Here is a 56,703-nt window from a genome sequence, read left to right on the forward strand (position 1 = left end):
CGCTGGCGTAGTTCCTCATATAGCGCTTCCTGTTCGCTATTCATTTGGACAACGCTTTGCTGGCTAATCAGGTCAGGAATGTGAACGTTGGCACCAACGGATTTAGCATCCTCGATCGTCATGTAGCGGTTAACGATGTTTCGAAGTGCGTCTAGGTTTTGGAATCCGAGTAGGGCTTCACGCTGTTCAACTTCGCCCGAAATCTTAGTAACCAGCGCTTCGCCAGTCTTACCAAACATGCGGATAAAGTCGTCGCTGTCAAAAATCCCCATCTTGGCAAACGTGTCTGCCGGAATGATGTGGGACAGCATATTGAACATATCAACAGGGCTGTTTACGGTTGGCGTAGCTGTTAGGAAGTAAACGCCTCGACCGTCATTGCGAGCCTTAATGACGTTGTTCTTAAGCTGCATATCGATAGCGCGATCGGCTTGCGCTTGGCTAGGCAAGAATGCCAGATTGTTTCGGTATGAGCCGCCCTTGTACGAGTTACGGAAATCATGCGCCTCATCGACCATAACCGAATCGAATAGCAAGTCCTCAAAGTACGGTAGTTCTTCGTTTTTGGCCGTACCATCGTCAGCATATTTCGCTTCAAAGCGCGCGTTCTTCGCTTGCTCTGTGTGGCTTTCCGCTTCCTTAACTAGCTTGCTTGAACCAGCAATCAAACCAGCATCGCGCATTTCAAGCACGTTGGCCGAAATCGTGTCCGACTTCAATGGAATGCGGTTGTACACGTCTTTTGTCATTACCACGATGCGAGCGGTTGACTGTGTAAGCTGGTGGAGCTGTTCTGCTACGCGCTTGCCGTTTGTGTCTACGGTCAGTTTGGCGCGCAAGATAGGATCGCCTTTCTTGTCTAACTTCGGTTCGCCCGTTTCATCTAATACCGGTTCCCGAATGATTTTTCCGTCATCGTCTTTGTGAACTTCAAGGCCGATAAATACCTTGTCAGATAGATTGCTTTCACCAAAGAACAGGTCGGACTCATAGAACCAGTTCTCTAACACGGATTTAGGAACAACGATGGCCACACGGTTAGCGCGTTTGGTTTCTAGGTTGTGCTGCACGAGGCCAAGGCCAGTGAGCGTTTTACCCAAGCCAGTACCAAAGGCAATAATGCCGTTACCGTCTGCACTGTGACGGCGAATCGTTGAGTTTTGGTAAGGTAGGAACTCAATCGCACCAGATACGCCATTTAGCGTTAGTGGTGAGTCATCAAACTCCGGCTTAATCCAACCGTTAAACGTATTGTTGTAAACCTGTTCCAAGTATTCTGAATGGTCAGATGATGCAATCCATGTAGAAAACTCATCATCGAGGCGGCGCATTTGTTCACGGATAAGTGATTTATCTTCGTTCTTACTACCGCCACGAACCGCACCATAGTTGATGTACGATTCAATTTGACGCTCAAATCGCTCATCGCTGTTCGCTGCTTTACCTTTCACGCCATTACGAGTTAGGCCATCAATCCATTCGCCATCACGCCAACGGTAGCCAGTAAGGTATTGGCCGGATTCGCTTTGTACGAAATCCTCAAAGCCGTCCTTATCCTCGGTAAAGTCGCCCAAGATAAATTCCGTGTAGCCACGGTCATGCAGGAACTCAAGCATGATGTTTTTAGGAATCCACTTATCGGTAAGCTTCATCTTCACATCGGCAATCGAGATCTTGTTTCGCTTAGATTCGATGGCTTGAATTTGGCGCATGATGTTAGCTTTCACGGTATCGGTGGTGGTCGATACTAATTGTGCGGTCAGCTGATCCATGCGCTTACCGACTAGGCCAGTCGTCGCTTTATGGAATGCCGTCACCGTGCCGTCAGGGTTTACGGCTACCTCATCCATGTTCGCTAGATAATCAAGCAACTGCTCATCGCTCATCGCATCGATACCGCTTGCGGTGTAATACTTGCGAACGTCATCCAGTGTCAGTGTGGTTATGCCTAGTTCACGGTCGCATAGATGGAACACGTCACCAATGCGAGACGAACTGTATTGAACGGTCAGCTCACGCTTAAGGTCGCCTTTGAGTAGGTCAGATAGTTTGCCCTTAGAATCGATCGATGAGTGGTAGTAATTCCATGCAGAAACGTACTTCTCGCTTAAGTTGCTTAGCGCTTTCTTCGATACCTTAGAGCCGCCCATTAGTGCGTTCAGCTCAAACACTTCGCCGCTTAACTTCACGCGATATTGTTCGGTCTGGAAGTCCTCCGCGCCCATTGCCATGTTGGCCAAGTCGCTATTGGCTGTGGTTCGGCCACCAGCAACCAGCGTTGCAAGTGTTTGAACTTTCATGCCAAGTAGAATGCCTTTATAAGCGTGTTCTTGGCTCGCTTTTGGCAGCTTGGCTATCTCGCGCATTAGGGCTTTAAAGTCGTCATGACACAAGTAACCGTAATCTTCGAAAAGCTTGAGCGCTTGGCTGGCCGATAGCTTAAGCATCGATTCAGTAGAGTAGGTGATAGAACCGATCTCATCGGTGTTATCTACGCCATAGGTCGGCTTGCTGATAGCGCCTGTTTGCGCGTTGCTTTCAGATAACTCCCATTCGCCATCAATCATTTCGTACTGCTGGCCATTGCGGAAAATCGTGTCGCCCTCGGAGTATTTCGCGCTCACTGGCTCGCTGACCGCTTCATCGAGCAACATCCAGTCAATGCGACTGTCAAAGCGGCGCATTAGCGACTCTTTAATATCCTCGTTAGAACGGTTGCCACGCTTCACGACTTTGCGCGCAAACTTACCTACGCCCTCAACAGTCTGTTCGCCGTTGATGAATTTCTTACCCTCACGCTCGAACCACTTACCTTTAAGCCAAGTATTCCAAAGCACGTTAGATTCAATCAGCGTGTCACGGTCGGCACTATCAATCAGTGCTTTCGCTTGGTCGCTGTGTTTGCGCCAGATAACAAGGTCAGTCACTACGCTCGTATCAGAGAACGTGCCCGTTGGTAGTCGGTGCGCGCCCAAAAATTCCGCTTTAAGTGCGAGTTGTGTACGCCACTTCTCAAGGTTTTTCGCATCACAAATACGAGTTGGCAGCACTAGGGCAATCAAGCCACCAGCTTTCGCTTTATCGATAGAACGAGAAACGAAATACTGATCGGCGTACTTAATGTCTTTGTACGCTTTGTCTTTCATCGCGCTAGCGTCTCGAACACCATAAGGCGGGTTGCCGATCACTAGGTCAAAGTCAGCAATGCCAGGATTAGTTGCTACCGCTTCGAATGCTGATTGGATTACATGGTCTTCGGGGTGAAGAATTTGGTTAATGGCCGCCGAGGTCTGATCCATTTCTACGGATGTAGTCAGGGTGCCTTTAGGTTTGGTTTCGCTAAATACTCCCACACCCGAACTTGGTTCAAGTACGCTACCGCCAGTAAAGCCATAGGAACGAACTGCATCCCAAGTCGCGCTCGCCAGCCATTTAGGCGTGTAGTATTCGTTGGTAGAGCCACCGATACCGCCAAAACCTGTGTAGTCGCGCAGAGCTGCTTTATCTTCGGGTGAAACGTTGGAGTAGTCGCCGTTGTACTTGGCGAGAATATCTTTGGCTAGTTGGTTAGCCTTAAGGCGCTGGTGGCCTTTTGGAGTGTCGCTAATATCGACAGCGAGCAAGGCTTCAAACTGGCGTACCAGTTCATCGATTGTTGTCGCCTGTTCAATACTGCGGGTTAAATCAGTGTTCATTGAACGTGCCTTTTATTCTTTGGATAAAAGCCAAAAAAAAAGTCGAGCTTTCGCCCGACTTTTTCCTTTCCTATTCCCCATCCCAAAAAAACGCCACTATCAATATCAATTTAAGTTAATGAATAATCTAAAATATCTAAGGAAGTAGATTTTTAGGGACGAGAGAATTATTCCGAACACGTAAGTTGTAATCAAGAATAAAAATTAGTGTTTTTGGTGAGTAACCAAGATTCAAAGGCAAGCAATTGAACTTTGACTAAAAAAATTTAACGCATAGAAAATCAATCATTTATTAGCGTATTGGTCACATTGACGCGATGCGCTATCATCCAAGATCATCCCCATCCCTGTAGAAAGCGCCTCAACTAACCGAGGTCGCACATGTCGCAAAACAAGGCATCAATTGGGCTAGCGACAGCTTTAAAACAAGCGTTCCCTTTCTTTAACGAGAATGACGATAAAGAGAGCGGGATCAGTTTTGAATCTGGCGCTGGATATACGGGATCGCCATTCCACGATCGCGAAAACCAATTAGATGAAAGCAACGGCGCTCTGACCAATGACGGTCGAAAAAGCTCAGACCGCTTTTTTCTGCACAAGCTGCCGAAAGATCGCTTCATGCTATATCCGATACTCAAGGAAATGGCCGAGGACAGCACGATTGATGCCGCGCTCAATCTGCACCTTGGTCACGCTCTTTCGGTATCAAACGACAATGGCATGGCTGTGTATCTTCATCCAACCGATGAGAAGTACGCCGAGTACGTAGGCCGTCTTAACCGAGAGTTGCTAACTCCAATCAACGAAAACCTAATGAACTGGACGTATTCAACGCTGGTTTATGGGGTTAACTATGTTCGCCCATACACGAAAGAGGGCGTGGGTATTACTCACTTTGAGGCCAACTACTACACGTTGCCAAACCAAATTCGTGAGTACGAACGTTCGGGCGAGCTAGCTGGATTTACTGCGGAATATCTACAAACCAGAGCGAACGGCGAACAGGTACGCCTTGCCGAGCCTTGGGCGCTTATCCCACTAAAAATGCCAATCTGGCGACCAGATATGGATATGCCGCCAGTTAACTACACTGGCCAGCGCTACTCACTTTATGACGATGCGTATTCACGCATGCCAATCGAGACGCAGAACTACGGCACATCCATTCTTCTTACCTGTTTTGAGGCTTGGTCGATGCTTCGCCAGTCCATTGCAGCGCTCGGCGCAAGTCGTGTAAATGCTTCACTTATCGACCGCATGGTAGCGGTAAACACTGACGGCTTAGATGCTGCGGGAGCTGCGGAATACATCAACATGGTCGCTGACCAGATGAAGCAAGACCGTCAAGAGGTGGTAGACCGTTCCCGTAAGCTAGGTTTCATTCCAACAGTCATCAACACGCTATTGCCCTTTATGGGTGGTGCTAAAGGTGGCTTACAGATCGATACCTTTACCACTGACCCAAATATCTCCCACATCGAAGACATTATGTTTCACCTTAAACGCTTAGCCGGAACGCTTGGCGTAGACCCATCCATGCTTGGGTTTGGTGATCTTCTTTCTGGTGGGCTAGGCGAGGGCGGTTTCTTCCGCACTTCTATTCAATCAGCACTACGCGCCAACCAAATCCGCGCAGCCGTGGTGGCGTTCGTTAAGCGCGCTATCGACATTCACACCATCTATCGAGACGGCAAGGTGTGGAACGACAACGATATGCCATTCGAGATCCGATTTAACTCTCTCAATACTGCTATCGAGCAAGAGAAGTCGGCGGCAATGGAGTCGCAAGCGAACTATGCAACCATGCTGACTACTGTGCTTGACCTTATCGAGCAATCCCCAATCAGCAAGTCTCCGAAACTCAAAAACCATCTTTATACGTCCGTTGTTGGCCTCGATTCCGAGCTGGCCAATGAAGTCATTTCCGAGCTCGCGGCTCAAGTGGCCAAGAACGACAAGATGATGGAATCCATTGGCATGACTAACCAAAGCGAAGCGGAACGATTCGTTAGAGACGTAGTTCTCGACCTACTAACCGAAATCCAAAGCCATTAATGGAGAAAAGAAAGTGACAGCAAAAGCACTTAAACAAGTATCCGACCGTTTCAGCCTATTCAATGACGGTCGAAAACTTAGCGCCAACAAGCGCAATTACATCATCAAAGCCGTGCAAGCGATGATCAACAGCCCACGAACTAAAGAGCTACTGCGACTAGGTGAGGCGTATGGTTACTATGGCCATCAATCCCGCCAACGCGCCAATAAGCTCTCAATCGGTGAAACTGAGGTGATCATGATTAATGGTCGTCCGGTTGTGGTAGAAAACGTGCCATCTAACCGCACAGTCTCTATCACCTGTTCAGATGACGGTATTGTTGAACACACTCAAGAGTTTTTAGATACCGACACAGGCCGTATTGCTTTAGGTTTGCACAATAGTCGTGCTGGTGGTTGGAGCTGGGCGACTGGTGGCCAAGATACACGCGAGGCATCGATCACTACTTCATATCACGGTATGGACTACGTATTGCAGCCGAACTATATCAGCCTAGACCATCCGGCCATGATGATGGAAAGTGCGAACAGCGAGCAAATGATCCTCGAATCGCTACAGGAACAAGGTTTTGATGAGGAATCCGCGCGTAATATCTACGCGAACATGACTCAACAGACCAATGTTGAGCTTGTCGGTGATCTTACTAACCAGCTTATGTACCTAGAAAGCGTGAACACAGATTTGCGTGAAAAGGTAGAGCAAAACGCTAAGGCAACCTCGATGCTGCTTGATGTTGTGGACTCTTTACCTATCTATGTGACCGATGCGCAGCGCAAAGCGATCGCCAACATGGCCAGCAAGGAAGATCATCAAGTGGTGCGAGCTATGTTTGAGTCGCTATGTTCCCGAAAAATGGCGACTTTACCGACAAATAGCTATGTTCCAGTAGAGCAAAAAGTGAGTGTTGCGCCTCAAATTAAACAGCAGTTCGTCAACTTCGGATCTTCGGCACGAAAATTCCAATAAGCTGATCAATCAAAAAGCGCCACCAGCGATTAGCAATCAAGTACAAAAAACAGTCAATTTAATCGAAAATTCTGGTGGCCAATTCGGAATCTCATAAATCACTAGGAGCGACAGGACGCAAGTAGAGTTTATCTTTCTTAAAGTGCGTAGGTCGCCAGTCCCAACCAGCGATAGATACGCTATCTCGCGCGCCAGCAATATACGACACTGAGCGCAAAACATTGATACCCTTATCAAAGTTAATCGCCTTGTCGGCCTTTAGAACGAGTCTACCGTCTTTTTGGCTATGCAAACCAAAGGTGCAACCGGAGATTGTTACTAACAAATCCAACGGTAGCACTGGTGCGTTCTTTTTCGGGAACTGTCGGCGCTTAAACTGTTGTTTTAATTGGTCAACTTGAGTTTCTAATTGCTGTTCAGCACTTGGTGGGGGAGTAAATTTCATCACAGAGTTATCCACAAAATTTATCGTGTTCGGAATACTAACACGCCTAAAAGGAGTTTAAATAGATAAAATTTTTGGTAAACTCTAGCGCCAGATGGTAACGCCCCTTGTTCGGAATTGCTTTGATATGGAGACTTGTTTGATCAACCATTTACGATCAATAATAGGGGAGTTTTTCTGTAATTAGATCATGGCGATGCCGTGATAGAGAGAAAGTGATTCGATTTCGGGCAACAGAAAATAAAAAAGCCCGCTTTGGCGAGCGGGCTTTCTTACTAAAATCGAGCTTTAAGCGGCAAACTTAAAGCGTCACGACAAACGAACTTAAGGAAAGTCATTATGCCGTAATGAATTAGACCGAAGCCTAATCAACTGAGACATTTTAGTTTGGCGACTAATGCCTCAAATAGTTAGTAATTAATTTAACAACTTAGATTGTTTTGAGCACCAATCTTAGCGAGCGTTAAAATTACACAACACAAGACAGGTGTAATTATAACGTTCAAAGAGATCGGTGGCAAATTTTTGCGCCTTTTTTTTGAGCAAATTTTATGCAAATTACACCACTTTTGCTGAATCCTCGTTACTGGAAGTCAGGATTCAGAACACAAGCTTCCAATATCAAAGCCAATAAACCATTGGCACAACGTAAGCTTGCTTGCCTACTAGAAACTATCTCAAGCTTTATCCTTAAGCATGGTCACACTTGCTTTGCTTCAAGCGATACCTTAGCGCGCACCTACAACGAGAACTGTCACCGTTACGGTTGTAAGCCAATCATAAAGCGCACTATTGATAATTACATCAAAATAGCTAAAGAACTTGGCCTGATCGCTTATGGACAGCCAAAGCGGAACGATCACACAGGTCAGAATCAACGTCACATCACTCTATGCGTTGATGGCATCCAAAACATGTTCACTGGTGCATACAAATACGCGCTACAAGCGGCAGAGAAGTTTTGTAATAGACAAAAATTGCATTTAGGGGGGGCTTCTGTGGAAAAACCTCTTGAGGCCAGTTCTGACAAGGCTTGCGAGCAATCAGACAAAAACAAAAATTGCAGCATAAATACAAAAGATCTCTCTACAGAGAGTAAAAATAAAATTAATAACGGTATCCCATCTGATTCTTGGTTTTTGAAAATCTTCAAACGTGACGCAGATGAAGTAAAACAACTTCAATTAGCTGCTAAGCAAGGCCGCCTATCAGCTAGTGGATCTCGTCGTGTTATCAAGCTGTACAACAAGCACCAACAGCCTTTAGCGCCTAAGTTCGTGTCATACCTTAAGTTTGTGATTGCTAGCTGGCACAACAAGGCTGCAAGCGCCGTGAAAGCTAGCGTGAACAAGGTTCGTGATACAGCTACCATACTAGCAGAGTACATGAACACCATTTCCGAGAAAGAGTCTCAAGGCTTGGTTGAATACTATCGTGACGCAGTAGGGCGAGTACAAATCAGGTATCTGTAATCACTGCTTGATGTGAGTATTTCTATACATGCGCGACCTAAAATGTGTCATAATTACCTAAATCTTGTTATTTATGGATATGCATTTGCATGAGTGATGAAGAATATTTCTACCCTGCGGTAAGCGATAACCTCCCGAAACATATCAAAAAAGGCCATCAACTGGTCTTTAGTCGTCAAGATCTATCCGCTAGGGAAGCTGATATGTTTGCGTTGATGATTGCACATATGAAACCAAACGACTGGGATCAGAAAACACCACACTATGAATTTACTTCACATCAATTATCAGAGTGGTTAGGTGTTGAGTCTAAACATATCGGTAGCAACTTAAGTCCAGTAGCGAACCGCCTAGCTAGTCGAAAAATCGGGATAAAGGTGGAAACCCCGAAAGGTGATATTGAATTCGACTATAGACCTCTTTTTAAACATATCGCTTATAAACACGGCATACTTACGATGGTTCCTAACGATATGCTTAAACCAGAGTATATTGAATATAATCAAGGATTTGCTCTGATTAACACTCGCAATTTCTTTGAGGTAAAAAAGGAGTACTCTAAGCGCTTGTACGAACTGCTTAGTCGTTTCAAAGACAAGGGCTTTGAAATGCATGCGCAAAAGCTTAGTGAACTGAAAGGAATATTTGGGCTTTTGGACGAATCAGGGAAGCTGAAAAAAGATAAAAGTTCCTTCAAAAACAACAGCGTATTTATGAAACGTTGTATCCGGGAAAGTATTAAAGAACTTTCTGAACATCCTCAGATTAGCAAAGAGCTTCTATTTTTAGAAAGTAGCCAGGGTGATAAGGGGTTTGAGGTTGTAAAGAAAGGTAGAACCATTACAGGAATCAAGTTTCTCTTCCGGTGGGTTAAGCTAGGTTCAATTGATGAACTAAATCAACACGATGCTCTAAAGACAATTCGACAACTCGAATTGAAAAGGCTTCAAAACCAAGTCAGACTCACCGAGTCTGAACTAGAATCACTTGCCATCGCGTACCGCTATGTGGGTAAAGAAGACCACGCTCTTAAAGTTGAAGATAGCTTGTCAAAACGATACTCAGAAAAAGAGCAACAAAAACATGATGATGGAATACATGAACTAGAGTCGTTAATGGAAAAGATAGATACCCTTTCAGAACTAACCGATACTCACGATTACTGATAGCTAACAAGTTTTAGGTCATGCGCTCTATAGATGACATTTTTTAGGTTGAAATGAGCTATGTGACACATTTTAGGTATGTAAGCGAGAATCCGACGTGATCATTGACTCGAAAGTAAAAAAAACCGAACAAGACTTCGATATAACCATCTCACACACCTAAAATATGTCATTTAAGAAAATAAACACCTAAAATATGTTACCCAATCACCTGATATATGATCACTTTCACCTAAATTATGTTGCATTAAAGCCTGTAAGAAGATCACAAACACCTAATAAATGATCAATTAAGCCTAGATCTTGTTACTCAAAGACCTAAAAAAAGATCTTTAAAAGATTTAAAGCCCATTAATATCAATAACTTACAATTCCTATAGATCTTATAGATCTATAGTTACCATAGATTAATATAGTTAAATATAGATCTTTATAGCGTATGTGGATAACTGGAAAATCAAAGATTTACACAGTTTCCCACATACACAACAAGTTTTTGTTGTTTAGATGAGTTAATGATCCTAGCTATAGACAACGGCGTGCTACAAGTAGTGGTAGGTCAATTTCCAATCTAGCTTATAGTAGCAGGGACTATGAAAGGCAAATTGGGCTGGCATAACCGAATAGCGATCGCATTTGTGTGAGTTCTTGACAAAAACACGAATTGACAGGAAATATTAATTGTTGGATAGTTGTAAGTGTGCTCTAGAAGCAACAATGTACTTCTAGAGCTGCGTTGGTTAACCGAATAGTGCTTGCACTATAACGGCGACTAGATTGATTATCGCTATAAGCAGTTCAATTAAATTTACCATTTGTTCCCCTGATAAGGCTCATGGTGAAAGACAACGCACAAGGGTTTTTAATGGCGGCCACCATTGATTACCCGTATGCACGAAGTGAAGCTTTCTAGCTGCTTCGAGCTTGGTTGGTGATTACATAATTACCTCCTAATTAAAGGTTGGGTTCTTCGAATCCAGCCTTTTTTTATATTCTTCACACCATCAAGTTTATTAGGGAACGTTTTGTTCCAAGTCTTGCTGTGCCTAGTATTCCAGACTTTTTGCCAATTTTGCAAACGCCCAAACGCGTTGGCTATCTGTTTCGGGTTTAGGAGCATGAAAACTCCCAAGTCCTTATGTCCCATTGTTATCAGATAATTCCCCTCTCATAAAGAAACGCTTTGAAAAATATTCATTTCTCTACATGAATCGGGATATGAGCAAAAGTTTTATCAAATAACTAATACTTGTTTCCGACTATCTGCTTGATGCCAACCTCAAAAGAAAGTTGCCGCTTCCAGCAGATGGGTTAACGCATTCAATGTATTGCTGTTAACTCATCTTATCCTGTTAAAAACAAAAATGCTTCCCCGTACAACTTAAGTGGCTAAGCTTCCTATCATTTTGGCCAGTTTTTGCTCACTAATTTCCAATTAGCCTAAGTGTTGACAGTATTAAACTCAACTAATTGACGGTGATAAGACGCTAAACGCTCTGGTATCACGTAAGGCGTTTTTTTTCACTATACACTTGCCAAATTTGCACCCCAAGTACATTGAAAACCTAATAATCAAAAATCGACATTAACTTAAATCGGCGATGTATAACATCCAGTTTGATCTTTGATCTGTATAAAGTAGCTATGTATTCAATATAAATATAATTTGTTTAAAGTGAAGTGATTTACCTTCCACCAATCATGTTTCGTAGTTAATACGACACTTATTGTTATATTGGTTGTGGTTTTTGTTGCTGGTGGGTGTTTGGTAGGTTTCCGAACGGTAAGCGCTTGCTCTATGAGTGGGCGCTTTTTTATGCCGTAAATTCTTGAATGTTCGGATTGAGTGTTGAGCCGAAAAAAAGCTTCGAGTTTCCCCGAAGCTTTCCATTACTCTTATCCCGATAGCTAAACGTATTCGTCTATACGAGGTGGATTTTATCATCATCCACTTTAAAAAGAGAACTGTTAAACTTACTAAGTAGCTTATATAAATGGATTTTCCACTTTTTACACAAGTCATATAGGTTGTTCTGACCGTTCTTAATTGCATTGGCCAAAGCGAAGTCTAAGACGCTATTCGAGGTGTTGGTCATGTACTCTTTAACGTCTGCTTGGATTTGGTCGTGAACTTTTTTGCTGTTGTTCTATGACATTTGCTGATTCCTCATATGAGCCTGTTTGCTTAGACGAAAATACATCGTTTCGGTTTTTGTATCAATACTTTTTGCATTGTTTTTTGAGTGGTTTTATACTCTAAATAAAAATTACGTGTTCGGAATGAAGGGTGGGTAAGGGAATTTCTGAAATTAAGCGTTCTCAACTGGAACAACGGCAAAGAGAGCGAGACGAAAGTTCACCATCAATCCTGGATACATTCGAGGGCATAGAGCTTACGGACGAACGCGAAGCTCTGGCGAACCGGTTACAAGATGCCGATGTGACATTGGACGACAAACCGGATCGCTGCCCGACTTGCAATGGCACAGGTTACACCAAGTCGTTATTTAGCAAGTGGGAGTGCTGTAGCTGTTTTGGGACTGGTTACGACCTTTCCGAACCGGTTGCCGTTATCAAGTGGCAAAAGCTCTGCCTCGATTGGTCAAAGAATCGGTTATATGAATATCGCGTTGCATTGATTAAGGGGACTACAACCGAGGAAGAACGACTAGCAAGTGAAGTGGAGAGCTTCTATGAAAAAGCGAGACGCAAAGACTAAACAGGCCGCTCGAATCCAATCGCTTGAGTATCGACAGCAACGTGCAGCGCGAATCAAGCGATCGAGACGGCATGCAGATTTAACCATACTCGAAATGAGCAGGTTAATCGGGTTATCACCAGACACTTATCGAAAAATCGAGAATGGCGAAGTGAACCCAAGGGTGCAAAACCTAGAACTGATAGCGGTCTACACAAGTACAGACGTGGGTTATTTGTTCTTTGGTGATGCGATTTCTAACAGAGACGAAGCGGTAAAGAGAGATACCGGAGAATAACGAATGGCTTCAAGAGGCATTAACAAGGTCATTCTGGTTGGTAACTTGGGGTCAGACCCCGAAATCCGATACCTGCCAAATGGCGGCGCAGTAGCGAATATCACGATCGCTACATCCGAAACTTGGCGCGATAAAGCGACAGGGGAGAACCGAGAAAAAACCGAGTGGCATCGAGTGGTGTTGTTCGGCAAGTTGGCCGAAGTAGCGGGGGAGTTCCTACGCAAAGGGTCACAAGTTTACATCGAGGGTCAATTGCAGACTCGCAAATGGAAAGACAAGCAAGGCCAAGACCGTTACAGCACAGAGGTAGTAGTTCAAGGCTTTAATGGCGTGATGCAAATGCTTGGCAATAACCGAGCTGGTGGCCAGCAACAACAAGGCGGTTGGGATCAATCTCAACAGCAATACGGCGAGCCACCAATGGATTTTGACGATGAAATACCGTTCCAGAACGAGTTTCGTCATTACAAGATGCTGAGTTACGTGGCGGCTTGAACGGTGAGTAAGCAAAATTTAGCGTTAGCAACTCAAGACGACTTACTGATTGTATTGCGTCGAATGACCACTAAAGCGCTTATGGAAATGCGCGAGGCGACAGGCGAAACGGATTTTACGGACACACCAAGTGCTTTTTATTTCAGTAACCGTGCAATCGCGGCAGAAGTAAACGGGTGTTCGGGTCATGTGGCCGAACTAATCCAAGACAGCTACCTCGACTACGTTCACAAAGGTAGCGAAATACTGGTTTGGCTGGATGACTTAGAAGAACGCCTAGAGCGCTTTGCTAACCAAGAATAAAACACTTTAACCCTATTCCCTTATCCCAATTTTTGAGTAGTAGAGAAATTGCCCGATGAGCGATGTTTTTACTGTAGAGCTTCCTTGGTGCGCCAGCTACCCAAGGTGATCACGGCCTACCGAGCTATCAATGACGAATCCGAAATCGAAACCGCACTTTGTTGGACGCTATCTGAGGACATTGCTAAGCGTGTTTTCTCTCAAGGAGGCCGCCGCAAGGTGGTATCTAAGCAATTCATCAAGGACGAGGTGTTTGCCTACTTCAACCGCCGTAAGGAGCAAGAGATTTTAGTTGTACAAGGGCTTATCTAGTTATGGCCAAGGCACCACGATTCGATCACTCTTTCCTCGCAAACCAAGTCGCTAAGCGCAAGAAGTGGAAAAGCAAAGGCGTGAAAGCTGGCCACGGTGGCGACTTCAATATCGATGCAGCACTTAATGAGATTAACCGTTCTGTTAATCACATCATCAATCCGGCATCGATAAACGTCCCTAATACCGCGCTGGTGGATAAGTCGGAACTACCAGCTTGGCTTATCCGTATTCTTGAGAAAGACAATGACGTTGCGCGCGCTGCAACACAGAAGAAAGTGGAACTGGATTCACCACACAAAACGCGCCTTGCACAAGGGATTAAGCGCCCGAAAGAGTTTAACGACACGAAACTGGCCGAACACTGGTTACAGGTGCGTTTGTTCTACACGTTAGAGACGCAGTACAAGGATATTTACCCGCTGGTTTTCTCAATCCCTAATGGTGGCTACCGAACACCTAAAGCGGCTTCGATGATGAGCTATGAGGGACAAAAGAAAGGTGTGCCAGATATATTTTTTCCTATCCCGAGAGGGGTGTATCACGGGTTCTTTTTGGAGGTGAAAACGGAAAAAGGTCGCCCAAGTAAGGAACAACAGGAAAAGATAAAAATGTTCCAAAATCTAGGGTATTACGTGGTTGTGGCCAAGGGGTTTGATGAGTGCATTTGTCAAATTAATAGCTATCTCCAATTGCCAACATTTGATAACAAAACTAGACTAGCCGCATAAGTATATAAAAAGGGCTTAGTTATCTCATGTTAGCGAGTGAATATCACAGCATTGGCCAAAAGCCAGTTGATTTAGACGTGTTAGAAGCAACAAAGGTAGTCCGTAACTTCCTATGCGATTACCTTTACTATGACAAGTTGTTGCTAAGCTATGCTCCCGCAGGGGAATTTGGTAGCGCTCAAGCGTATCGTTGGCTTACTGGTGGTCATATTTGTGACTACGATGCTACTGGCGACACAATTGCACCAAGAGAGAAGATCAACTATCGAGTCATTAGAATGCTATTCGATGCTGGTCTAATCAAAGTAAAAACCAACATCCGAACGCCACATACTCGCTGCGTTATCTTTGAATGGGTTCGAGACATTAAGAAATATCGTCGTGAAATCCTCCGTACTAAAATCTTTGGCGAGAATGTTTACCTCACTAGCGCAATGATTGATGCTACAGCGGCACAATATGGTCTGACCGTGACGTTTGTCGGTGCGAGAGGGGTCTTTGAGATATTGGATGGTAATGGCAACTCAATCCCGAACGGCCAAGCCAAGAACACCTACATATTCATGAATAGTGTTGGTGAGCCTGTAGGCCGACTACGTGATATGTCCTATTGGGAATGGGAACAATACTTATACGACACAGCGACACGCGCCAAGCTGCGCAAAACGCCTCTCAAAGTTCGTGATGGCATGCGCAGCCACTTTTCGGAGTTCAAACGAGCTTAACGCCAATCCTTGATCATCTTTCCACAAATGCCGCCTATATGGGCGGTATTTTTTTGTGTTAAAAACAGAAGTCGTGTTCGGAATATTTACGGCGTGTTCGGAATGGTTATAATCGTCTCATGGCAGGACGTAAACCCAAGAAAAACGCCTTAACCCCTCAGCAGCGCTGGAATCGTCATCTTGCCAAGATGGCTAGGTTTGACATTAAACGTCAATACTATCGCGCCAGCGCGACACAACGAGAGCAAATTAGGCGACTCCAAATAGAACTTGGCTGTAGCAGTCGAGAAGAACTGGTTCTTTACGCCATCAATCTTCTAGGCCAACAGCACGGAATTTATCTGAAAGATATTCAAGAGGACTTAGCGTGTCTAAACAAAAAGCCGTAGGTAAGCACGAACTGATCTCAGCAATGAAAAAAGAAACTGGCGCATTACGTGAAGAATGCGAGCTGGTTTTTGATGCCTTTATCGAAGAAATCTCAACTCAAACCATGATTGAGGGCAATGCTGTATTGCTTAGTGGTTTCGGTACGTTCGCACCTCGCCTTAAGAAAGCGCGAGCTGGCCGTAATCCAAAAACGGGAGCACCAGCGATTGTAGCTGCGCGAGACAAGCTGACTTTTAGTGCATCGGATGTATTCCGCGATGAGCTGGCAAACAAGGTAAACGAGATCAAGGGGGCACATTAATGAGCACACGCTTAAACCGAACTGACATTGAAAGAAACATTTCTAAGCGCCTTGGCTTAAAGCTTACTGGTGATGATGCAGAGCTGGTGGGCGATTGTCTGGACGCAATGATCAATCACATTCTGGTTGAGATTGCGAAAGGCCGTGAGGTGCGAATTCGAGGCTTTGGCCGTTTCCGTCACATAGAGCGTGAACGCACAACCATTAATCCGGCGACGAAAGAGCGCTTAGGTGTCAAAACCGAGCACAGCGTATTGTTCTCTGCTTACAAGGACATGGTACGCGTCCATGAATGATAGTAAGGCAATTGGGCTACGTGTCTTTATCGGCTCCGTTCGGCTACTGGCCATAACCATTGTGTTAGCGCTGGTGGCTGTTGTCGGTATTGGCACATACAGCTTTTATGGATTGGTGGTCTATCCAAAGATAGAGCGAGTGAAGATTGATTTGGACGCAGAACGCATCGAGCGCATTACTGTCGCGGCCAAGAGTGGGGAGAAGTCAGAGAATGGCGCACCTAGTCAAAAGTAAGACCGTCGAGGGCGCAAAGAACAAATGGGCGACTCGTTGGGACTGTTTCTTTGATGCTCAATTCCTCTTTCGACGTGATACCGGAAAAGAGTTTGTTTTAGATGTTGCCGCCGAGCCACAAACCGCCAAGGTGAACCGCTTCTACGTGGCTCCTGACTGGATTAACGAACAGCCGAGTGGATTCCCAAGCCTTAAGCTAAAACACAAGGCCGCTCAACTCCTAAACCCTGTTTGTGTTGGGTTCGATGGCCTACAAGGCGAATGGGAAGATGGCTGGTGGTGCAATCCCCCGTTTGACCTTAAGTTTGAATTTCTGGAAAAGGCGCTAGAACAAGCCAGAAAAGGCCGTGACGGTATGATGCTGTTACCACATGAAGAACTCACAACGTGGTGGCTGGACTTGGTTGAGGGCTACGCCACGATGATTTACAAGCCGGATGGCCGTTACCCGTTCTATGAGACAGATGGGCACACCAAAAAGCAAGGTGTGAACTTCGGCAGTGCCTTAGTGCTCTTTACCGAGAAAGGTCTACAAACACCATCCATGCGCTTTAACCGTAAGGTAGGTAGAACGCACCTTACTGGTATCTACGAGCAAATCGCTAAAGTGGCTTAAGGGAGTGAGTCACTATGAGCATTCAATATCAGGGTCAATCGATGAGCGTGTACCGTCTCGCTCAGTTAACTGGCTATCCAATGACTTCCCTTTATCGCGCGTATCACAAAGGACTACGAATCGGAGAGAAACTACTGGCCGAGGCTACCAAGCACCTTGTGACCTACCAAGGCAAGGTAATGACCGCAAGACAGCTATGCGCCGTTACCGATACCAGTTACCGCAGAGTGCTAAGACGCCTTAAGGCTGGTGTACCCGCTGAAAAGGCTGTAAAGGACAACGTAGACCGCCGAGGAAAGAACTGCGCATCCAAGCTATCCCCTAGCGAAGCTCTACGCATCTATGAGCTGTTATTCACTAAACAGGTATGCCAACACACGCTAGCCGAGGAATACGGGGTACACCAGTCCACGATTAGCGACATATGGCGACATAAACGTTGGGGATGGCTTACTGCTCCGCTTCGATACCAGTTAGAGGGGAAAGCAAGCTATGAGTAAACCAAGGGTTTATGTATTCACGCTTAAGGTGAAGAAAGCGCGCCTAGTGACGGTACTTAGATTCAAACACCAATGGTTAGCCCACATGGCCATTAAGCATCTGAAAAAGCGATTCTGGTTTGCTGACCTACAGTTTAGGCAAATCACGCCTCTTAATGCGCTCTGGTACTTCTTTTTGATAAAGATTGGCTACTACGAAACACTCAAGAAAGCCACCAGCAAAAAGCGACAGAAACGATCTGTAAATGTGTAAAAAATAACAAAATGAAATGAAAGCTAATATTGCTGTGTGTTCGGAATGAGTTTAGTATTATCCCCATAGGACAGTGACGGATACGATTTCCTATACGGTGCGCTTGTTTAATAAGGTTGTGCAAGCGTTGTAGGGTAAAAACCTACAGGCTCCCAAAGAGGGCAAAGGGTTGATCTTCGAAAGAGGGTCAGCCCTTTGTTCTATCTATCCCCTACCAAAGAGCGCCTATATGAGTAGGCACTATGAGAAAAGTCCACGAACTATTCTGGCATCGCAAACACGACCGCATCCTTAAGCGAGAACTGGCCAAGGATAAGCTGTACACCAAAGAGCTGGATAACTCCCTACGCAAGATGATTCACGAGATAAACAATCACCTTAAGCAAACTGAAAGTAGTGTTGGCTAGGTGGTTATAACAAAGTTGACACTTTGAGTCAAAGGTATACAATATTATTGTTGTAACATCGTACTAACATGAGAGGTGGATTATGCGTACTCAAGTGCGAAAAATAGGGAATAGCCTCGGTAACATCATCCCTGCTGCCTTTATCAAGCAATTAGGGCTAGCGGAGGGGGCGGATATTGAGGTTAAAACTGATGGTGGCAAGATAATCATTGAGCCAATCAAGCGCCCAAAAAAAAGCTTTCCATTTAGCGAAAAAGAACTATTGAAAGGTTTAGATGCACATACGGCACACGCCGATGAGCTGGCAATAGTTTCAGGCAAGGAGTTAGGTGAATAATGGCGCAGTTTATTCCTAAACGAAACGATATTATCTGGCTCGACTTTGAGCCAACAAAGGGAAAGGAAATTGGCAAGTACCGTCCTGCGCTAGTGCTTTCCAGCAAAGAATATAACCAACAAACAGGATTACTCATTTGCTGCCCTATTAGCACCAGTATTCGCGGCCAAGCAACGGAAGTTCCCGTAAATAACCTAGATAAACCTTGTGTGGTTGCTTCTAGCTTAATCCAAACCCTGTCTTGGAAAGATCGCAAAGCCAAGAAGATTGCCACCGCTGAAAGTGGGGTTATGGAGGATGTTTTACTTCGCCTTATACCGCTAATCGGTGCAGACTCCTTGTTTGATGGATAACGTGTGCTTTGACTAGTGCTGATGGATAAAAAAACACTTGAACTACGCATTCCGAACGGATAAAGTTATTTATACGCGAGTTACATAGTTGCCATTGTGACGACCGTGTTTTCCTTTAAAAATCTTAGACAACTGTCCTCAAGCGCCTTTGGTTATTCCATTGGCGCTTTTTTCTTGATTTTTCAGAGTAAGTATCAATATAATTGCCCTGTTTCGTGTTGAAGTGTAAAGCTTCGACAAGTGATTCAAAGTAGGTTTGCAAAAGAGAGTTAAAGAGCTGGTAGAAATACTGGCTCTTTTTTATGTGTCGCGTTTCAACCTATTGAAAAGGCGTTTTTGGTGTCCTATATTTACCTCGCTCGCAAGAAAATGGACGTGGATACTCCAAAATATAGATGGCCAATTGATTGGTTATTGAATTACCTGTTATTGACAACTCCTCAAAATCAAAAGGCCACGGTAAAACGTGGCCTTTTTTATGTAAAAAACGTCATTTTTAGCAAGTCTATTCGGAATGACAAAGGCCGTAAAAAGCCAACTAAAATACATGCTACCGAGAAAATGAATACGCATGTGATTCGCTGGTGGCTCCCCGAAGCGAATAGATTCAAACAGTACCTATCAAATGGGGTAAAAATCGGCACTGGCTGGCGGTTTAGCACATCCCCAAGCCAATGCGAGATACAACCGCATCCAAATCCACACAGAATTGCACCTAGAATCGTGCTGGTGGCTTTTAACGCCTCAATGAGTACGAATGTATCCCCTATTGCCAAATGATAGCCATAAGCCGTTACAGCGAGCCATAACGAAAGGGTATGGGTGTAAGTTCGGTGCGGGATTCTGTCAAATTCAAGCCAGTCTGGTGCGCCCGAACCGCTTAAGCAACCAAGAAATGCCAGGATTGAATGCAGTGGTGTTGTGTCTGCCATTAAGGCGAGAGGAACGGGCGCAAAGCACAGTGCTCCCCACGCGTGTCCGGTTCGGTTCATTCTTCCTCGCAATGAACACAATACGCATAGACGATGGCACTCATCGCTATGGTTCGATTGCGGTAGTTGGTGGCCAATTCCTCGAACGTCTTTGCCACTTCGGGATCAATCCAAGGGCTAATTTGGCGTGTTCCTACAAGGTCGCCCTCTGTCACCTCGGGGTGCTTTTCTGGTAGCTGGTTCGGGTCAGTGTTGTTGATGGCCAATTGATATAGGTCAGTCAGGGTAATGCCGTTCTGTTCGCATTGTTCGCATGCTTTGGCGTGAGCAAGGCGTGAGATACGCGCTTGCAGTAGTGCTAAACCCTTTTCCCGCTGGCGAGTTCTAAACGTGGCTTGTCGCGCTTTGGTTTTGGCTTTGTGTCTGAATTTGATGCGCTCGGGTGCTTTCAAGGGGTATTCCTTTCATCACGTAGCGCGTTGTCTTGGGTATGGGGGAAAGGTGGCTAGTGAGATAACGCAGCCAATTACTATATTGTGCCGCAGAATCAATTGTACATAAGTAGCGTTACTCACTAGCTGGCCATGATTATATGCAGAAAATCGTTACTGTAAATACTATTTAATATCGCGTTATTAAATTTTGTCTTTAAAGCCTTATTGACAATCAAATGGTTGTTTCATCTGGCTTAATCCTTGTTGTGATTGGGTCGATAAACTCTGTATTATTCCGAACGTAAAGAAATAAGTGGGGTTTAACCGTGTCCGGCAAGATTGACTATCAGGCTCACCAACAGCAGTTTTGGGAGCAGTTAGAGAAGCAGCCGACTTTGACGCTGGCCGAGTATTGCGAAGCCAACGGACTAAAGTACGGCACCGCTAAGCGATATATAAAACGGCCAGCCAAAACGGGCGGCAAGTTCCAACCGTCCGTTATGCCAAAAATCAAAGCGAAAAAGACCAGTCAGGGCAATGACTGGCATTCCCTTTTGAAAGAATTTCTCGTGCGTGGCGCTCAAAACCCAACGCTCACGATGGCCGCTTTTGCGAAAGATAAAGGGGTGAACGGTGCGACATTGCGCCGCCAGTTTAATTCCATGCGATCGCTGCCCGAGTTTGATCGATTATTTGATCTTTACGATGAGCAATTAGCGAAATTTCAAGAAGCGAAAAACGACAAGAAGAAAAAAAGGGCTGATAAATCAAAGTCCAAAGAAGCGGGGGCAACTGCGCAAGCGCAAAGTGCGCAAGGCGATCGCGCGAAAACAGGAGGTATTGGATCACTGCGCAAGCCGCGATCAGTTGAGGGACTTTCGCAGTATTCCAGTGCTCAAGTGGGTCGCCCTGTTGTGCATGGTGGTTATGCCCGTAGTGCGGGTATTACTGGCGAAATCATGGATATTCTCATGGATACCGATCCGCTTTCGGTTTGCAACGAACTGATTATTGCCCGTTCGCAGTATTACCGAATGAATGAGACGTTAGCTAAACGCCTTAAAGAGATCGATGAAATGGAAGAAAGCGGAGACATTCCGCTCGATGACGAAAACCAGCCAGTAGACATAAACGCCATGCGTGACCGTCTCATCTTTGGCTATGGCACCAGATTGCGTGAACTGGAATTGAGTATTTCCACGATGGCCAAACAAGAGGCCAAGCGCTACATCGATTTGCGTAAACAGGAATACGCTGAATTGATGATGCCACACTTACTGCCAGCGGAAGAAACCAGCCTAGTAATAGAAATGCTTTCTCTGCGCACTAAGAACAACTGGACAGCCTTAGAGACGTGTCAGCAAATCGAGAAGTTAGGTGCACGTCCACCAGCAACGCTATTGCATGAAGCTAAGGTAGAGCTAGCGAACCTAGAACCAGAAGTAGAAGACACTGGTATCAGTGAGCAAGAGCTGGATGAGCTGTTTGATGACTACACGTTAGAGCAGATTGAGCAGCAAGATAACTGGCTACCTGCGCGCAAAGAAGAAGTAAACCGACGAATCAAAGAAGCCGAAGACCTAGAGAACGGCGTAGAACCTACCCTATCCCCATCCCAAATACAAAACGAAGCCGCTAAAGAGCAAGCCTATGATGACCTCGATAACGAGGGAGTGTCGGGGTTTGACGATGTAGACAGCTTCGAGGTACTTGGTGGCTAGACGAATAAAGAGCGTAACACAAGATCCCCGTTACCCTGCCCTAGTTAAGCGGTATCGCTATGACTGGAAACGCCTCGCTGTTGAGCTAGTCGGTAAGAAGCCGAGCTGGCAGCAGCGCAAAATCATTGATAGTGCTCAGCGTATTGGTGCGCGAACGACTGTCAGCTCTGGCCACGGTACAGGCAAGTCAGACATGACCAGTATCATGATCATTGCTTTCATGCTCTGTTTCCCCAATGCGCGTGTTGTGCTGGTGGCGAACAACGCGAGACAGGTACAAATCGGTGTATGGAAGTACCTAAAATCCAACTGGAACACGCTCTTACAAAAGCATGGTTGGTTACAGCAATACTTCACCATTACCGAGACAGCCTTTTTTGAAAACTCAGCAAAAGGTATCTGGCAAACCAGTGCTAAATCGTGCCGTATTGGTAACGAGGAAGCGCTAGCGGGTGAACACGCTAAACACTTGTTTGTTATTGTCGATGAGGCGTCAGGCGTCTCTGACAAGGCTTTTGGTGTGTTAGCGGGTGCATTGACCGAGAAAGATAACCGAATGCTGTTATTGAGCCAGCCAACGCGCCCTAGCGGCTATTTCTACGATACGCATCACCGATTAGCCGAGCCTAGTGGTCGATGGCGAGCCATCCGGCTTAACTCCGAGGAATCGCCGTTCGTAACCGTGGAATTTATCCTCGATAAGCGATTGGAGTATGGCGGTCGAGAGGCACCGGAATACCTGATTAAAGTACGTGGGGAGTTCCCAAGTTCCATTGCTGGCATGCTGCTTAGTCGGGATGCACTGGACAAAAGCGCAAGGCTCAACCTCGATATGCCCGATGGTTGGGGTTGGGCTGCGCTGGTGGACGTGGGTAATGGTCGTGACCGCTCGATACTCAATATCTGCAAGGTTTGGGGTCAACGCATGGAGCGCATCGTTAAGAGCGTGAAATTGCTTGAACAACCAAGCACGGTCGATCCGGTTCGGTTCGCTGACATTATCCATGCAGAGTGTAGTGAGGACTTGTACCCAAACATCACGATAGCAGTGGATAGTGACGGTGTAGGTTATGACACGGCGACTTGCTTAGAACGCTACGGACGGCGCGTACAGCGCATTCGTTGGGGTAAGAAGATGCACTCCACCAGCGATAAGCAGCGTTTCTTTAACCAGCGTGCGTATGCCAATGTTATGGCTCGGGATGCGATAAACCAAGGCCGCATGCAGATAGATAAGAACGTCAAGACGGCAGAACAAGGCAGTAAAATACCTTGTGCAATCAACGAGTCAGGCCAATGGGTAATGATGCCAAAACCGATGATGAAAGAGAAAATGAACATCCCATCACCTGACCGTTGGGATACATACTGTTTTTCTCAATTGGTAGATTATGTGCCGCACGAAATGGAAGTAACAGAGAGCATGCTAGAGTCTCGCAGTTCCGTAGAACAATGGGTACTGGAAGCGCTTGAATCGGACGATGCTTAATTCCGTTGGTGCCAACATATAAAAGTAATATGAAAAGGTGGCGATACCGTTAAATATCGCCACCAAATCACCAATCAAAGCGGAACAACAATAATATAGCTTAAAACCTTAGTTCACTAATCCATCGAACTGCGAACGTGCTTTGCTTTCGTTCTTGCTTCTAAGCTCTTTTCTGGCTTCACGAATAGCGTCAACTTCGCTTTCTATATACATATTAGCGTTAGGGTACAGTACCGACTTAAAAGCATTCGCTTCATCGAATATCGAACGTCCCTCAGTGGTGTTGTTCGTGATTAGCACATCGTGATCTTTACAAGAGCGATGCCTAATTAGAACAAGGCCACCAGCGTTAACGTGAACCTTTTTAGCTACGCGAGAAATGCCACCATTGTTGCCATCATAGGTATGGATGATAGCTACAATGTCATTGTGTTCTTGACCGCGCTTTCTAAACTCAACGTCTGCATTGTCTTTGAAGTATTTCAATTCATTCAATGCAGTGTTTTTATTGTTAGTGAGCTGTTCTTTCTCATCTTCTGGAAGATCGTAGGAGAGTTTACGGTCGAGGTCGCGTAGGTATGCTTCAAGTCTTTTGGCTAGACGTGCGCCAGTGACTTTCTGGCTGCTAGCTGCTTTATTAATTGTGATGTTAACGCGACGGACGTTCTCAATTACGGTCGTCTCTTTAAATGAGTTAGATGAGCTGTTGAAGTATTGAGGTGCGCGCTCTAAAAGCTCTTTATTGGCTGATTTCGCGGCCTCAATATACTCAAGTAAACGAGTGGTCGGATTACCACGTTTTACTACAGCTACGATGCGTTCATTGAATAGTCCACTATCTTCCTTGCCATCTATTTGTTCGGAAAAAGTCGCGCGGTGCTTCAAGGCACGTTTTAGGCGCGCATCTGCCGTTTGTTTGTTTGCAAGTAATTGATTAAGTGTTTCTATATCAATAGCTTTTAAATCTTTAATTTCAGTATTTTTTTTATTAATCATGGTGAACGGTTGCTCCAAATTACATTGGAGGATAAAGGTTACACTCCATCCCTGAGCGTATGCGAGTAACGAAAAACCCTACCTTTATCCTTGATGCGTAGCATACCGTTTTTGTGTTCGGAATTAAATAAAAAACGAACAGAAGAACGTTATAAGTGTTGCTTTTTAAGCGGAGAAGTGATCTCGAACGAAGTTTAATACGTCATCACGATTAATGGATGAATTGCATAGTGCGTTCGGATGCGATTGGATAAGATGCATCATGCAAATGTCGGTCGCGTCATCGAGGAACGAGCTGCTAAATACATCTAGGGACAGGTCACATTTATCTAGTATTTCGATTGGAATTAATTGATTCAACGTGCAGTGCATATCTATATCTCTTAAGCCAATTGACTGGATAGCCAATACGTATATAGCTCTGATTTGGAAAGAGTTTAGGGGATTCTCGCCAGCCGAGCTGATGTTCGCGGAGTATTATGAGACTGTGATCTTTGATTGTCTAGATATGCAAAATAATGCAAACATATCGTTACTAGCAGTTAGGTTTTGAGAACGTGACCTATACCGCATAATAATTGAGGATATGTATATTTGTTCGTGTCACGTGACGACGTAACACCGTCATTATATTTCCAAAGACGGGTAATTGTCGTGGCGAGTTTCAAAAAACCTCTTTTAGTTTCAGTTCTATACAGAACTGAAACTAAATTATTCAATGTTTTGTCGCTGGTCATTTCCTCTTAAATACACAAAATATAATAAAAACAATAACTTATACATTGTGTGGGGTTGTTTTCTAATCCTGGCGCTTTGTGTGAAAAAACCTAAATATTCCATAGGAATATTGATAAAAAATGGCTTCTTGCTGGTGGAGTTTTGAGCACTGTTGCGTTGTTTGTCAAAGGTTGATTAATCGGTCACTTTTGGAACTCTTTGTACTTTCAATGGAATCATTCCGAACAGAGTTGAAAAGGATATTCCTTTAGAATATATTATATTCCGAGCAAACACTGGAATTTTACTAAAAAAGGATCAGCAAAAATGTTTAAAAAAAATGAATTGGTGTCGCTTTCGGATGAGTGGTCGAGCAAACGCAGTGCCATCCAAGAGCGCCACCACGACCTTATTTTTATCTCTTTGGATGAGCTAATTAATGAATGTGGAGGCCAAGAACAAGCCGCCGCCGTCATTCGCAATTTCTACGGCTTCCCTTGTGTGCAAGGCACGATCAGCAAGGCTCGAAAAGGTAATAATGCGCTAAAGATTCGCTCTCAACTTCGCTTTGCCATAAACACAATTAAAGAAGCTCAAAGCATCCAAGCACAAACCAAGATGATCAACCACTTTGGCCGCTTACCTGTTCACCACGACTTCGTGCGTGTCGATGGCGAACTAGGCTTATTCTTGGGATTTGGCTTGTTATCCCGAACCCTACAAATTCAAGTGTTCGTTGGTGGCGAGTTTAAAACGGTTAATGCTAATCACGTGGAGTTGATCTAATGGCTGCTTTCCCTGCGCGTGACTTAGACGAGTTGGAAAAAATAATCCGTTTAATGGATGACATTAACCCGCTTATCTCTATGATGATTGAAATGGAGGTTCGTACAGGTTTACGTTATTGCGACATTTCGAAGCTAAAATTCAGCGATGTGATGATAAATGGCGTGATCCGGTCGTCATTTAGCATTGTTCAATCAAAAGGTTTTAAAGGCCGTATGACCCGAGGTAAGAGCGAAAAAGCCGCTAAAGAGGCCGCTCGAATCACCATTCACGTTAATGCCGAACTGGAAGAACTGATTAAACGTATCTACTTACACAATGGGCATAATGAGTTGATGTTTCAATCTAATCACCACTTGGCCAAAAAGGGCAATGCGATCAGCATCCAGTATATCAACCGAGCGTATAAGCGCATAGCAATGGAGTTGAGATTGCCATATCAGCTATCAACACATTCGATGCGAAAAATGTACGCCATGCTCCTGCTTGAAAAGAAAGCCTCTTTGAAAGTGATTAAGGACGCGCTTGGTCACTCTAGTGTTGCCGTGACTGACCACTACTTAAGAACGTTCCACGACGAAGCGAAAGAGTACACAACAGGCATTTCATTAAAACCAAAGGCAGAATAGAGGGAGGGGAAATTATGTGTAAGGCTCTAATGAACGCGAACTTACGAGTAAACGAATTTAAACTTCGACAACAGGAACTTTCCCGAACCTCAATTCCGAATGACCTTAAACCAAAGGTAAGAGAATTAATGAAAAAAGGGTTCAGCAAAAAGGCAATCAAGCTGGTGCTTGGTTGCAGTTATGACGACCTAAAGACTATCAATCTGTCGCATTAATTAGGAATATAAGAAAACATAGTTACACTGTAACGTTATCCATTTGGCCAAGAAAGGGCAACAATGGCCAGCCAAATCCAACCGAAAGGAATTACATGTTTTGTTTATTTGAGGGTTATAGAGTGTCAGAGTGTCGTAACGCTTATGCTTATTTCGTATCTAACACAGGCTATCGATTCATCACCAAGAAAAAGACCTGTTATGCCGTTAGTGTGCCTAAGCCGGAAGGGGGCTATATTCGTCGCTCTGTCGGGTTTGTTCGCATTGGTGAAAAGAAAGGTCTACGCAAGGCAACCAAAATACGCAACCAAATCGGCAAGGAACTATGGGGGCGTTGTTGGGATCGCGTTCGTAAGCAATTCAACTTGCTGGCGCGCTTGCCGAAAAGTCTTGAACCACGGTTAACTACCATCGATGGTAAGCAATACTACGTAGCGCGGTACACCAAGTACGATGAGAACAACCAGAAGCATGAGCATTCCATTAAGGTAAGTGTGAACGCTTATGGGAAATTGGCGGCATGGACGATTGCTAAGAGAAAGTTACTCAAGGCTCACAGCGATGTAATGGACGTATTGTTACACATTGAAAAAGTTAGTAGTGTACGGTTAAAGTAATATTCTATTCATTTATAATAATTCCGAACACTAGTTCCTAATATACTAATATTCATTAGTTAGTGACAATGCGATGAGGGGGCCCATAGAGACATATATGAAAGTACGTATTCTCGGTCAAATGTTTGCGGCTACTGTAATTGTGCAACTTAGGCTTTATAAGTCCAATTTCATAAGAAGTTAAACATCTTCAATGGTAACGGGTATCACGATTTGTGAAAACAGTGTAAGTTATTAATCTGTTGTGTTTTTTGTATTTAGAATTGGCCCCATTAAGTATTCTAAAATGGTCCTCTTTCCGGTTATTATGTCAACTGATGTTGTCATTCCTGGAATGATTGGTAGATCTTTATCACCGAGATCAGTTTTATCAGTACGTATACGTACTACATAAAAGTCGTTACCTTCTTCATCCTGGATTGTGTCTGCACTAATATGTTCTAACTCCCCTTTTAAACCACCGTACTTACTAAAATCATAAGCGGTAAGCTTGACAATAACAGGTAGCTCAGGACGTAAAAATGCAATATCTTTTGGTGCTATTTTTGCCTCTATCAGTAGAGCGTCTTCGGTTGGCACAATTTCAACGATATCCATACCTGGTTGAATAACTCCACCAACTGTATTTATGCTCAACGTTTTAATTTTTCCCGTTACTGGTGAGTAAACCACGGTTCTATTGACTTTATCTTCTAAGTTAACTGTAGACTTTACCAAAGAAGATAGTTGATCTTGGGTGCTATTAAGTTTTTCTTGTTGTTCAGATCGGAATTGTAGCGCGACCTCTATTCGTTTAAGCATGAACTCTTGAATTAATGACTCTAATACGGGAATTTTAAGCTTGCTAGATGTCATTTCACGCCTGCTATCATTGGCTTGTCGTTGTAATTTAAGTAATTCAATGCGTGGAACTATACCTTCGTCAGCTAGAGGTTTGGTAATATCCAGTTCCTTTTTTGCATATTGATAACTCCTACGTAAGTTTTCTACTCGTGCTTTTATTTCAATCAAATCCTGTTGTTTCTGTATGACTTGCTGATCAATCACTGATAGCTGGTTGCGTATATTATTTAAGTTTTCTAGATACTCAGCTTTTTGACGTAGGATTAGTTCAGGTTGAGTTTCTTCTAAAAATGATGGGAACATTAGCTGGTCATAGTTTAGTGTGACATTTTGTCGCCAATCTTTAATGTCAAAGTCATTGTTAACTTGAACGCTATTTATCGAGGCTGTCAATTGTAATACAGATGCACTCAAGTTAGCGACTTGTTGTTCATGCTCACGAAAATCTGAACGAAAGAGCGTGTCATCGATGAGAATTAATGGTTGACCTTTTTCGACTAATTGACCTTCTTTTACTAAAATTTCTTTAATTAACCCACCTTCCAAGTTTTGTATAACTTGAACCTGTGAGGAAGGAATGACTTTCCCTAAACCGACAATGACTTTATCTATCTCAGAAAAAGATGCCCAACCAACCATCACAATTGAAAGACTCACCATTATCCAGAGCAACAAACGAGCACTCCTAGGACTTGTTAGGAGTAAGGCTGCGACCTTGTCATTAACAAACTCTAATTCTTCATCGTTAAGTTTGTTGTAGTTCTTTTGTTTCATGTTTGCGCTCATTTATAATAATTTAGTTTTCGTATACCAACTTTAACACCTTGAAGACTGAAACGACCTAATATGAAAAAATCAGTACGATAGACCGAGTACAGAAAACGGCCTTTTAACTCATATAGGTTGCTCTATGATTATAGTAGGATGAGAAGGAACAATGCTCCTCTTGGGTGTCAAAATGTTGCTTAAAGCATTCTATAGCGGCTCATATGGCGCGCTTTCGGGGTCTGTAACGTGCATTATTAGTATAAAAATAGAAAATAAAGCTATCTTTAATTTTTGAAACGTGTATAGTTGATTTTGCTCTGACGAAGAGTTGTTTGAAGATAAAAAATATAAAGTAAGTTTTCCAGTGTCATCCCTAGCAAGTTTTTCTCTGTATCTCCCTTAATTCTATATCCTTAAAATAATACTTATGTTCAGTGCACCTTAATTTTAATTTATATAAGGGGCATAATATGTCTAATCAAGTAATTGGTACAGTAAAGTGGTTTAATGAAGCTAAAGGCTTCGGTTTCATTTCTCAAAATAACGGCGACGACCTATTCGTTCACTTCCGCAACATCGTTGGGGATGGATTTAAAAAACTTATTGAAGGCGACAAGGTTTCTTTTACCGTAGGTAAAGGTCCTAAAGGGCTTCAAGCAGAAAATGTAACGACGTTGTAATAGTCTTACAAAACTTAGCTTCCTTATCGCTTGTAATCCAGTGGTAAGGAAGTAGTAGCTCTGATCAATAGTTGTTTCAGATAAAAAAGTATAAAGTCAGTTTTCCCAGCGTCATCCTTAATAAATTTCTCTGTAAGCTCCCTTCATTCTATATCATAAAATAACGCATGTTCAGTACACCCTAATCATTAAGTAAGGGGCATTGTATGTCTAATAAAATCATTGATTTAATAAATGTATCTAATAATAAAAAAATCAGTAAAAAGAAAAAATCAAATAGTCAAAAATCAAAACTTGACCTACTTCAAAGAATAACAAGTGGCCAAAGTGGTGTGGTTTTGGAGGTTTTATTTTGAAGAATAATGGTAGAAAGAAAATTTGGTTTAAATTAAGAAATAAAAATAAAATTTTTGAAAGCCAAACTCATAATTAATTTTTCTTAACGTATTTTATCTTATCAATAGTAACTATTGACTCTGGAGTGGTACGTTAACGAACATCGCCAGTTTTTGAGCCATTTGCTCATCAACAAGACTATTCTAATAGCTCAATCCAAACACCATTGAAAGGCGAAATAGCTCGGTGAAGTAGTCTGCTACCTCACTACATTAACCAAATGTCAGGTAACGGATTAAGCTTTACCCGTAGTGCCTTGTGGACACCGGTAAAGAACACAGTAAAACGTTGATAATAACTGACTCATTATCCGACTAATTCTAATCTTCTTGAGCAGTTTATTCCATTTCTTGGACGAGACTGAACTTGTCCATTACTTTCTCTAAACGCTCTGTCGAAAACCTTGCTCAGATCATCAATCTTGTCGCGCCGTTTTTTCTTGTAGGCGATGTCGCAGCCGGTAATTGGCGGGTTAGTTTCTGTTCTGTAAGAAGTGAAACTAAATTGACTAGATTCCTGACGAGGCACTATTTCAGTAACTCGGCCCAACGGAACTACTGGAATAAGTTATTTAATGTTGATACCTAATCGAACTGATATGCCTAGAACGTTGGCCAGCCCGATAAGTGACGATAAAGAAGGGTTGTCGCGCGGGTGTAAGGTGTTATCCATACCTTTGGCCTTGGTAACGGTAGCTAAGGCTTCTGCAATGATCTCGGGCTCGCCAGTGCTTGCCGCTTCATCAATATAGGCTTGGATAGTCTGTTGGTTGGTTAAGTATTCGGATGGCTCTAACTCTTTTAATTGAGAGGTCACATGATCACTCTCTTTCACAATAAGACCACTCACCTGATTAACTTGCTGTATCGCGGTTTGAACGGCTTCGCCGTATGAGTCAGCTTCTCGGTCGAAATCGATACGAATATCGCTGCCAGATGCAGATACGGTGCAATCATTGGCACCAACCCCAACGAGCGCATTAGATAGCTCGCAAAGCGTGTCTGCGTTCATCTAATGGGTAAATCGTCACCATCGTTAAAACTGCTCTGCGTATTGCTTTGTCATCTTCAAAAGGTGGCTGATATTGCGTAGCTGTTGATCGTTGGTTTCTTGCGTTTGGTCATCATCCAAAATCAATGACTGGATGGTGACATCCCAATCAATGCCCTTTTTCTCGATCAAGTAAACCGCATCAGCTAGATAGGTTAAAAATTGATATTGAGAATCAATCTCTGTGTAGCTTTCCTTGGCTTTGTAAGTAATCTCATCAAAATAAGTAGAGAGTGAGTCCCAAAACTTAACACTGCTACTTGCTGTCGTTTTCATTTCATAAAGATGGCCAACACGTAGTTTGCTGTCAGTGAAAAGTCGCTTTAGCTGGTGGGCGTATGTACCTCTCTGCATTAGCAACATATCAGGGTTAATTAGTGGGTTAGTGCTGCAAAATCCGTGAATTAGATTCATTTCTTAAACTGCTCCGACTGTTTGCTTGGAGCGTAATCTAATCCCACCTTTGGATTATGGCAACACTTTTTCATTCCGAACACATAAAATCATATCCATGTGTATTTTTTTGATATTAAGGGCTAAATTAGTTATTGCATATCCTAATTTTGATGTGGTAGTCTCACCCCGCATTCCGAACACGCTCAATCATTTATAGAAAATGACCATAAAAACGTTCAATACCAGCAAAGGCACTATTGCCCTGTCTAACCACGGAGCAACAGTATCGATGGCCATTAACCGCAACACTGGCGCGGTAGCGAACGTGTGTGAGTTGGGTGTTAGGGAGTGCAGATGAGGCGAAAGCCTTTATTGAGGGCGCAGACGAAAAAGCGATACGAAATGAAATGCCTCGCTTTTCCATGTGCGCTGATGTGGTTAAACAACTAGACAAGGCGCTGGCCAATGGCAATTCCAAAAAACCAGTTGAGCCTACTCATAGAGCTTATGGAAGCTCTACCGCTAGATGGAACGGTCTACGAAATGCCACTACAAGTAGAGTTTATCCCGCACGATGAAATCTACATCGGCTATTTCGATACGACCGTCATTGACCGCATGCAAGGGCTAGGAATTATCACGTTACTTGGGGTGCATGATGATGAGCGACAAGCTATCAAACTCAATGAGCGTGACGATTTTCTAGCAAGCTGGTCGGCGGGAGTGAGTGAGGCTCGCAATGGCTCAGATCTGCATTATGCAGACTACAACAACAACCAATATGCGTTTACTGCCGGATACGAGCACTGGCATAACCGCAACAAAAAGGCGTTAAAGGGAAGACTTACGCATTACTCAACAAGTAGAGAGTATCTATGTCATGGATTTATTGACGAGGATACGGGTGAAATTTGGCATCAATAACAAAAGGTAACTAACTATGACTTTGGGTAATCTACTTCTAGCAATTCTTGAGCAGAGAACACAAACAGGCTATGACCTAACAAACCGAACAATGCCTGAATCTGGCGCATGGCAAGCCAGCCACCAGCAAGTGTACCGCGAACTTGGTCGCATGACGGAAAAGGGTTTAGTGTCACACGAAATTGAAGCGCAAGACGGTAAACCAGACCGCAAGAATTACAGCTTAACTCAAGACGGCGAGCATGTTCTTAACCTTTTACGCAACGAATCTACATGCGATGGCCTGTCTATCATTCGTAGTCCTGCATCGGTGATGCTGGAAATCGGCAGCGAGGTTTACTTCAAGTCGTACATTGAAAAACTCAATCAAGAAATAACGCAACTTAAAGAGAAGCTGAACGCGCACCAGAAAGAGAAAGGTGTGTTCTGTGACAACTTCACACTGCATGTAGAGCGCGACATTGATATGCGCAAAGCAGAGCTTAAGTTTGCCGAACGTTCACTATCTATGATCACTTCCTCAAACATTGCTACGGAGAATGCTGCGTGAAACCTCGCAAAGCCGTTTATCTTTTAGTTGGCTCGCCAGCGCTTAAACGAGCCAAAGAGTGTTTAATTCGAAATCAGCCTTGGGACTACGAGGCCAAGCTCATGAAGATCGTCAGTTTGGGGCAACGTATGCGTAACGATGACGGCAAGCCATGCCATCGAGTTTTAATTGAGAGTTACTTCTGATAGGTACAAAAAAACCGCGAATAAACGCGGTTTTTTTGCGGCTGGCCTTAGCAAACAGTTCGAATCAGCAAATTCGAGTTACCAGCCTTTTCATGTTCCACCAGCAAATGTGAAACAAGAGCAAGCAAATAGTAGGTGTTTTTAATGGCTTTGACAATAGCAGAGAAACTTCAAAGACAACGAGAGAAGCAAAAACAATCAATGGAACGGGCGCGAGCAAAGCAAATCGCCAAAATGAACGATCCCGAGGAACGGCAGAAACGCTTCAAAAAGCAATTACAGCAGCAAGAGCGCCAGCGCCAGCGACAAATCGAGCGCTTAAATGATCCCGAATACCAGAAAAAGCAGCGTGACAAACAGCAACAGCGCATCGAGCGCCAAAAAGCGAAGCCTGTAGCGAAGAAACCGACCAAAAAGATCGCCAGTAAGGGATTGAAAGGCCGAACGCCCACGGCAGAGGAAAGGCGCATCATGGATGCCATTGGCCGCTTACCATGTATTGCGTGTTGGCTGCATGGCCGAGAGAATCCGGTGATTTCCTTGCATCATGTGTTTGGTCGTGTTGGAGAACGGGCGCATGCGTATGTATTACCCTTGTGTTGTTATCACCACGACACGCTACTAGAAGCGGAGAAGCGCGCTCAGTATTCCGATATGATACCTATCCACGCAAAAGGGAAGTACGGCTGGAAAGCGCAATGGAAGATCCACAACGGTACAGAGATAGAGCTGTTGTTTAAGGTCTATAAGCTGGCGGGATTGCCGCTTGAACTACTGGAAAATATTTACCCTAAGCATTCCGAACACTAATTAACACAAACGTCATTAACGAGGCTAAAAAAGCTTGGTTAATGGTGTTAAACTGACCAAGATTCCCCATCTTAAAAAGCGCGCTTAGAGGTCACAACATGGCACGAAAGCGCATAGCTGTACTCACTCTATCATCCGGCCAGCCACGGCTTATGCTTGCTGGTGTGGATGATGGCCAACTCCATATCATCGAATGCCAGCAATTAGAGCGCTCTTTAATGAGCCTCAAACTTACCTTGCCTAAGAAGCTAGAAAAGCTCAAAAAAGGCGGTTTTATTGTGCTGGTGGACGAGGTTACGCCCTACTTTTCGAAGTATGGGCGCGCCGTTCGCCTGTCCGAACTGGACGCAAAAGGCAGACCGATCATTGTGTCGGCAATGGAAGCCTATAACTATCTCACATCCCTAAGTGCTATCACCTACCCGCCTAACGCTGGTGGCCGCTTCGAAGTGTCGCCGTCCATCGTAGAAGAAGTACGGGGAACGGATGGTAAACCAACGTACAACATTGACTGGTCAGAACTGCGCCCTGATACCTACGCGCTCATGTTTGTGGTCTATGCAGCTACACAAGACAGTATCGGCGACACGGTAACGCTTAAGAGCTTGTTTGGCCTGTTACGTAAGCCCAAGAAAGAGCCAGGAATGGCCTCGCGCGCAATGGGATTGTTCAAGGCAAAAACGGGGCTAATCGCAGACGGTAAGTATCGTATGGGGGGTGATCATGAGTAAGTTATCCCGCCTCTCAGCAGAGAACATCGAGGACGATATTCTACGGGCGCATTTCTTTGCCATCGTCATGGAATACGTCAACCGTTCGGGCAATACCGATCTGTTTGAGTACACCATTCGACTTGATGAGGTTTATCGTGTGGATCTTGTCTCTTACAGAGCTTACGCCACGGTTGAGCTTGATTGGCTGGTAAGTCTGGTCTGTGACGTAGACGACCCAATGAATCCGCTACCTGTTGGCGAAACCATCAAACTGCCACCAGCATCTTGGGTGCGTCGTTCCATGCGTCAATTCATGGACGAAATGGGGCTGTAACTTATGCCGAAGAAGTTTGAAGCGGAGAAACGGGATAACGGCTCATTTGCCAGCCTTGGCCTCAATGAGAGACAGTTCAACCAGCTATTCAACAAGATTGAACGGGCGCAAAAGAAAAACCGCCGCAATGCCAAGCGAACGCTGACCGCCTCAACGCTGGCCAAGCCAACTAATAAGGCATTAAAAGCGCTAGGCGAAAAGGCTAAAGGGCAACGGTTTACCAAAGAAGACCTGATCAAGTTCGACAAGGCTCGCCAGCGACACAAAGAGGTCTATGACAGTAAGACAGCGGGTATCACCTACGCCTTTTTGGTGAAGAACTCGCGTCAAATTGACATAGACCGCGCTAACAACCGTGTCGATGACGGTACGGGTATTCACAAGGCCACGTTGATCGGCATTAAGAACAATATCGTGCTTATTCGTGTCCGAGCCTCAAGCGTGTCTAGACATGAAGAACACCGAGTAAAAGTGCGTCTTGAGCAGTGGGATGAACTACTACACGAATCGCCTAATGGGGATTACAACCAAGCGGTGCAACTGGCGTGTGCTGGCCGTATTTCCTTTGATTGCGACTGCGGACGTCACCAGTATTGGTATCGATACTTGGCCACTATGGGTAACTACTGTATAGCGCCGCCTAAAGAGTTTGCATTCCCGAAAATCCGAAACCCTGAATTGTCCGGTGTGGCATGTAAACACGTCCTTAAGGCAACAACCATGCTGCAATCACTGGCATGGCAACGCATCTTGGCCAACCAAATGAAACAGCAAGCGCGCCGTGTTGGTTTTGGCTCAGATAACAAAACGTACTTGCTCAACGAGAAAGAGAAGAAAGCCGCCGCTCGCAACCGTAAAACAATGGTGGATAAGGCCGCAGCTACGCGCGAACACGCGAAATATCTACGTGCTCAGAACGCAATGGAAAAACAGATCGCCAAACAGAAACGGGAAAGCGAAACTATTAAGCGCCAAGCGCGCAAACTGCGTCAGGAGTCCAACGAGAAGAAAGGTTATATCGATATGATTAAGGTCGGCTTCCAGAACTTCCATGACGGCTACAAGCTGCAAGGAAAGACTAAGAGTGAAGCTCTGACCAACTTCGCAAAATTGATGAACGTAACACCAAGCAGATTAGAGAGAATCATCAAATGAGTGACGCAGTTAAACCTGTAGTAAGAAAGGCTCGATACCAAGGCCATGTGCCCTTTAACCGTGTTTTAAGGGATGATTGGATTAAGGCCATCAAACTATCACCTGATCACTTTGAAGCGTCCCTTTATCGCCCTGCGGATCCAGAACTGGAACCAACGGATGATAATTACCAAAGCGAGTCAGTGTTAGAGCTAGAAACCAACCAAGACACGCTTACTTATCGTGAGCCAGAGCTGGTGGCTTTATTAGCTTGTCCAGATGAGCAAGAGAACTTTTTCATGATGGACGATGGCGACGAAAACCTTGGCGAGTCCTTAGAACCGCTAATGCTGCGTATTGCTTCGCACCATGTTCCTATTGGTAGTGTACTGGAATGGGATGAAGAAAACGCCGAGGGATTACGAACCGTGTGGTGGTACGTACATAAAGCCGTTGGCTATGGCACAGCGAATGTGGGCGTGATTTATATCTGCATACCAATGCGTGATTTTAACAAATTACTTAAGTAGAAAATTCACCACATAATGCAGCACCACCTTTAATGGCTAGGGTGCTCCCTGCAAAAGAGCAGAGAGTGGAATACAACATCTTAATATATAACATTTGCGATGTTATTTAATTTTCTATCCAATAAAGCAATGGGGATTGGACAACTTAAATAGAACCCTTGAACTAGCTCACAATCTAACTCTTCTAGAACACACAACTGTTCAAGGGTCTCTACCCCTTCAGCAACGACTTGAATACCAAATCCCTTTGCGATGTTGACGATGCCGGAAGTGATCGCTCTTGAGCGATAATCAATAGCGATGTTTTTAATGAAGCTTCGATCTATTTTTATTTCATCGACATCCAACTTGTTGAATATTGCAAATGAGGTATAGCCAACACCGAAGTCATCAATAGAGAACTTTACACCAGATTTCTTGAGTTCTCTGACTAGACTTGCGCATTGATCAACATCGTTTAACGTTGCTGTCTCTGTGATTTCCAAGCAGAGGTATTGTGCAAAATCAAGATCTTTTTTTAAGTAATTTTCGATACGATGCATATCTTCAATGCTATTTAGCTCAGTAGCAGAAAGGTTCACTGATACCTCTTGAATGGCTCGTCCTAGAAGCTGAGTTTCTCTAAGTTGCTTTGATGCTTGCTTGAGGACTAGTTCTGTTAGAGCGCTGCAGAGATTGTTCTCTTCTGCCAGTGTGATAAATACTGCAGGAGATATATCTCCATATTCGGGGTGTTTCCATCGAGAGAGCACTTCAACTCCAGCGACTCTCTTATCTTTAAGGCAATACTTTGGTTGAAAAACAATCTGTATTTGGTTTTCTCGTATTGCGTTACGTAAGTCTGAAGTCATCTGCTGTCTCTGGAGCTCATGTTTAGCGAGCTCTTTGTCGTGGTAGCAGACAGTATTTTTCGTGATTTTTGCTTGAGCAAGTGCATATTTAGCTGACGACATGAGCTGTTTTACACTTTCCCCATCAAATGGATAAAGCGCAACACCAATGGAGCATGTCAAATCAATACCATGACGTTTTGAGTTCTGCTTAAACTGCCTTTGAATAAGTGCTAAGTGCATATCAACTTGACTTTCGCTTTCCATACGAATCAAACAAGCAAATCCATCAGAATGCACCCTTGAAGAGAAAAGTGGAGAAACGGTAGAAGAGTTAATCGATTGTGCGATATCTTTTAGAAACAGATTACTCTTTACAAAACCGATTCGGTCGGAAACGGGCTTAAAATTGTCTATATCGAGAAGAAATAAAACATAATGTTCATCCTTTTTTGTATTACGAAACTTTTGTTCCAAATAGCGAAAAAAGACGTAGGGGCTATGTAAACCGGTTACATAGTCAATGTCATTGGCTCGTTCAATATACCTGTTGTTCTTTTTTATCAGCCCCCATAGCAAGAAAGAGGTGATCACAACAAATAGCATTCCTTTTAGTGACTGAACCGAGGTGTATACTTGTTGATTGTTAGATAGGAGCTCTACCGCTTTGTCTGAGAACAATACCCACATTGACGCGAATGCAAAGTAGGACAAAACGATCTTAGCGGAGCTGAGAAAGTTTTTTTTCATATAAACCACAAAATACTCGTGTACTGCCCAAGGTTAAGAGCATACTTAAATAAGTAAACTATCACCACATTGCATATCAAGCTAGCAATATATCAATTAGATTTTCAAAACAACATATTAAACACATGCTTTTACGGATTAAGTTGACGTTTCGTCGTAACAAGAACCTCTAATTGCCCCCATCCTAATATTGTTCAGGTCTAGAGCTTAGTTGCTGTATGTTTACCATCTATGTTGCTTATATGAGTTTCAAGAAATATATAAGCTAATAAGGAAGTTGCATATCAAACATGGCTGAACTGTCAAATCTGTTCAAACTGGATTTAATCGATTTACAGTTACGAGTAGAATCACTTTTAATAGACCAATGGATGACTTAATTTATGGAATACCTGGGTGAATCAAAGCGGCTGAGAGATAAGTTAAATTTAAGACAACTGATACTATTTTTAAGCATCTTTAGTATGATGGTCACCCTTCTAAACGCTTTTTACTCCATATATCATGTTCAACGTGAACTAACTGTCACTAACACCATTGAATCCAATCGTGTTTATGCTGAAAAAATGGCCAGAATGACGGACACTTTCATTGAATCAGCACTATCACAATTGGAGTACAGCGCACTTATGCTTAGAAGCAAGGTGCGAGATACAGATGAGTTGCAACAAGAAGTGGATCGGTTGAGGCTCCAAACCAATGCCTTTAACTCTGTAGTCATCGTCAATGCGAAGGGAATTATTGTTGCCGTTTCACCTGAAGCAATACAAGTGAAAGGTGTCCAATTAACAAGTGAAAGTTCGCTACAATCATTGAAAGCTAAGTCTCCAATCGTGACTGATCCCTTCGTATCTCCTGCAGGTAATTATCTGATAAGTATTTCCCACCCTATTTTCTCCGAACAAAAAGAGTATTTAGGATATGTCAGTGGCTCTATTTATCTCGATAAGAAGAACATGTTAATGAGCATACTTGGGCAACATAGCTATAGAGATGGGTCATACCTCTACGTTGTGGATAAGAATCAGACATTGATCTATCACCCTGATCGGCAAAGAGTGGGAGAAGTCATTGTTAATAATGACGCGATAAATGATGTTATTCAGGGAAATAAAGGTGGTAAAGCCATCATTAACTCCAAGGGTATTGATATGCTTACTGGGTACGCACCAGTTAATGCTTCAGGTTGGGGGATAGTTGCACAGAAATCAGAAGGCTTAACTTTTTCTGTACTTAACGACCAAATGTGGGATGTGCTTGTAGAAACTTTTCCAATTGGAGCCATCACGCTTTTAGTTATTTGGATATCTGCGGCTTTTATCTCAAAACCGTTGTGGCAGCTAGCTAATGTAGTCAAAAGCTTTGAAAACCGTACTTCTGCTATACGAGACTTAAATGAAGTTAAACCTTGGTATTTTGAAGCTTCACATCTAAAGTGTTCATTTCTCAGCGCATTCAACATTGTATCCAACACCATTGACCAACTGCATATCGATACTTTAACGGATTCAATGACTGGGCTGTTAAACCGTCGAGGTTTAGATAAAGCCATTGATAACTTGCGTATACAAAACACTCCATTTTCTGTGCTCGCTCTGGATGTTGACTATTTCAAAAAAGTCAATGATACCTTTGGCCATGATGCCGGTGATGCCTTACTTGTCAGTGTGGCAAATATTATCAAGGCTCAGGCGAGAGAGATGGATATTGTCTGCCGCTCTGGCGGAGAGGAGTTTATGGTCTTTTTAGTTAAAACTGACATACGTCAAGCTGAATACGTTGCTGAGAGAATCCGAAAAGCCATTGATTCAAACGAGTTTGATGTTGTAGGTCACGTGACTATTTCTATCGGCATGTCTCAATGGTTTGCAGAAAGAGAACCGATCAACGCTATTCTTAAAGGTGCTGATGATGCGCTTTACCAGGCAAAACATAACGGTAGAAATAGAACTGAGGTGCATAAGGTCAACTGACTCGATCAATTTAATGTGTCATTTACTTTAGGTTCGTTGTAACTTAATTCAGACTTAGCGAACATATAAAGTTCACAACTTCAAGATACCTTTACTCTTAAAATTCAAGTGTATTAGGTTGAGCTGTCTCATAAGAATTTTTTTGTCAAGTCAAGCAAGCGAAACTTGTTACCAAGCTTCGTCTATCTCGTAATCCAACATGTAAGTAGTCTCGATGTAAAAAACATAATCTTTTACAGGTTAGCTCATTTCTCGCTCCTCAAGTTGCGAGTAGTAAGAAATGCTATCTGCTTCTAAAGCTTTATTTTACTGGATTGAGCTCGAACCCAATTTTAAGAGTAAGTAACGTAATATTGCAGCACCTTAATTATAAACATCAAACGCATATTGAAATTGCCGCGTGTGCCGAATCATTCTTGAGCGATTAATTTTACGAACAAAACAAACCTTAGCAATATGATTTATATGAACTTATCTCGCTCATCCAAACATTCATCTGAAGCCATTTCAAACTCGCGACATATCCAAGGACGATTTTCATAAATTTTGCACATTAAGCTATCTCTATCTAAAGCAGCACACCAACCATCACTTAGACGCAGCATTGCCTCACTACCATACTGATCACGTTTGATGAATTGTTCTGGTACTCCCGTATCAGAAATGATCATTACTTCAAGCCGACAACAGCATGCTTTACAGTTAGAACAAGATATATTTGAGGAATAAGCTGGTGTAGAAAAGGTGGGTATGTTCATAAGTAGCTACATTTTGATTAATTACACATAATACCGTAATTTAGTACAAACTACCTTACTTCTGATGTTCGCTACCTTGTGGATCATAATGCCCTGTAAAGGTATCAACCACGCTAATACCTTAGTTAAACAATTGTGTCATAAACACTAAACTGGCTTGGAGTGAAAGCGCCAAGTGTTACGAAGCCATCTCGAACAGTTTGTTATATGCTTGTATTGCACCTATAATTTATGCGCACACACAATACGCACAGGTTACTATCATGAGAAACGCATATAGTACGCAAGCACCAAAGAAAGCTACAAACTTAAGCTTAAACAGTGAGTTACTTGCGGAGGCTAAACGCTTAAATATAAACCTTTCGGCAACAATGGAAAAGGCACTTGAAAAAGAAGTACGTCAACGCCTTAAAGCTGAATGGTTAAAGCAAAATTCTGAGGCCATTAATGCTTGTAACGAGCTAACTGAAAATCACGGACTATTTTCTGATTCTTACCGAGTATTCTAATGTCACAATTCTCGCTATACAAAAACAACGATAAAAACACTGCAACCGCATATCCATACTTTGTTGACGTTCAAAGTGGATTGCTGGATACATTGAACACTCGGTTAGTTATTCCGTTGACGCCTATTGAGCTGTTAGAGAAAAAAGCACCCACTCATCTATGCCCCATAATCCATATTGATGAAGGTGACTTCGTAATTCTGACGCATCAAATGGCAAGTGTACCAACCAAAATTCTAAGAGAACCTGTAAGCAATCTAAGCACTTTTAGAGACGAGATCATCTCTGCTATCGACTTTCTTATTACGGGCATATAACGCCAGCCACGCAATCACGACACTTAACTTGGACGCCGTAAACACTAAACTTGACCCAAACTAAAAATGCCAAGCGTGGGGAATCACTCTTAAATGCTTTCATTTCTATCCCCTAAAATTGCCAGAATGGTAAGTTAAATATCCACCCCATAACAGTAAACGCTGTTAGCAGTAGACCAAAAAGAAATCCCAGTAAGCCGCCATTGTATCACTTGTTTCAGCATGACAAATTCAGGGATACTCGCAGCGACAGTGCTCATACAAAACGCTAATGTCGTACTAATGGGAAGACCATTTCTCAGTAGACTCTCCATGATAGGAATCACCCCCGTCGCATTAGAATACAGAGGGATACCAATCAATACTGAAACTGGAACCGACCACCACTGACCTGCGCCTAATTGACATCCTCCCCTAGCTGATTCGCTAGGGGATTCCCATTACATGGGCGCACGCTAAATTGCTTTAGGTGCAAGTTCCTGATTCATCAAGCGGCTAACGCCGACTCTCCACAGGCTAACAAGCGGTGTCCCCGCTCTAAAATATTTAATGCGCCAACAATATCTGCATTGTTGGTGTAACCACACTTAATACACTCAAAATGAGATTGAGTTTTACGGTTATCTTTCGATACATGACTGCAACAAGGGCAGGTTTGGCTTGTGTATTGCGCTGGCACAGCGACAACTAAACCACCATTCCATAATTGCTTGTACTCTAGTTGTCTTCTGAACTCATACCAACCCTGATCAAGTATTGATTTGTTCAGCCCTGACTTAGCTTTCACGTTTTTACCGTGCTTTTCTGCATTGCCTTTTGCTGACTTAGACATGTTTGATACACGTAAGTCCTCAATCACTATCATCGCGTGGTTCTTGCTGATTTGATGTGAGGCTTTATGTAAGTAGTCCTTGCGACAATTCGCAATGAGAGTGTGTAGCTTTTGAATTTTGGCTTTCTGTTTCTGCCAGTTAGCAGAAAACTTAACCTTTCTTGATAGCTTGCGCTGTTCGACAGCTAAGCGCTTTTCATGCTTACGGAATGCGTTAAGCGGTTTTAGATATGAGCCGTCTGACAATGTGACTAACTTGGCAACACCCATATCAATACCAACGGCAGAGCTAGAGGTATGCTTAGGTTCATCAATTTCTTGCTCAACTTGGAACGAGATATACCAGTGACCAGACTTAAAACTAACAGTACAGTTCTTAATGTTGCCTTGTACTTCTTGTGATTTGCGAAACTTCAGCCAGCCAAGCTTGCTCGGTAGCTTTACACGCTTACCATCTAGTTCGCAGTATTTGTTGAAGTTAACAAAGCGCACTGAATCTTGGTTTTTGCCTTTATTTTTAAATCTAGGCTTATCAGCAGCTAATGACTTGTCGAAGCATCGCATCCAAGCCGTATGAAGGTCTTTGAGCTTTTGCTGTAGATTGTCAGTGTATGCCTCTTTGAGCCAAGCAAGATCGTCTTCTTTCTTCCATTGCGTGAGTTGCTTACACAGTTCAGCGTAGTTCGGGATCTTCTCGCCAGAGTCCAACTTGTTTAAGCAGTGGCGCAAGCCTTGATTCCACACAAATCGAGCATGACCGCAAAGCACAGCAAGTCTAGCCGCTTGGGTAGCGGTAGGTTCTAACCGAAATTTGTATGCTTTGCGTATTAACATGACAATCAGTGTGAATCTTGATAATATATTTATATTATCAACTTACATACAAAAGACAATATCAGTGTGCGATAATTTTAATAAGGGTAGGCATAGTTGTTATTCACTGCATTTACATATCGTTTTCGTGACAAAATACAGAAAGAAAGTGTTTGGAGATTTGCATCTACAAAGTCTTGAGGCGACTTTCAGGGAGCTTTGTTTGGGCTTTGATGCGGAGCTAAAGGAATTTAACGGAGAGCCTGACCATGTTCATTTGCTAATATCAACATCTCCGAATACACCTAGCGTTGCAAAATTGGTGAACTCGTTAAAAGCAACCAGTTCACGCAGGATTCGCAGGGAATTTAATGATGTAGCAGGAGCGTTTGGTAAGAATGTGCTTTGGAGTCGGTCTTACTTTGCTGGAACATGTGGAGGTGCGCCACTAACTGTTATTCGTCAGTACATCGAGCAACAGGATAGACCGCATTAAGGCGCTATCGCACCTTTGGCTATTCCCCTCCCTGCTCTTTCGCAGGGAGCACCCTAGCCATTAAAGGTGGTACTACTATGCGGAACACATCCATAGGTAACTCGATGATCAGAGTAACTTTTATGTGGTGAAGCACTGCTGGTTTGGGTTACGTAGTTCAATGATGGTATTACTTTGATCAACACGGTTAAATGCCTCATCACTTATATTTGCGTGATCAAAATCAGTACGAAATAGATCCGCACGATACAAATCGACCTTACTCATTTGTGCATAACTCATGTCTGCGTTTCTCAAATCCGCATCGCGGAACGTTGCGTTGTTCAGGTTAGCGTGACTGAAATTGGCATAAGTAATGTCAGCCTCATTCATATTCGTACCTGATAAATTGGCGCCACTGAAGTTGGTGCGGGTGAGATTGGCGCAACGCAAATCAGCATTTTTAATTGTACGATTGCTTAGGTCGGCATTACATAATTGTGCACGCTCACCGCCTTGCTTGTCTAACCACAGTTTGTGTTGCTCAAGAACTGAATCAAGCTCTTGTTGAGTGTATGTATTCATACTTCACACCTCTATTCTCATAGGGGATACCAATATTAGGCCCCCCTTTATCTTGATTTAGCTAATCTTGCTGTGCCATATCTCGCTATCTGGGCCAATAACACATTCGCCGTCTACTCTCATTGATAACCGAATAAGACAGCGTTTGGCCACTTCCTTGAAATCGTCTTCGGGTAAATGTCTTACCGAGTCGACCAAGGCTTGACAATGCGGGGCGGTTTGCTCTTTTAAAGTGTAGAAAACCCATTTCCCCTTTTTCTCGTGGTTCAGGAGGCCAGCTTTGTAAAGTATTTTAAGATTACGAGATACGTTGTATTGAGTTTCACCAATGATGTCCATTGCTTCAGCTACTGCCATGCATTCATCAACATGCAGGAACAACCAGAACAATCGCAATCGATTTGGTTCTGATAAGGCTTTTAACGAATCAATGTATTTTTCATCCATCATGGTTTTACCCTTTCAACTGATTGGCGCCACTCTCGATGAGTGGCGCGAGTTTTATATTGTTCAGAGTAACCGATTTTACACAACGTATTGGAAGATAGCGCCCCCAATGATCGCTGTCGTTAAGACTATCCCTACAAACGCGATTACTGCTTTTCTTTTTAGAACTGCAGATACTAACGCGATTTCAGGCAAACTGGCACCTGTACCGCCAATAATTAGTGCCAATGCGGCCCCTAAGCCCATTCCTTTAGCTATTAACACGTTAAGTAGCGGGATCGCCATCTCGATACGTAGGTAAAGCGGGATACCAATAAATGAAGCCACCACGATAGATTGGAAGCTATCACCACCCACATATTTATCTACTAAGTCCGCTGGTAGGTAAACCGCAGAGAATCCGCTGATCGCTGCACCTAACAATACGTATGGGATTATTCGTTTGAATAAAGACCAAGCTCCAGCCATTGCATTGCGCGGTCTTGAGGTAGAAGAAAGTGCTGCGCCACAAGTAGAAGTGTTGCTGCCGCATCCTTTACTTTTGTTGTCTTCTAATTCATCGGCACGCTTGATTTCATTTTTCCAAGGCGACTTGGAGATCACGTAGCCACCCAATACCGCAGCGGTGAACGTCACCAAGAAGTACACCACAGTGATCTTTAATCCGAAAGTGGCATACACCATCGCTAATACAATGAAGTTACACAATGGTGCAGAAATAATGAAGCTCATTACTGTACCCAAGGATGCGCCCATTGATGCCATTGCCATGGTTACAGGAACAACCGCAGCACTACAAAATGGGGTTAACATGCCAAACAGTGTACCCAAAAGGGTTCCCCATTTATCGTGTTTGGTCAGCGCTGATTGGAGTTTTTTTTGGGGGATGTATTCGCGCATGATGCCGGTTAAAAGTGACACGATGGCGATGATAAGAACTAAGCCTTTCGCTACATAAAAGAACTCGTTGAACGCAATAAGTAATTTAGTATCCAAAATTGTAATCTCTAGCAAGTAAAAAGAGATTTTGGATAATATACATACATGCACGATTGTGCAAGTGTGTATATTATTTTATTAGTCGTTAGAGATCGATAGGCTTGCTTATGACCTATAGTTTATTGTCGAAAGATATTTATTAAGTATTGGAAAAAGTATGGGCGTTTCAGATCACGGCATGCTCAATATTTGCCCATAGAAAGACCTTGTCTTCAATAGATAATCCCTAAACACAGTCTACACCAACGACATGTCTGGACAGGGCATCATATCTTGAAGAGAGCGGCATTGAGTTGTTAAAACAATGGTGGGCGATGACAAATGTCAGTCATAGTGCGCGTTGGTATGTGGATTTGGAGAGTACAGCGAGAGTCGATCAGCATCATAATATTGAAAGGCGGAGAAGTAGACTTTGCGTTCATATTTCTTGATAATCAGCTGCTTGGTTAGTCAGTTTGATCCCAGAAGGCGAAGTTAGTTAGAACGCTCAAGCATGAAAAAGTGCTATATTGAATACATCACATCTTCACGCCCCCCCACAAAAGGAATTATACTATGCCGACCTACCAGGTCACTTACTTCAACGCGAAACACGCCGTAATGGATAGCGAATCTATATTCATGAAAAGTCTAACCAACGCAAAGCGTTCCGCAGAGCATCATGCACCAGAGGGTACTGACCAAATTGAAATCAAAGATTTAATGGATAAAGTTCTGACTCGATTGATGCTTGAACAAGGCTGGGTTGATAACATCGAAGACTGATATTGCCGAGCAATCACGGTTCGTTTGGAGTGTCATCAATAAATACACAGGCTTGCTTAGTTTTTCGTACTAGCCTTTGACAAAATTTAATTTGTTTGTCTGTCAAAGCTTGTTCACGGTTGAGTTGGTCGAGTAAACCTGAAAGCATGTCTCTTTCCAAGTTACTCAGTTTTTCAGAATGCATGAGGAGTGTCGTATTGATAAGTTCAGAGAGGTTTCTTGAACTCACAATCCCCATTCCTTATTCCACTTCTTTTGTTCCTCAATATCTTCTGTTCGTTTGCGGAAATCCTTTCTCTTAAGCTCTTCTGGTATCCATTTAATCCTTTTTCCTTTCGGATTAAGACCAAGTTGTTTCTGCTTTTGTGTCGGGTTAGGTAATTTGCTCACATATAATCCTATTTTGATGGTTGACTGAATTTCGCACCGCATCCACGTTGGCTATGAAATAAACAATGATACTACACAAGTCAGCATAAAATAGACAAAAGTGAGTAGCACTAGTTAAATTAGCATTGTAAGTATCGCAAAAACTAGCTAGTTGCAACTTCGGCTATTTGCTCGCAGTCGGCATAAAGTCGTTTTTTGTTAGCGAATGCATTGGAAACTTACTAATGCTTTTTAAAATCATAACCTTACAGCCAAATTAAAATATGACCGAAGACTAAACTAACTATTTTCAATTTAAGACTTATACTTAAAGTAGCTCCGCGAATTTGAGTTATTTTTTCATTATAAAACAAGTTTCCTTTCACAGTTATTTTCGAAATTTTTCGTTTAACTTCTGCGACAGCCCTCTTGAGTGACTATGAAATAGCTCTAGTTACCAGAGCCTTAACCTATAGGATTAGTCGAGGTATATATGTCTGACAGAGAAACTGGATCAGTAAAATGGTTTAACGAGAATAAAGGCTTTGGATTTATCACCAAAGATAGTGATGGCAAGGATATTTTTGTCCATTTCCGTTCGATTTCGTCTGATGGGTTTAAGACCCTGTTGGAAGGGCAAAAAGTAAGTTTTGAAGTTGAACCAGGTGAGAAAGGACCGCACGCAACAAACGTGGCTCTCATCTAGATACGGCTGAAGGCATAGCAATCAAAAGCTTTGCCTTCATTTTTTGTCTAGTTATTGTTTGATGGTAAAAGTCCATTCCAACTTCTTCCTTCTTTTCGAAATTCAACTCTGGTCCTTTCAGGTTATAGATTTTCAGCTGATCAAAGCTATTTGGATATGGGAAATATAAAAGTGTCCCAGAAAACAGTCTATGACAAGGAGGTGCCTTTTATAAAGGTCAACCATCATTGAAAGGAAACAAATCATGATACCCACCAACGAGAAAACATGGCGCCAAACATATCTAAGTTCACTGAATTTAAAAGGTACAGAATACAGATACTGGTCATTAAAAAAACTTGCCCAAGATTATCAAGTAAACCTGTCCAAAATTCCCGTAACTAAACGTCTGCTTATTGAAAATGTAATGCGACAAACCTCTGATTTAAAAGAGTCATCTCAAATTATTGAAGCATTGCTCTTTAAAAATAAGGCTCTCGACTCAGAGAGCAACGGTAATTCATCAGAATTAAGTTTCTATCCTAGTAGAGTACTGATGCAGGACTATACTGGGATACCTGCTTTAGTCGATTTAGCCGCAATAAGAGATGCAGTAGCTCAAGAAGGCGGAGATCCGAGTTATGTAACGCCTAAATGTCCGGTTGATCTTGTCATAGACCATTCGTTAATTGTTTATCAATCAGGTTCAGAATCTTCGATACAAACAAATCGCGCACATGAAATGGCACGAAATAGAGAGCGTTATACATTTCTAAAATGGGCACAAAAGAACTTCCGTAACTTGACAGTGATCCCTCCCGGTAAGGGGATATGCCATCAAGTTAATCTGGAATATCTATCTCAAGTTGTGCGCGAAGACGAAAAAAGAGTGTTAACACCAGACACGGTAATAGGAACCGATAGCCACACCACTATGATAAACGGGTTAGGCGTGTTGGGTTGGGGAGTGGGAGGCATAGAAGCCGAAGCTGCAATGCTTGGTCAGCCACTAAATATCGCTATCCCACGAGTTGTCGGAGTACGTCTTGATGGGCAATTGCGTCCCGGTGTGACTGCGACCGATTTGGTTTTGACGATCACAGAAAGGTTAAGGTCTCATGGCGTGGTTGGTAAGTTCGTTGAGTACTATGGTGACGGCTTAGCAACTCTATCGGTGGCAGACCGAGCAACGCTTGCCAATATGGCACCAGAGTATGGAGCCACTTGCGGATTTTTCCCAATTGATGAAAATACTATCGCCTATTTAACCCTGACAAACCGCCCTTCTTCACTGATTGATAGAGTGCGGGCGTACGCTCTAGAGCAAGATCTATGGTGGGATACAAACCGCCCTTCACCAGAGTATGACGAAAATGTTGTAGTCGATTTATCTGCTATCGGTACCTCAATAGCAGGGCCCAAACGACCTCAAGACAGACTTAATATCAGCGCCATTAAGCAAGCGACTCTTGACCAATGTGCTATTGAAGGTGCCGCAAACTCAAGCCAGCCAGGCTCATCCAGACCCTTACATAATGGTGATGTCGTCATTGCAGCTATCACCTCGTGCACTAACACGTCAAACCCCGCTGTTATGCTGACTGCGGGTTTGGTGGCTAAGGCAGCAGTTAAAAAAGGGTTAACCATTCCTAGCTACGTCAAAACTTCTCTCGCCCCCGGTTCATTAGCTGTCGCTCGATATCTCAATGATACGGGTTTGCAAGACTACCTCGACCTATTGGGATTTCATCGAGTTGGATACGGTTGCACAACATGCATTGGTAACTCTGGCCCATTAAAAAACAATCTTGAAACTGAGATCTTGGAAAACAGCCTGAATGTATCGGCGGTATTATCAGGTAATCGCAACTTTGAAGGTAGAGTACACCCCTCTGTTAGCCTAAACTGGCTTGCCTCGCCACCTTTAGTCGTCGCATTTGCGTTAGCGGGTACGACCTGTATTGACTTAGAAATAGACCCAATTGCGCTCAATACTAACAACGAGCCCGTCTATCTAAAAGATCTGTGGCCAAGCCAAGCCATGCTAGATGAAATGCTAAATCAAGTCCATGAGAGCCACTTTAGATTGAGTTACAGCGACATTACTGAAGGTGATGAAGAGTGGGAGCAATTGTCAATGAAAGATAGCCCCTGCTACCCTTGGGACGAAGGCTCCACTTACATACAACGCCCTCCTTTTTTGGAAGTACCACCGCCGACTTTTCCTGTTGAATCAGCGCGTGTATTAGCCATTTTGGGGGATTCAATTACGACCGACCATATTTCACCAGCAGGCCGCATTTCAGAGCATAGTCCGGCGGGTCAATATCTACTTTCAAAAAACATCACACCCGAAGAGTTTAATAGTTATGGTTCACGCCGAGGAAATCATCACATCATGGTTCGTGGGACTTTTTCAAATGTACGTTTGGAAAACAAAATCGCCTTACCGACGATAGGCGGTGTCACGCGATGTTATGGCGATACCAAACTGGATGACTGTAACATGTCAACCACTGAGAAAGCTCCTCCCATCATTCCTATTTACGACGCCAGCAGGAGGTCAATCGAACTTAACGTTCCGTTGGTAATATTTGCTGGCAAAGACTATGGTTCAGGCTCTAGTCGTGACTGGGCGGCAAAAGGTTGTTTGTTATTGAATGTGAAAGCGGTCATCGCGGAATCGTTTGAGCGAATTCATCGTAGTAATTTAGTCGGTATGGGCATACTGCCTCTTCAACTGATGCGACCAGATGAATTAAATTCACTGACTTTAGAGGGTAATGAGACTGTTTTTATTGCCCCCCACGAACCTATTAAGCCGTTATTGGAGCTCAATATTATCGTAGTAACAGCGCAAGGTGCTGAGCTCACCATACCTGTTACTGCTCGTATAGATAACCCTAAGGAACTGGAGTATTTTAACTCGGGGGGTATTCTTCAATATGTTCTGAAGCAGCTGACAGCTAATATTCCTAAAATGTCATAGTGAAGTCTCGCGTCTTAGATTACGGGGTAGCAGTCTGCGGTAGTTTTTCACCGCAGACTGTCTATACATTTCAGATTCAGATGTTGTTCTGTTTTTCTCTTACAGAGAAATACCGTAAAAAAGTGAGACCGAGTAAAGCTGAACAGATGGAAGCTGAGAAAATTCCAAGTTTTGCTGCATTAATTTGATCAGGGCTATAGGCTAACTCTGAGATAAACAAGGCCATCGTAAAGCCAATGCCAGCCAACATCCCCCCCCCAAAAATCATTCCCCAATTCATATTTTCTGGAAGCATGGCTAACCGGAGTCTTACGGATATCCAACTGAACAGCACAATACCTATAGGCTTGCCAAAAACAAAACCCAAAAAGACAGCAAAAGTAATTGGAGAAGTCGCGTTTGTACTGGTTAGTGAAATCCCAGCATTAGCAAAGGCGAATAGTGGTAAAATGATAAACCCGACCCAAGGATGAAGTAACATTTCTAAGCGCTCGACCGGTGAAAGCGTTTCACGGGCCGCCGCAGCAGCTGTCCTTAAAGTCTCTCCTTCAATCTTATCTCCGCTCCATTGCTTCATAGGAGATGATGCCACTATTGAGTCCACAATAGTGGAGAGGTGTTGCTTGCTGACCCACTTATTTGTGGGGGTTAATAAGCCTAGAATCACACCAGTAATTGTCGGATGTATACCAGACATGTCGACCGACAACCATATCATTCCTCCAACAAGAGAGAAGAGTACAATACTGCGAACTCCCAAGAAGCTCATACCTCGAACAATAATAAAACCTATCAATGCATAAACCACGGGCCGCCATTCAATGTCATTACCATAACCAATAGCCACAACAAAGATTGCGCCAATATCATCGACTACGGCCATTGATAACATGAATATTCGTAAGCTACTCGGAATACTTCGTCCTAAGAGTGCTAGGCACCCGATTACAAATGCGGTATCCGTCGCCATCACAGTCCCCCAACCATGATGCCCTGGCTCACCAAATTGGATAAATAAATAGAAAAGAGGAGGTAACAACATCCCACCAAGAGCGGCAGCAATGGAAAGTACAGCTAATTTTGGATTACGAAGTTCACCCAGCACCAACTCACGCTTAAGTTCTAAGGCAATGAGAAAGAAAAACAAAGTCATTCCAGCATCGTTTATCCATTTGTGTAAAGAACGCTCAAAGACTAAATCACCGAAAGTAATCCCTACCGAAATCTGCCAAAAATGAGCAAACTCTTCACTTAGATTTGAATTGGCAAGTAAAACAGCAAGTACTGCTGAAACAAATAGAACAATGCCTGCTGCGGATTCAATATGTATAAAACGGTTTACTGGTTGAGCAACCCAATCAATGTACTCTTTGGGTAATCGAGTCGGATTAGTTGGTACTATTGGGATTTTTTTACTCATTGTTTTCAACTGTAGGTATTAAGTTACCTTCAATGCTATTGAGAAACCTGAATATGTCACTGTTAGTAGATAAAACAAGCGTTGTATTTTCTGAAATGATAGTTGAGTAAGACTGCATTGTTCGCGTGAACTCATAAAGGTCTCTCGCTTGAGGGCTTTTATTGTAAGCTAACGAATAAATTTCGGCGGCTTTGGCATCAGCTTGTCCGCGAATCTCTTCGACTTCACGATAGGCTTCAGACTGGATTTTATTCAAATCTCTGATGCGGTCACCACGAATCCTCGCTGCTTCCCCATTCCCTTCGGATAAAAAACGTTCCGCGATTTGCCGACGTTCACTAATCATTCGTTCGTAAATTTTAGGGCGAACACTTTCATTGTAATTAATACGTTTGAAGCGAATATCGAGCAATTCAATACCAAATATCTTTATTTTTTCTGACGCAGCAGAGAATATTTCTTGTTCTACTAGTTGACGCCCTTTTTTAATAGGAACAAGGGTGCCAATTTTTAACTCTCCGTCACTGTCACTTAATAAGGCATCTCGTAACGGTTTTCTGTTTTTGTTGGTACGAATTATTTCGATTAGTTCATGCTTTGCGACAGCATTTCGCGTCTCACTTCCTAAAATATCGTCAAGACGAGATTGTGCACTACGCTCATCTTTGATTCTTAAAAAGTATTGAAGTGGGTCGGTTATTCGCCATCGAGCGAATAAATCAACTGAAATATACAGCTTATCTTTTGTGGGCATATCGGAAGGGTTGCCATCCCACTCCAACACTCTTTTGTCTATAGTGTTAATCTCATGAATGAATGGCATTTTTATCTTTAACCCGGCATCCACAACAGGTTCTCCTATTGGCTTACCAAACTGAGTAATAATGACCTGTTGTACTTCACTCACGGTGTAAAGTGCGTTGTATATACCAAGAGAGACACATAAAACTAATGCGGTTATGACTCCTATTTTTTTCGGTTTCATTGTGCATCTCCTTGTGTCTTATTGAGATTAAGTAAAGGTAAGATATTGTTTGCTCGCTCATCAATGATAATTTTGGCCCGAATATTCGGTAATACAGCTTGCATGGTTTCTAAGTAGATTCTTCGTTTGGTCACTTCTGGAGCTTTAACGTACTCAAACAATAGTGCATTAAATCGCGCTGTATCCCCCTCGGCTTCATTCACTCTTTTTAAACGATAACCATCAGCCTCTCTGATCCTTTGATCTTTTTCTCCTAAAGCTAAAGGGATCACTTTGTTGTAATCTCGACGAGCTTCATTAATAAGCTTTTCTTTTTCCTGTTGGGCTTGGTTCACTTCGTTAAATGATGCCTGAACAGGTTGAGGAGGGTTGATGTTTTTCAATTGCACTTGGTCAATACTGATTCCTAAGGCATATTTCGTTGAGAGCGCCTGCATTTTTGAAAGCGCTTCATATTCAATTTCTTGTCGGCCTATTGTGATCACTTCATCCACAGTTCTATCCCCGACAACTTCACGCATTACGGACTCAGAAACATATCGAAGCGTTTCACTAGGTTCCCGGACTTCGAACAAAAACTTAATAGGTTCAGAAATTCGATATTGAACCACCCACTCCACAAGGGCAGCATTTAAATCACCAGTGACCATTTGTGTCTCTTGGCGACGATCGTTCACTCTGGGACTTTGGTGAGGATCATTAGCTCCTGGCGTCGTAAAACCAAACTCTTGTTTCAGCTGACGTTTAACTGGAACTATTTTTACCGTGTCAATACCAAGTGGAACCTTGATATGGAGCCCCGCAGGAACATTATTTACATACTTACCAAAGCGTTGTATGACAGCGACAGAATCACTTGGAACGGTATAAAATGTTGACCATAAAATGAGAACTAAAAATAAAATAATAAATGGAGAAAAAAAGCTCGACGGTCCGCCACCGATAAGAATTTTCTTGAAGTGCTGAAGAATAGTATGAAAAGCTTTTTTCAAATGTGGAGGATCTTGCTGACCTCCGCCCCAGGGGTTTCCTGAAGAATTGTTACTTGGGAGCATGAGCATGCCCTCCGGCTATAGGTAAGGAATTTGACCTATGCAAAATTGAATGAGGTAGGTAGCGCTTAATCAACTAGAGTAAATTGTGTGCAGTTTACGATTAGTTACTAAGTGTTGCCTTAGGATAGGGACGGTCTATTTAAACTTCTAATATAATCAGAAATTATTAGCTTGTATGATTTCTAACTATATCTCAGCTCTACAGTAACCCCTAATTACTAGGCTCTTTTTATCACTAGCGTTATGCGACGTGTAGTTATGTGAGAGCATACATCTTTAACTATTAGTATAGGTTATTTATGTCCGCATAAGGACAGATTTGGTAGTTTTTCTACAACGGAACGAGCCTTGTAGAGAAGTATGAAACCAGAGGCGTAATAGAACATCTAGCCATTGTTGCTACCGGGGTCAGGTTTATGATGAATGGAAGGTCAACTGAAAGAAAACGTAAAATCTGGCGCAAGTTACATTTAGTCGTAGACACCAGCACAAACGAAAGGGCACATGGAGATCCTCGCATTGCTAGAAGCTCTACGGTTCAAATAGGAAGTGGAAAAAGCGCTATGGTTATGGCAAGTGCTCACTCTCCGAAACAGCCATGTATCAAGTGAAGTAGTTGCTGGGGGAGAAACTAAGCTCAAGAAACTTGCTCAAGTTGGTAAAACCTAGGCCATGATAAAAGTGCTCAACAACCCCGCCTCTCTTACGTAACTTTATGTTCAACACCAGTGTAACACTTAAGACATCAATACTAAAAGAGGTAAGAGAGGTCGTAATTCTTAGTAGAAAAAGTTTGGGTAAATTTGATATAGAGTAGACGAAACTATTTCAAATGGTTAATTTTTATTAATGTATCGTTCAGCATTTGAAAATAATTTATCGCATAACTTATTTTGAACCATATATTCTTTTGAACCTACTTCCATAGATTCTAGAGTTTCTTTAGCTTCTTGATATTCTTTTACCATCATAGAAAATCGTTCTTCGAAGTTGTTTTTCTGCGTTTTTTTTATCGATTTCTTTCTTACTGGTTTTCTCATATAACTACTTACCTTATAAATCCCAAAGTTTTTTTTCTTCTCGTTCTAACAATATATCTTCAATTTTTTTTCTAATTTTATGAATACTATTATAATTATCATTTGTACTAGAGCTTTTATTTTTTACCACTCTTGAGTTACTCTTAATCGATGGTTTTTTCAAAGGATAGCCTCCTTCTTTGATATGAGTACAAAAATGCCTCCGAAACCTCACGTATGAATCTTTGATTTTCAAGTTCACAAAATGAAAATAGAGGTCAAAGAAGCTGGTATTTTACCTAGTAAGAACATGGTTTTTTAGTACATCATTTTTTACCTATTTTCTGGTAACAGATCAAGAAATACCAATATTATTTTAGATTATTTTTTAGAGTCATCGGGCTGATTATTAAAATTAAACAAAAAAGACCTCGACTAACGAAGAGATCTTTTAAATAATTCTTATACTAAAGTAACGTTGTCAGCTTGTGGGCCTTTGTTACCTTGTTCAACATTAAAAGAAACCTTTTGGCCTTCAGATAATGTTTTGAAACCTTCTTCAACAATTGATCTGAAATGAACGAATAGGTCAGTACCACCGTCATCTGGAGTGATGAATCCAAAACCTTTAGTTTCATTAAACCATTTTACTGATCCAGTTGTTTTATTTGACATAATATATCTCGACACATTGAATTAATAAAAAAGAAAGCTACTAAATAAGGAATGAAGAAAAAGGTATCGCAGGATAGATATGACGAACTTAATCGAATAAAAACTGAGAAGATCTTGAACTAAATGTATTATCAATAGCTCACTGTTTGAGCTTCAGATACTATACACTATGTGTAAATAATAGATATGCATTTCTTGATTAAAATTTTATTATCTATCAAATCAATCACTTACAGGGAGGAGCATAGTAAAAAAATGGTACATCAGATTAAAATCTACGGTATCATTAGAGTAATTATTGCAAACAGATATTCGATACAACAATGAAGCCTGTTTTTAACTTTGAAAGAGGCATAAACAAGTCAACACGATAAAGGAAAAGAATGAATTGAAGAAGTCAATAGAGCTAGTAATTGGTGTACCATCATGCGCTACTTAGCGATAGTCTATCCAACATATGAGCACAAGAATCGAGTATTAAACTAGACTTTATTTGTCTGATTTTAAATGAAATTACAGCAATTCAACCGATGAGTGGGCGACTATACATTCTT

Annotated in this window: 65 protein-coding genes and 1 pseudogene (1 of these 66 cut by a window edge); 44 read left to right on the plus strand and 22 right to left on the minus strand. The window is 42.9% G+C overall.

Annotated features, from left to right (window positions below):
- On the minus strand, positions 1-3,695 hold the 5' portion of the coding sequence (locus NDJ01_RS14675; protein ID WP_258586910.1) for an SNF2-related protein. It extends 3,025 nt beyond the left edge of the window; only the first 3,695 of its 6,720 coding nucleotides appear in the window; the start codon lies at positions 3,693-3,695; its stop codon lies off the left edge, out of view.
- Between the two features lie 381 nt (positions 3,696-4,076).
- On the opposite strand from NDJ01_RS14675, the gene NDJ01_RS14680 reads away from it, so the two are divergent.
- Both NDJ01_RS14680 and NDJ01_RS14685 read left to right on the plus strand, forming a co-directional pair.
- A complete protein-coding gene (locus tag NDJ01_RS14680; RefSeq protein ID WP_258586911.1) occupies positions 4,077-5,750 on the plus strand; it encodes a portal protein in 1,674 nt (557 codons plus the stop codon).
- A gap of 13 nt (positions 5,751-5,763) precedes the next feature.
- On the plus strand, positions 5,764-6,717 hold the full coding sequence (locus NDJ01_RS14685) for a hypothetical protein (protein WP_042522720.1): 954 nt from the start codon (positions 5,764-5,766) through the stop codon (positions 6,715-6,717).
- A gap of 91 nt (positions 6,718-6,808) precedes the next feature.
- Here NDJ01_RS14685 and NDJ01_RS14690 read toward each other — a convergent pair whose 3' ends face one another.
- Positions 6,809-7,162 (minus strand): hypothetical protein, encoded by a 354-nt coding sequence (locus tag NDJ01_RS14690; protein WP_131815239.1) that lies wholly within the window; start codon positions 7,160-7,162, stop codon positions 6,809-6,811.
- Between the two features lie 551 nt (positions 7,163-7,713).
- On the opposite strand from NDJ01_RS14690, the gene NDJ01_RS14695 reads away from it, so the two are divergent.
- The 19 genes from NDJ01_RS14695 to NDJ01_RS14785 all read left to right on the plus strand — a co-directional run bounded on the left by NDJ01_RS14695 (position 7,714) and on the right by NDJ01_RS14785 (position 19,050).
- A complete protein-coding gene (locus NDJ01_RS14695; protein WP_258586912.1) occupies positions 7,714-8,634 on the plus strand; it encodes a hypothetical protein in 921 nt (306 codons plus the stop codon).
- A gap of 89 nt (positions 8,635-8,723) precedes the next feature.
- Positions 8,724-9,800, plus strand: coding sequence for a replication initiation protein (locus tag NDJ01_RS14700; protein WP_024703815.1), 1,077 nt, complete (start codon positions 8,724-8,726; stop codon positions 9,798-9,800).
- Positions 9,801-12,087: 2,287 nt separating this feature from the next.
- Positions 12,088-12,519 carry a hypothetical protein gene (locus NDJ01_RS14705; RefSeq protein ID WP_033905417.1) on the plus strand — a complete coding sequence of 144 codons (432 nt, stop codon included), beginning with the start codon at positions 12,088-12,090 and terminating at the stop codon, positions 12,517-12,519.
- Positions 12,494-12,796: a helix-turn-helix domain-containing protein gene (locus NDJ01_RS14710; protein ID WP_033905416.1), complete on the plus strand. Its 303-nt coding sequence runs from the start codon at positions 12,494-12,496 to the stop codon at positions 12,794-12,796. Before NDJ01_RS14705 ends, NDJ01_RS14710 begins: the two co-directional genes overlap by 26 nt.
- 3 nt (positions 12,797-12,799) lie before the next feature.
- Positions 12,800-13,291 carry a single-stranded DNA-binding protein gene (locus NDJ01_RS14715; RefSeq protein WP_033905415.1) on the plus strand — a complete coding sequence of 164 codons (492 nt, stop codon included), beginning with the start codon at positions 12,800-12,802 and terminating at the stop codon, positions 13,289-13,291.
- A gap of 3 nt (positions 13,292-13,294) precedes the next feature.
- Positions 13,295-13,594 carry a hypothetical protein gene (locus tag NDJ01_RS14720; RefSeq protein ID WP_033905414.1) on the plus strand — a complete coding sequence of 100 codons (300 nt, stop codon included), beginning with the start codon at positions 13,295-13,297 and terminating at the stop codon, positions 13,592-13,594.
- Between the two features lie 87 nt (positions 13,595-13,681).
- Complete coding sequence (locus tag NDJ01_RS14725; protein WP_199266778.1) at positions 13,682-13,906, plus strand: hypothetical protein; 225 nt, start codon at positions 13,682-13,684, stop codon at positions 13,904-13,906.
- A 2-nt stretch (positions 13,907-13,908) separates the two neighbouring features.
- Complete coding sequence (locus NDJ01_RS14730) at positions 13,909-14,637, plus strand: VRR-NUC domain-containing protein (protein WP_048626743.1); 729 nt, start codon at positions 13,909-13,911, stop codon at positions 14,635-14,637.
- 26 nt (positions 14,638-14,663) lie between these two features.
- Entirely contained in the window at positions 14,664-15,362 is a 699-nt protein-coding gene (locus NDJ01_RS14735) for a hypothetical protein (RefSeq protein ID WP_017634077.1), read from the plus strand.
- A 119-nt stretch (positions 15,363-15,481) separates the two neighbouring features.
- Complete coding sequence (locus NDJ01_RS14740) at positions 15,482-15,751, plus strand: hypothetical protein (protein ID WP_017634078.1); 270 nt, start codon at positions 15,482-15,484, stop codon at positions 15,749-15,751.
- Entirely contained in the window at positions 15,730-16,053 is a 324-nt protein-coding gene (locus NDJ01_RS14745) for an HU family DNA-binding protein (RefSeq protein ID WP_052484255.1), read from the plus strand. The genes NDJ01_RS14740 and NDJ01_RS14745 overlap by 22 nt, the downstream gene beginning before the upstream one ends.
- Entirely contained in the window at positions 16,053-16,349 is a 297-nt protein-coding gene (locus NDJ01_RS14750) for an HU family DNA-binding protein (RefSeq protein WP_170903396.1), read from the plus strand. Before NDJ01_RS14745 ends, NDJ01_RS14750 begins: the two co-directional genes overlap by 1 nt.
- Positions 16,342-16,584, plus strand: a complete 243-nt coding sequence (locus NDJ01_RS14755; protein ID WP_017634081.1) for a hypothetical protein — start codon at positions 16,342-16,344, stop codon at positions 16,582-16,584. The genes NDJ01_RS14750 and NDJ01_RS14755 overlap by 8 nt, the downstream gene beginning before the upstream one ends.
- Positions 16,562-17,200 (plus strand): DNA N-6-adenine-methyltransferase, encoded by a 639-nt coding sequence (locus NDJ01_RS14760; RefSeq protein WP_048626739.1) that lies wholly within the window; start codon positions 16,562-16,564, stop codon positions 17,198-17,200. Before NDJ01_RS14755 ends, NDJ01_RS14760 begins: the two co-directional genes overlap by 23 nt.
- Positions 17,201-17,214: 14 nt before the next feature.
- Positions 17,215-17,700, plus strand: a complete 486-nt coding sequence (locus tag NDJ01_RS14765; RefSeq protein ID WP_258586913.1) for a hypothetical protein — start codon at positions 17,215-17,217, stop codon at positions 17,698-17,700.
- The gene (locus tag NDJ01_RS14770; protein WP_258586914.1) at positions 17,693-17,953 is read left to right on the plus strand and encodes a hypothetical protein; all 261 of its coding nucleotides are present in this window, start codon (positions 17,693-17,695) and stop codon (positions 17,951-17,953) included. Before NDJ01_RS14765 ends, NDJ01_RS14770 begins: the two co-directional genes overlap by 8 nt.
- Positions 17,954-18,195: 242 nt before the next feature.
- On the plus strand, positions 18,196-18,360 hold the full coding sequence (locus tag NDJ01_RS14775) for a hypothetical protein (protein WP_155396209.1): 165 nt from the start codon (positions 18,196-18,198) through the stop codon (positions 18,358-18,360).
- Between the two features lie 82 nt (positions 18,361-18,442).
- Positions 18,443-18,697 (plus strand): AbrB/MazE/SpoVT family DNA-binding domain-containing protein, encoded by a 255-nt coding sequence (locus NDJ01_RS14780; protein WP_033905409.1) that lies wholly within the window; start codon positions 18,443-18,445, stop codon positions 18,695-18,697.
- On the plus strand, positions 18,697-19,050 hold the full coding sequence (locus NDJ01_RS14785) for a type II toxin-antitoxin system PemK/MazF family toxin (RefSeq protein WP_033905408.1): 354 nt from the start codon (positions 18,697-18,699) through the stop codon (positions 19,048-19,050). Before NDJ01_RS14780 ends, NDJ01_RS14785 begins: the two co-directional genes overlap by 1 nt.
- 476 nt (positions 19,051-19,526) lie before the next feature.
- On the opposite strand, the gene NDJ01_RS14790 is transcribed toward NDJ01_RS14785, so the two are convergent.
- Positions 19,527-20,042: a metal-dependent hydrolase gene (locus tag NDJ01_RS14790; protein ID WP_258586915.1), complete on the minus strand. Its 516-nt coding sequence runs from the start codon at positions 20,040-20,042 to the stop codon at positions 19,527-19,529.
- Positions 20,039-20,434 (minus strand): hypothetical protein, encoded by a 396-nt coding sequence (locus tag NDJ01_RS14795; RefSeq protein WP_033905407.1) that lies wholly within the window; start codon positions 20,432-20,434, stop codon positions 20,039-20,041. The genes NDJ01_RS14790 and NDJ01_RS14795 overlap by 4 nt, the downstream gene beginning before the upstream one ends.
- Positions 20,435-20,742: 308 nt before the next feature.
- Here NDJ01_RS14795 and NDJ01_RS14800 point away from each other — a divergent pair, with 308 nt between their 5' ends.
- On the plus strand, positions 20,743-22,137 hold the full coding sequence (locus NDJ01_RS14800; protein WP_033905406.1) for a hypothetical protein: 1,395 nt from the start codon (positions 20,743-20,745) through the stop codon (positions 22,135-22,137).
- Positions 22,130-23,626 carry a hypothetical protein gene (locus NDJ01_RS14805; protein ID WP_017634087.1) on the plus strand — a complete coding sequence of 499 codons (1,497 nt, stop codon included), beginning with the start codon at positions 22,130-22,132 and terminating at the stop codon, positions 23,624-23,626. The genes NDJ01_RS14800 and NDJ01_RS14805 overlap by 8 nt, the downstream gene beginning before the upstream one ends.
- A gap of 108 nt (positions 23,627-23,734) precedes the next feature.
- Here the strand turns inward: NDJ01_RS14805 and NDJ01_RS14810 are convergent, their stop codons facing one another.
- Positions 23,735-24,622 carry a hypothetical protein gene (locus NDJ01_RS14810; protein WP_033905404.1) on the minus strand — a complete coding sequence of 296 codons (888 nt, stop codon included), beginning with the start codon at positions 24,620-24,622 and terminating at the stop codon, positions 23,735-23,737.
- Between the two features lie 1,044 nt (positions 24,623-25,666).
- Here NDJ01_RS14810 and NDJ01_RS14815 point away from each other — a divergent pair.
- The 3 genes from NDJ01_RS14815 (at position 25,667) to NDJ01_RS14825 (ending at position 27,586) form a co-directional block, all read left to right on the plus strand.
- Entirely contained in the window at positions 25,667-26,125 is a 459-nt protein-coding gene (locus tag NDJ01_RS14815) for a hypothetical protein (protein WP_074190793.1), read from the plus strand.
- Positions 26,125-26,754 (plus strand): tyrosine-type recombinase/integrase, encoded by a 630-nt coding sequence (locus tag NDJ01_RS14820; RefSeq protein WP_033905402.1) that lies wholly within the window; start codon positions 26,125-26,127, stop codon positions 26,752-26,754. The genes NDJ01_RS14815 and NDJ01_RS14820 overlap by 1 nt, the downstream gene beginning before the upstream one ends.
- A 310-nt stretch (positions 26,755-27,064) precedes the next feature.
- Positions 27,065-27,586 carry a hypothetical protein gene (locus tag NDJ01_RS14825; protein ID WP_017634092.1) on the plus strand — a complete coding sequence of 174 codons (522 nt, stop codon included), beginning with the start codon at positions 27,065-27,067 and terminating at the stop codon, positions 27,584-27,586.
- A gap of 234 nt (positions 27,587-27,820) precedes the next feature.
- Here the strand turns inward: NDJ01_RS14825 and NDJ01_RS14830 are convergent, their stop codons facing one another.
- Entirely contained in the window at positions 27,821-29,203 is a 1,383-nt protein-coding gene (locus NDJ01_RS14830; RefSeq protein WP_074190792.1) for an HlyD family type I secretion periplasmic adaptor subunit, read from the minus strand.
- Positions 29,204-29,667: 464 nt separating this feature from the next.
- On the opposite strand from NDJ01_RS14830, the gene NDJ01_RS14835 reads away from it, so the two are divergent.
- Positions 29,668-29,877 carry a cold-shock protein gene (locus NDJ01_RS14835; RefSeq protein WP_017634094.1) on the plus strand — a complete coding sequence of 70 codons (210 nt, stop codon included), beginning with the start codon at positions 29,668-29,670 and terminating at the stop codon, positions 29,875-29,877.
- A gap of 206 nt (positions 29,878-30,083) precedes the next feature.
- On the plus strand, positions 30,084-30,233 hold the full coding sequence (locus NDJ01_RS14840) for a hypothetical protein (protein ID WP_165615990.1): 150 nt from the start codon (positions 30,084-30,086) through the stop codon (positions 30,231-30,233).
- 607 nt (positions 30,234-30,840) lie between these two features.
- Here the strand turns inward: NDJ01_RS14840 and NDJ01_RS14845 are convergent.
- Positions 30,841-31,284, minus strand: a complete 444-nt coding sequence (locus tag NDJ01_RS14845) for a DNA-binding protein (RefSeq protein ID WP_242657431.1) — start codon at positions 31,282-31,284, stop codon at positions 30,841-30,843.
- Positions 31,285-31,308: 24 nt separating this feature from the next.
- Positions 31,309-31,737, minus strand: coding sequence for a hypothetical protein (locus NDJ01_RS14850; RefSeq protein WP_074190791.1), 429 nt, complete (start codon positions 31,735-31,737; stop codon positions 31,309-31,311).
- 447 nt (positions 31,738-32,184) lie between these two features.
- Between NDJ01_RS14850 and NDJ01_RS14855 the strand changes: the two genes are divergently transcribed.
- The 8 genes from NDJ01_RS14855 (at position 32,185) to NDJ01_RS14890 (ending at position 36,899) form a co-directional block, all read left to right on the plus strand.
- Positions 32,185-32,643 (plus strand): hypothetical protein, encoded by a 459-nt coding sequence (locus NDJ01_RS14855; protein WP_048626724.1) that lies wholly within the window; start codon positions 32,185-32,187, stop codon positions 32,641-32,643.
- Between the two features lie 16 nt (positions 32,644-32,659).
- Complete coding sequence (locus NDJ01_RS14860) at positions 32,660-33,193, plus strand: PadR family transcriptional regulator (RefSeq protein ID WP_052484257.1); 534 nt, start codon at positions 32,660-32,662, stop codon at positions 33,191-33,193.
- Entirely contained in the window at positions 33,190-33,378 is a 189-nt protein-coding gene (locus NDJ01_RS14865) for a hypothetical protein (RefSeq protein ID WP_074190790.1), read from the plus strand. Before NDJ01_RS14860 ends, NDJ01_RS14865 begins: the two co-directional genes overlap by 4 nt.
- Before the next feature lie 144 nt (positions 33,379-33,522).
- The gene (locus NDJ01_RS14870) at positions 33,523-34,188 is read left to right on the plus strand and encodes a Ref family protein (protein WP_258430893.1); all 666 of its coding nucleotides are present in this window, start codon (positions 33,523-33,525) and stop codon (positions 34,186-34,188) included.
- 98 nt (positions 34,189-34,286) lie between these two features.
- Entirely contained in the window at positions 34,287-34,919 is a 633-nt protein-coding gene (locus NDJ01_RS14875) for a hypothetical protein (protein WP_074190788.1), read from the plus strand.
- Positions 34,912-35,235, plus strand: coding sequence for a hypothetical protein (locus NDJ01_RS14880; RefSeq protein ID WP_258458629.1), 324 nt, complete (start codon positions 34,912-34,914; stop codon positions 35,233-35,235). Before NDJ01_RS14875 ends, NDJ01_RS14880 begins: the two co-directional genes overlap by 8 nt.
- A gap of 3 nt (positions 35,236-35,238) precedes the next feature.
- A complete protein-coding gene (locus NDJ01_RS14885) occupies positions 35,239-36,390 on the plus strand; it encodes a hypothetical protein (RefSeq protein WP_042522703.1) in 1,152 nt (383 codons plus the stop codon).
- Complete coding sequence (locus tag NDJ01_RS14890) at positions 36,387-36,899, plus strand: hypothetical protein (RefSeq protein ID WP_050550052.1); 513 nt, start codon at positions 36,387-36,389, stop codon at positions 36,897-36,899. Before NDJ01_RS14885 ends, NDJ01_RS14890 begins: the two co-directional genes overlap by 4 nt.
- Before the next feature lie 80 nt (positions 36,900-36,979).
- Here the strand turns inward: NDJ01_RS14890 and NDJ01_RS14895 are convergent, their stop codons facing one another.
- Positions 36,980-38,479 carry a bifunctional diguanylate cyclase/phosphodiesterase gene (locus tag NDJ01_RS14895; RefSeq protein WP_074190786.1) on the minus strand — a complete coding sequence of 500 codons (1,500 nt, stop codon included), beginning with the start codon at positions 38,477-38,479 and terminating at the stop codon, positions 36,980-36,982.
- Positions 38,480-38,862: 383 nt separating this feature from the next.
- Between NDJ01_RS14895 and NDJ01_RS14900 the strand changes: the two genes are divergently transcribed.
- Positions 38,863-40,452 (plus strand): sensor domain-containing diguanylate cyclase, encoded by a 1,590-nt coding sequence (locus NDJ01_RS14900; RefSeq protein ID WP_017634112.1) that lies wholly within the window; start codon positions 38,863-38,865, stop codon positions 40,450-40,452.
- A 461-nt stretch (positions 40,453-40,913) separates the two neighbouring features.
- Here the strand turns inward: NDJ01_RS14900 and NDJ01_RS14905 are convergent, their stop codons facing one another.
- A complete protein-coding gene (locus NDJ01_RS14905; protein ID WP_033905393.1) occupies positions 40,914-41,210 on the minus strand; it encodes a YkgJ family cysteine cluster protein in 297 nt (98 codons plus the stop codon).
- A 263-nt stretch (positions 41,211-41,473) separates the two neighbouring features.
- Here NDJ01_RS14905 and NDJ01_RS14910 point away from each other — a divergent pair, with 263 nt between their 5' ends.
- Together NDJ01_RS14910 and NDJ01_RS14915 are read left to right on the plus strand one after the other, a co-directional pair.
- Positions 41,474-41,719, plus strand: coding sequence for a type II toxin-antitoxin system CcdA family antitoxin (locus tag NDJ01_RS14910; protein ID WP_033905392.1), 246 nt, complete (start codon positions 41,474-41,476; stop codon positions 41,717-41,719).
- Positions 41,719-42,036: a CcdB family protein gene (locus NDJ01_RS14915; RefSeq protein ID WP_074190785.1), complete on the plus strand. Its 318-nt coding sequence runs from the start codon at positions 41,719-41,721 to the stop codon at positions 42,034-42,036. Before NDJ01_RS14910 ends, NDJ01_RS14915 begins: the two co-directional genes overlap by 1 nt.
- Positions 42,037-42,170: 134 nt before the next feature.
- Here NDJ01_RS14915 and NDJ01_RS14920 read toward each other — a convergent pair whose 3' ends face one another.
- Together NDJ01_RS14920 and NDJ01_RS14925 are read right to left on the minus strand one after the other, a co-directional pair.
- Entirely contained in the window at positions 42,171-42,398 is a 228-nt protein-coding gene (locus tag NDJ01_RS14920; protein WP_230623503.1) for a permease, read from the minus strand.
- 125 nt (positions 42,399-42,523) lie between these two features.
- Positions 42,524-43,702, minus strand: coding sequence for an RNA-guided endonuclease TnpB family protein (locus NDJ01_RS14925; RefSeq protein ID WP_062865624.1), 1,179 nt, complete (start codon positions 43,700-43,702; stop codon positions 42,524-42,526).
- Here NDJ01_RS14925 and tnpA point away from each other — a divergent pair.
- The gene (gene tnpA, locus NDJ01_RS14930; protein WP_373921273.1) at positions 43,701-44,177 is read left to right on the plus strand and encodes an IS200/IS605 family transposase; all 477 of its coding nucleotides are present in this window, start codon (positions 43,701-43,703) and stop codon (positions 44,175-44,177) included. The genes NDJ01_RS14925 and tnpA overlap by 2 nt on opposite strands.
- 120 nt (positions 44,178-44,297) lie before the next feature.
- Here the strand turns inward: tnpA and NDJ01_RS14935 are convergent, their stop codons facing one another.
- The 3 genes from NDJ01_RS14935 to NDJ01_RS14945 form a co-directional block, all read right to left on the minus strand.
- Positions 44,298-44,741: a pentapeptide repeat-containing protein gene (locus NDJ01_RS14935; protein WP_033905389.1), complete on the minus strand. Its 444-nt coding sequence runs from the start codon at positions 44,739-44,741 to the stop codon at positions 44,298-44,300.
- 57 nt (positions 44,742-44,798) lie between these two features.
- Entirely contained in the window at positions 44,799-45,191 is a 393-nt protein-coding gene (locus NDJ01_RS14940) for a metalloregulator ArsR/SmtB family transcription factor (RefSeq protein ID WP_033905388.1), read from the minus strand.
- A gap of 75 nt (positions 45,192-45,266) precedes the next feature.
- Complete coding sequence (locus NDJ01_RS14945; protein ID WP_074190784.1) at positions 45,267-46,184, minus strand: permease; 918 nt, start codon at positions 46,182-46,184, stop codon at positions 45,267-45,269.
- A gap of 558 nt (positions 46,185-46,742) precedes the next feature.
- Here NDJ01_RS14945 and NDJ01_RS14950 point away from each other — a divergent pair.
- A complete protein-coding gene (locus tag NDJ01_RS14950) occupies positions 46,743-46,952 on the plus strand; it encodes a hypothetical protein (protein ID WP_033905386.1) in 210 nt (69 codons plus the stop codon).
- A 225-nt stretch (positions 46,953-47,177) separates the two neighbouring features.
- Here the strand turns inward: NDJ01_RS14950 and NDJ01_RS14955 are convergent, their stop codons facing one another.
- Positions 47,178-47,342 carry a hypothetical protein gene (locus NDJ01_RS14955; protein ID WP_258586916.1) on the minus strand — a complete coding sequence of 55 codons (165 nt, stop codon included), beginning with the start codon at positions 47,340-47,342 and terminating at the stop codon, positions 47,178-47,180.
- A 472-nt stretch (positions 47,343-47,814) separates the two neighbouring features.
- Here NDJ01_RS14955 and NDJ01_RS14960 point away from each other — a divergent pair, with 472 nt between their 5' ends.
- Both NDJ01_RS14960 and acnA read left to right on the plus strand, forming a co-directional pair.
- Positions 47,815-48,027 (plus strand): cold-shock protein, encoded by a 213-nt coding sequence (locus NDJ01_RS14960; protein ID WP_005378997.1) that lies wholly within the window; start codon positions 47,815-47,817, stop codon positions 48,025-48,027.
- A gap of 244 nt (positions 48,028-48,271) precedes the next feature.
- Entirely contained in the window at positions 48,272-50,995 is a 2,724-nt protein-coding gene (gene acnA / locus NDJ01_RS14965) for an aconitate hydratase AcnA (protein WP_042522702.1), read from the plus strand.
- 76 nt (positions 50,996-51,071) lie between these two features.
- Here acnA and nhaA read toward each other — a convergent pair whose 3' ends face one another.
- From nhaA to hflK, 3 genes are read right to left on the minus strand one after another with little or no spacing between them, the layout of a single operon-like run.
- Complete coding sequence (gene nhaA / locus NDJ01_RS14970; protein ID WP_170902614.1) at positions 51,072-52,415, minus strand: Na+/H+ antiporter NhaA; 1,344 nt, start codon at positions 52,413-52,415, stop codon at positions 51,072-51,074.
- Positions 52,408-53,400: a protease modulator HflC gene (gene hflC / locus NDJ01_RS14975; RefSeq protein ID WP_074190782.1), complete on the minus strand. Its 993-nt coding sequence runs from the start codon at positions 53,398-53,400 to the stop codon at positions 52,408-52,410. Before hflC ends, nhaA begins: the two co-directional genes overlap by 8 nt.
- Positions 53,397-54,455, minus strand: a complete 1,059-nt coding sequence (gene hflK, locus NDJ01_RS14980; protein WP_033905383.1) for an FtsH protease activity modulator HflK — start codon at positions 54,453-54,455, stop codon at positions 53,397-53,399. The genes hflC and hflK overlap by 4 nt, the downstream gene beginning before the upstream one ends.
- Positions 54,456-54,811: 356 nt before the next feature.
- Between hflK and NDJ01_RS14985 the strand changes: the two are divergent.
- Positions 54,812-55,124 (plus strand): annotated as a pseudogene (locus NDJ01_RS14985) (hypothetical protein); the annotation flags it as partial.
- Positions 55,125-55,291: 167 nt separating this feature from the next.
- On the opposite strand, the gene NDJ01_RS14990 reads toward NDJ01_RS14985, so the two are convergent.
- From NDJ01_RS14990 to NDJ01_RS15000, 3 genes are all read right to left on the minus strand, one after another.
- Positions 55,292-55,495: a hypothetical protein gene (locus NDJ01_RS14990; protein ID WP_033905382.1), complete on the minus strand. Its 204-nt coding sequence runs from the start codon at positions 55,493-55,495 to the stop codon at positions 55,292-55,294.
- Positions 55,496-55,508: 13 nt separating this feature from the next.
- The gene (locus NDJ01_RS14995) at positions 55,509-55,658 is read right to left on the minus strand and encodes a hypothetical protein (RefSeq protein WP_170894072.1); all 150 of its coding nucleotides are present in this window, start codon (positions 55,656-55,658) and stop codon (positions 55,509-55,511) included.
- 278 nt (positions 55,659-55,936) lie between these two features.
- Positions 55,937-56,149, minus strand: a complete 213-nt coding sequence (locus tag NDJ01_RS15000) for a cold-shock protein (protein ID WP_033905381.1) — start codon at positions 56,147-56,149, stop codon at positions 55,937-55,939.
- Positions 56,150-56,703: the final 554 nt, after the last annotated feature.

This window comes from Vibrio sp. HS-50-1, from assembly GCF_024747315.1.
Classification (GTDB): domain Bacteria; phylum Pseudomonadota; class Gammaproteobacteria; order Enterobacterales; family Vibrionaceae; genus Vibrio; species Vibrio diabolicus.

Bases quoted from the DNA above. Each gene is read 5' to 3' on its own strand.
- NDJ01_RS14680 (WP_258586911.1), top strand. From the start codon at position 4,077: ATGTCGCAAAACAAGGCATCAATTGGGCTAGCGACAGCTTTAAAACAA.
- NDJ01_RS14690 (WP_131815239.1), bottom strand. From the start codon at position 7,162: ATGAAATTTACTCCCCCACCAAGTGCTGAACAGCAATTAGAAACTCAA.
- NDJ01_RS14695 (WP_258586912.1), top strand. From the start codon at position 7,714: ATGCAAATTACACCACTTTTGCTGAATCCTCGTTACTGGAAGTCAGGA.
- NDJ01_RS14700 (WP_024703815.1), top strand. From the start codon at position 8,724: ATGAGTGATGAAGAATATTTCTACCCTGCGGTAAGCGATAACCTCCCG.
- NDJ01_RS14710 (WP_033905416.1), top strand. From the start codon at position 12,494: ATGAAAAAGCGAGACGCAAAGACTAAACAGGCCGCTCGAATCCAATCG.
- NDJ01_RS14715 (WP_033905415.1), top strand. From the start codon at position 12,800: ATGGCTTCAAGAGGCATTAACAAGGTCATTCTGGTTGGTAACTTGGGG.
- NDJ01_RS14730 (WP_048626743.1), top strand. From the start codon at position 13,909: ATGGCCAAGGCACCACGATTCGATCACTCTTTCCTCGCAAACCAAGTC.
- NDJ01_RS14735 (WP_017634077.1), top strand. From the start codon at position 14,664: ATGTTAGCGAGTGAATATCACAGCATTGGCCAAAAGCCAGTTGATTTA.
- NDJ01_RS14740 (WP_017634078.1), top strand. From the start codon at position 15,482: ATGGCAGGACGTAAACCCAAGAAAAACGCCTTAACCCCTCAGCAGCGC.
- NDJ01_RS14750 (WP_170903396.1), top strand. From the start codon at position 16,053: ATGAGCACACGCTTAAACCGAACTGACATTGAAAGAAACATTTCTAAG.
- NDJ01_RS14755 (WP_017634081.1), top strand. From the start codon at position 16,342: ATGAATGATAGTAAGGCAATTGGGCTACGTGTCTTTATCGGCTCCGTT.
- NDJ01_RS14760 (WP_048626739.1), top strand. From the start codon at position 16,562: ATGGCGCACCTAGTCAAAAGTAAGACCGTCGAGGGCGCAAAGAACAAA.
- NDJ01_RS14765 (WP_258586913.1), top strand. From the start codon at position 17,215: ATGAGCATTCAATATCAGGGTCAATCGATGAGCGTGTACCGTCTCGCT.
- NDJ01_RS14770 (WP_258586914.1), top strand. From the start codon at position 17,693: ATGAGTAAACCAAGGGTTTATGTATTCACGCTTAAGGTGAAGAAAGCG.
- NDJ01_RS14775 (WP_155396209.1), top strand. From the start codon at position 18,196: ATGAGAAAAGTCCACGAACTATTCTGGCATCGCAAACACGACCGCATC.
- NDJ01_RS14780 (WP_033905409.1), top strand. From the start codon at position 18,443: ATGCGTACTCAAGTGCGAAAAATAGGGAATAGCCTCGGTAACATCATC.
- NDJ01_RS14785 (WP_033905408.1), top strand. From the start codon at position 18,697: ATGGCGCAGTTTATTCCTAAACGAAACGATATTATCTGGCTCGACTTT.
- NDJ01_RS14790 (WP_258586915.1), bottom strand. From the start codon at position 20,042: ATGAACCGAACCGGACACGCGTGGGGAGCACTGTGCTTTGCGCCCGTT.
- NDJ01_RS14810 (WP_033905404.1), bottom strand. From the start codon at position 24,622: ATGATTAATAAAAAAAATACTGAAATTAAAGATTTAAAAGCTATTGAT.
- NDJ01_RS14815 (WP_074190793.1), top strand. From the start codon at position 25,667: ATGTTTAAAAAAAATGAATTGGTGTCGCTTTCGGATGAGTGGTCGAGC.
- NDJ01_RS14820 (WP_033905402.1), top strand. From the start codon at position 26,125: ATGGCTGCTTTCCCTGCGCGTGACTTAGACGAGTTGGAAAAAATAATC.
- NDJ01_RS14825 (WP_017634092.1), top strand. From the start codon at position 27,065: ATGTTTTGTTTATTTGAGGGTTATAGAGTGTCAGAGTGTCGTAACGCT.
- NDJ01_RS14830 (WP_074190792.1), bottom strand. From the start codon at position 29,203: ATGAAACAAAAGAACTACAACAAACTTAACGATGAAGAATTAGAGTTT.
- NDJ01_RS14835 (WP_017634094.1), top strand. From the start codon at position 29,668: ATGTCTAATCAAGTAATTGGTACAGTAAAGTGGTTTAATGAAGCTAAA.
- NDJ01_RS14840 (WP_165615990.1), top strand. From the start codon at position 30,084: ATGTCTAATAAAATCATTGATTTAATAAATGTATCTAATAATAAAAAA.
- NDJ01_RS14845 (WP_242657431.1), bottom strand. From the start codon at position 31,284: ATGAACGCAGACACGCTTTGCGAGCTATCTAATGCGCTCGTTGGGGTT.
- NDJ01_RS14850 (WP_074190791.1), bottom strand. From the start codon at position 31,737: ATGAATCTAATTCACGGATTTTGCAGCACTAACCCACTAATTAACCCT.
- NDJ01_RS14855 (WP_048626724.1), top strand. From the start codon at position 32,185: ATGGCAATTCCAAAAAACCAGTTGAGCCTACTCATAGAGCTTATGGAA.
- NDJ01_RS14860 (WP_052484257.1), top strand. From the start codon at position 32,660: ATGACTTTGGGTAATCTACTTCTAGCAATTCTTGAGCAGAGAACACAA.
- NDJ01_RS14870 (WP_258430893.1), top strand. From the start codon at position 33,523: ATGGCTTTGACAATAGCAGAGAAACTTCAAAGACAACGAGAGAAGCAA.
- NDJ01_RS14875 (WP_074190788.1), top strand. From the start codon at position 34,287: ATGGCACGAAAGCGCATAGCTGTACTCACTCTATCATCCGGCCAGCCA.
- NDJ01_RS14880 (WP_258458629.1), top strand. From the start codon at position 34,912: ATGAGTAAGTTATCCCGCCTCTCAGCAGAGAACATCGAGGACGATATT.
- NDJ01_RS14885 (WP_042522703.1), top strand. From the start codon at position 35,239: ATGCCGAAGAAGTTTGAAGCGGAGAAACGGGATAACGGCTCATTTGCC.
- NDJ01_RS14890 (WP_050550052.1), top strand. From the start codon at position 36,387: ATGAGTGACGCAGTTAAACCTGTAGTAAGAAAGGCTCGATACCAAGGC.
- NDJ01_RS14895 (WP_074190786.1), bottom strand. From the start codon at position 38,479: ATGAAAAAAAACTTTCTCAGCTCCGCTAAGATCGTTTTGTCCTACTTT.
- NDJ01_RS14900 (WP_017634112.1), top strand. From the start codon at position 38,863: ATGGAATACCTGGGTGAATCAAAGCGGCTGAGAGATAAGTTAAATTTA.
- NDJ01_RS14905 (WP_033905393.1), bottom strand. From the start codon at position 41,210: ATGAACATACCCACCTTTTCTACACCAGCTTATTCCTCAAATATATCT.
- NDJ01_RS14910 (WP_033905392.1), top strand. From the start codon at position 41,474: ATGAGAAACGCATATAGTACGCAAGCACCAAAGAAAGCTACAAACTTA.
- NDJ01_RS14915 (WP_074190785.1), top strand. From the start codon at position 41,719: ATGTCACAATTCTCGCTATACAAAAACAACGATAAAAACACTGCAACC.
- tnpA (WP_373921273.1), top strand. From the start codon at position 43,701: ATGACAATCAGTGTGAATCTTGATAATATATTTATATTATCAACTTAC.
- NDJ01_RS14925 (WP_062865624.1), bottom strand. From the start codon at position 43,702: ATGTTAATACGCAAAGCATACAAATTTCGGTTAGAACCTACCGCTACC.
- NDJ01_RS14935 (WP_033905389.1), bottom strand. From the start codon at position 44,741: ATGAATACATACACTCAACAAGAGCTTGATTCAGTTCTTGAGCAACAC.
- NDJ01_RS14940 (WP_033905388.1), bottom strand. From the start codon at position 45,191: ATGATGGATGAAAAATACATTGATTCGTTAAAAGCCTTATCAGAACCA.
- NDJ01_RS14950 (WP_033905386.1), top strand. From the start codon at position 46,743: ATGCCGACCTACCAGGTCACTTACTTCAACGCGAAACACGCCGTAATG.
- NDJ01_RS14960 (WP_005378997.1), top strand. From the start codon at position 47,815: ATGTCTGACAGAGAAACTGGATCAGTAAAATGGTTTAACGAGAATAAA.
- acnA (WP_042522702.1), top strand. From the start codon at position 48,272: ATGATACCCACCAACGAGAAAACATGGCGCCAAACATATCTAAGTTCA.
- nhaA (WP_170902614.1), bottom strand. From the start codon at position 52,415: ATGAGTAAAAAAATCCCAATAGTACCAACTAATCCGACTCGATTACCC.
- hflC (WP_074190782.1), bottom strand. From the start codon at position 53,400: ATGAAACCGAAAAAAATAGGAGTCATAACCGCATTAGTTTTATGTGTC.
- hflK (WP_033905383.1), bottom strand. From the start codon at position 54,455: ATGCTCCCAAGTAACAATTCTTCAGGAAACCCCTGGGGCGGAGGTCAG.
- NDJ01_RS14990 (WP_033905382.1), bottom strand. From the start codon at position 55,495: ATGAGAAAACCAGTAAGAAAGAAATCGATAAAAAAAACGCAGAAAAAC.
- NDJ01_RS15000 (WP_033905381.1), bottom strand. From the start codon at position 56,149: ATGTCAAATAAAACAACTGGATCAGTAAAATGGTTTAATGAAACTAAA.